Source organism: Streptomyces antimicrobicus (assembly GCF_020532625.1).
Lineage (GTDB): Bacteria > Actinomycetota > Actinomycetes > Streptomycetales > Streptomycetaceae > Streptomyces > Streptomyces antimicrobicus.
The window spans coordinates 1-57,671 of sequence record NZ_JAJAUY010000021.1 but is presented as its reverse complement, the minus strand read 5'-3'; the positions used below and the strand labels follow the sequence as shown (position 1 = coordinate 57,671).

Sequence of the window (57,671 nt, the reverse complement as noted above, 5' to 3'; positions counted from 1 at the left end):
GGGGCGGGCATCGCCGTCGGCCCGCTGCTGGGCGGCTGGGTCACCACGTACTTGACCTGGCGGGTCGTCTTCGCCGGGGAAGTCGTGATCGTGCTGGCCCTGCTCTGCGTGGTGCGCTGGATCAGCGAGCCCCCGCGACCGGCCCGCCCGCCCCTCCTCGACGCCGGCGGCGCCGTCCTGTCCGCCCTCGGCCTGGGCTGCGTGGTGCTCGGCGTCCTGCAGAGCTCGACCTGGGGGTGGGTGCGGCCCAAGGACGCCCCGTTCACCGTCTTCGGCTTCGCCCCGACCCTGTTCGTCGCGGCCGCGGGCGGCGTGCTGCTGTGGCTGTTCCGGGTGTGGGAGCGGCGCCGCGAATCCCGGGGAGGCGACCCGCTGGTGAGCTTCTCCTTGTTCGCCATCCCCTCGCTGCGCGCCGGGCTGACCCTGCTGCTCGGTCAGAACCTCGTCCTGCTCGGCCTGTTCTTCGTCATCCCCCTCTACCTCCAGATCGTGCAGGGGCTCGACGCCTTCGAGACGGGACTGCGGCTGCTGCCGGTCTCGGTGACGATGTTCCTCTCGGCCCTCAGCGGGCCCCTCCTCGGGCGGGTGGCAAGCCCGCGGACGGTGGTACGGGCGGGCCTGCTGGTCCTGTGCGCCGCCATCGTCTGGCTGCTGGCGACGGTCCGGCCGGAGCTCGACGACGCCTCCTTCGCCTGCGCGATGGCCGTGCTCGGCATCGGCATGGGCCTGCTGGCGTCGCAACTGGGCAACGTGGTGCAGTCCAGCGTCGAGGAAGGGCGGCGCAGCGAAGCCGGCGGCCTCCAGTACACGGCGCAGAACCTGGGCTCGTCGCTGGGAACCGCCCTCATCGGATCGGTGCTGATCGTCGCCCTCGCGGGCGTCTTCGTGCGGCAGATCGAGGAGAACCCCATGATCTCCGACGCCGTCCGGCAGCAGACCGGCGTCGCCGTCCAGGAAGGGATCAGCTTCCTGTCCACCGACCAGGTCCGGGCGGCCACGCAGCAGGCCGGCGTCCCTGCGGCCGAAGCCGAGGCGTACGTGGACGACTACGCGCAGGCGCAGATCGCCGGTCTCAAGGCGGCCGTCCTGGCGGTCGGCGCCATCACCTTGTGCTGCCTCCCCTTCACCCGCCGGCTGCCCGCCGAGCACGCCGGGAAGCCGGCCGGCCCCACCCCCGTCGCCTGACCTGGAGGACATCATGTCGGACCTGAAGTTCGAGCAGAAGCGTTCGCTGTCCCGTGCCGAAGCCGCCGATCTGCTCAAAAGCCTCGCCCAGGCCCTCGGGGAGGGCGGGAAGGCCGAGGTCGACCTGGGCGCGGGGGTGTTGAACCTGCGGGTTCCCGACGAACTCCGCAGCGAGGTGGAGATCGAGGTGTCCGGCGACGAGATCGAGCTGGAGATCGAGCTGAAGTGGAGCATCGGCCGTCCCGGGAAGGCCGCCGCCCCCGCCCGGGACACCGCCGACGGGCCGGAGCAGGCCCCGACGCGGACGGCGCGCCCCACGCGGACCCGGAAGGCCACGGCGACGACCGGAGCCGGACGGTCCACCGCGAAACGCGGATGATCCGCCGCGCCGGCGTCAGGCCGGCGCCCCGGGGGCGCCCCGTGTGCCGCTGCCCCCGCCGGGCACATGCCCCCGCCGGGCACACCGGCGGGGGCAGCGATCAGTCCGGTGCGCGGCGGCGCCGCCGGAGGTGCCACACGGCGCCCGCCACGACCGAGGCCGCGGCCAGCGTGAGGAGCACGACCGGCCACACGCTGCCGGCCAGCCGGAGGTCGACGACGTACAGGAGCACCACCAGCAGCGCCGGCAGCACCAGGAACCCCACGGCTCGCACGGCCGCGGCCAGCATCCCGGGGTCCAGCCGGGACCGGCCGGCGCGCTGCGGCGGCAGCGGCGTGTCGGTCAGGTAGTACCCCGCGGCCCGGGCGAGCACCTCGCGGGTCGACCTGCGGTACGACACCGCCATGTACGGCAGCCAGACCAGCGGGGCCACGGTGCCCACGAGGAACGTGGCGCCCAGGAGCGCCCAACGGCCCGTGGTGGCCAGCCGCTCCCGCGCCGGCGGCGCGGTGTCCGCCCCGCGCGGGGTCATCAGGCCGAGCAGTTTGGCCATGCGGAGCGTCAGGGCCGTCAGGGCGGAGATCCTCCCCCGGGCCGGCTGCTCGGGGCTGCGTCGGTCCTCCTGCGCGTACGCCTCCAGCGCGCGCTCCGCGGTGTCGGCGTCCGGGTGGACGCCTTGGAGCACCAGGAGTTCGGCCGCGCGCCGCGGAGCGGTGGGGTCGCGTCCGGCCACCGCCGCCAGCTCCAGCATCGTCCGCGCCTGGCTCAGCAGCGCCGCGCAGAACGCGACCGGGATGAAGACCACGAAGGGGCCGCCGACGAAGGCGCCCTCGGTGATCGTCCTGCGGACGCCGCGTGCGACCACGTCCGCGCCGAGCGAGGGGACGTCCGCGTCGGGCCGCTCGGCGCGCAGCCGCGCCACGCTGCGCGCGGCTCGCGGTCCGGTGTGCCGTACCGCGAAGCCCGCGAGCAGTTCGGGCAGCCGGCCCGGCTCGCGCAGGGCCGCTCGCAGGAGGACCTCGGGCGCTCCGTCGGGCTCGGCCGCCGTGCCCTGGCGTCCCCCGGGCCGCCGCCGTTCCCGTCGGACGCGGCGGCCGGTCCGGGCGTCCTGCCCTGTCATCAGTGGGATGCCAGGACCTTCGTCTTGGCCTGCTCGTACTCGGCCGGGCTCAGGTCGCCGTGGTCGCGCAGCGCCGCCAGCCGGGAGAGCTCGTCGACCGTCGCCCTCGGCGTGTCGGTCTCGACGGCCGACTGGACGTACGCGCGGAAGGCCTGCTCCTGCCGGCGCATCTGGCTGACGTCGCGTTCACCCATACCGCGCCCTCGGGCGAGGAGGTACACGAAGCAGCCGAGGAAGGGCAGGAGGCAGACGAAGACCGTCCATCCCGCCTTGGCCCAGCCCCCCAGGCTGTCGTCCCGGAAGACATCCGTGATGATCTTGAAGAGGAGCATGAACCACATGATCCACAGGAAGAACCAGAGCATCGTGAGGAACGCGTTGAGCAGCGGATAGTCGTCCATCTTCGCCTCCGTCGGACGGCCCGCCCCGGTCCGGGGAGGCCTGTGCTTGGCGTACTCCACACTCCACCGTCCGCCTCCCGCCCGCATCACCCGGTCCGGGTGGGACGCCGCCCCGCCCGGGCCGTGTCGCCCGGCGCCGCCGCGAGCACGCCCAGGACGACCAGCACGAGGACGACGACCCCGAGGACGAGGGCGACGACTCCCGGCGTCGGGTAGTTCCACAGCAGCAGGGCGAGCGCACCCGCCCCGATCACCACACCGGTCGTCCACGCCCGGTGCCCGTCCAGCCACCGGCCCGTGGAACCGGTCCGCATCCCGAGGCGTTCGAGGGAACGTCCGGCGGCTCCGGTGGCCCGGGTGGCGGTCCTGCGGACGCCGCGGGCACCGCGTCCCGGCCCGTAGAGGTAGGCCGCCAGGGCCGTGACCACGGACAGGACGAGCAGCGTGCGGGCGCTCTGCCGCAGGAAGCGCACCAGCGTGTCGTACACGGCCGCGGCGGCGTCCGGGGGCAGGGCGGCCGGCGGCACGGAATCGAGGTAGATCCGCCGGGCCACGGCCAGCGCGACGAGCAGCAGGAGCATCATCACGAACAACCCGACGGCGGTGGCCAGCAGCCACACCCGGTGGGCGGGAGCGGCCCAGACGGCCAGGGCCGCCAGCACGAGCACCGCGACGGGCAGCCACGCGCCCAGGACGTTCAGCAGCCGCATCGCGTCCTGCGCCTGGTTGAGCTTCTCGACCTGGAGCAGCGGTATCTGCTTGTCCACCTCCGGGATGACGGAGGCCTTCTCGAAGCCGGCGTCCACCAGCCGGGCCTTGAGCTCGTCGGTCAGGGTACCGAGGTCCAGCACGATCATGTCCCCGCTGGCCTGGACCGCGCCGGCGCCCTCACCGGTCAGCACCTTCACGACCGCGGCCTGGGCGCGCCGGTTGGCCTCGGTCCAGACCGTCTCGAACTGGTCGCTCGTCACCACCTTCGACACGACGGAGCGCACCGCCGAGGTCAGGGCGCCCTTCAGGGGCCCCTCCAGCGCCTCGGCCCGGTCCACGACCACCGGCGGGGCATCGGCCTGCTGCAGCGCGCGCTGGAGTGCGTCGGTGATCGCGCCGACGTCCACGTTCGAGACCACCCGGTTGGTCAGCCGGTCGGTGACCGCGCCCTGCACCGCGGCGTCGTCGGCGAGGGGGGCGACCGTCTGCACGTAACGGTCCTGGTCGGAGATGGTGTTGGCGAGCCATGCCGACACCACGGCGACCGGTGACAGCAGGAGCGCCAGCAGGAGCAGGAGTGACGCGCCCGTGTACCGCAGGCGCCGGTGGCGTACCGCGGCCGACTTGCGCAGTCGGTCGTACTCCGCGCGCTCCTCGGGGGTCAGCGGACGGTCTTCGGCGGGGCCCCCATGGCTGTCCGGGGCCGGTGCTGTCGGCGTCATGCTTCCTCCTCGCGGCTGCGCGGCGTGGGCCGGTGCGCCCATCGGCTGGGCATTCCATCCTCGGCACGCGGTTCCGGCGCCCGCCTCACCCACGGCAGGTGAGGCGGGCGCCGGGCACGGGGCGACAGGGTCGCCCGGGCCGGGGGATGCGGGCGCGTGCGGCCAGGAGCTCAATGGACTTCCGGAAGGACGACCTGCGGCCGAGCGGAGGAGCACGGCGTGAGCATGCACACCAAGGCGCGTCTGGCGCTGCTGTCGGGTGCGGCAGCACTGGTCCTCATGCTGGTCTTCGCCGGCCTGCGCGGCCTCGTCCTCCTGGTCGTGGGGCTCGCCGGGGTGTGCCTGACGCTTGCCGCCGCATGGCTGTTCCTGGCACACCGCGGTCCGGTCAGATGGCTGGCGGTGTTCCTGCTCGCGGCGGCGCCGGCGGTCGTGGTCGTCTGGTACGTGCGCGCCGAACTGCTGTGGGTGGTCCTCTGCGCGGCGCTGCTGTGGGCGCTGGCGGTGGCCGCCGGACGGTCCGCGCTCGCCGACGAGGGCCGCTCCCGGATGCCGCAGCTGCCGGCCGCGCCGCCGAAACGGCCGTTCATCATCATGAACCCGCGTTCGGGAGGCGGGAAGGTCGGCGCGTTCCGCCTGCGGGAGAAGGCGGAGGCGTTGGGGGCGGAGGTGGCGCTCCTCGACCCCGAGCACCCTCAGGACGTCGCCGCCCTCGCCCGCCGGGCGGTGGACCGGGGCGCCGACCTCGTCGGGGTCGCGGGCGGCGACGGCACGCAGGCCCTGGTGGCGGGCGTGGCGGCGGAGCGGGGCGTCCCGTTCCTGGTCGTCAGCGCGGGCACCCGCAACCACTTCGCGATGGACCTCGGCCTGGACCGCGACGACCCGGCGACCTGCCTGGACGCCCTGACCGACGGGGTGGAGCTGCGGGTGGACCTCGGCAGGATCGGGGACCGGGTCTTCGTCAACAACGCCTCCTTCGGGACGTACGCGGAGGTGGTCCAGAGCCCCGCGTACCGCGACGACAAGGTCCGCACGATCCTGGCGCTGCTGCCGGACCTGCTCGCGCGCCACAGCGGCCCGCGGCTGCGCGTGTGCGCCGACGGCACGACCGTCGAGGAGCCGCAGGCGGTGCTGGTGAGCAACAATCCGTACGGCAGGGGTGACGCCGTGGGACTGGGACGCCGCACCCGGTTGGACACCGGGCGGCTCGGCGTCCTGAGTGTGAAGGTGAACAACGCCGCGCAAGCCGTCGGGGTCGTGCGGCACGGCCGCTCCGGGGGGCTGACCACGCTCAGCGCGCGGGAGGTCGTGGTCGACTCCGACGCCCCGCTCGTGCGGGTCGGCGTGGACGGCGAGTCGCTGACCATGCCGGCCCCGGTGCACTGCGTCTCGGAGCCCGGCGCCCTGCGGGTGCTGGTCCCCCGCCACCGGCCCGGCCTGCGGGCGGGCGCGCCGCTGAACTGGGCCGACGTGCGCAGGCTGGCCATGACGGTGGGCAGGAAGGCCGTCGGCGGCGCGTCCGTCCAGGGCCCGGGGCGCGACCGCCGCGCGGGAGGCCGGCACTGGGGTCACCGCTCGGCCGGCGGCCCCCGGTTCGACTACTCCGGCGCCGTGTACGGGTCGCTGCTGGCCGCCTCCGTGATCGTCGGCGCCGGTGGACTCGGGCACTTCCCCAAGGTGGAGCTGATCGTGCTGCTGCTCGGCACGGCCGCCGTGTTCTGGGCCGCGCACGTCTTCGCGAGGCTCTTCGGCGCGTCACTGGCCGACGAGCGGTTGTCCTGGCGGGAGTTGCGCAAGGTGAGCGCCGAGGAAAGACCCCTCCTCGAAGCGGCCCTGCCGCCCGCCGCGGCCGTCGCGCTCAGCGAGCCTCTCGGTCTCGACGTCGCCGGGGCCATGTGGTTCGCGCTCGCCGTGGCCCTCACCGGCCAGGTGGGCTGGGCGGTGGCCGGCGCGGTGCGGGCGGGGGCGCCGCGCCGCCTCGTCGCCGCGGCGGCGGCGGCCAGCCTCGTGCTCGGCCTGGTGATCATCTTCCTCAAGACGGCCCTGACCCACTGAAGCCCGGCGCCCCGCGCACCCGAACGGCGTGCGGCGCCGCAACGGCCCCCCCCCCTGCCGCAGACGTGGGCCGTTGCGGCGCCGCCCGTCCGGACCGGCCTGTCACCAGGACGACTTGGTCACCCCCGGGAGGAACCCGGCGTGCGCCTGCTGGCGCACCCGCACCCGGGACAGGCCGAACGTGCGCAGGTGCCCCCGGGGCCGGCCGTCGACGGCGTCGCGGTTGCGCACCCGCGTCGCGCTCGCGTCGCGCGGCTGCCTGCGCAGCTCGGCCGCGGCCGCTTCCCGTTCGGCTGCGGTGGAGGAGGGCCTGCGGACGATCTCCTTCAGCTCCGCCCGCCGGGCGGCGTACCGCTGGACGGTCGCCTTGCGCTGCTCGTTCCGCGCGATCTTGCTCTTCTTGGCCATCAGACCTTCTCCCCGCGTGCCCGGATCCGTGCCACCGCCGCCTCGATCCCGATGCTGTCGACGGTCTTGACGGCCCTCGCGCTGAGGGTGAGCCGGACGTGCCGCCCCTCGCTGGGCAGCCAGTACCGCTTGCGCTGGATGTTGGGGTCGAAGCGGCGCGCGGTGCGCCGGTGCGAGTGGGAGACGGTGTTGCCGAATCCCGGGCGGGCGCCGGTCAGTTGGCAGTGTGCGGACATGGGCGTGCCTGCCTCTCCACCGCCGGAGCGGTATCGATAATGGAAATCATTGCCATATAGTAGCGGCATGGCACGCACCGAAGTACGTCCGGTCGTCAAGCTCCGCTCCACGGCCGGCACCGGATACACCTACGTCACCCGCAAGAACCGCCGGAACGACCCGGAGCGGATGGTGCTGCGGAAGTTCGACCCGGTCGTCCGCCGGCACGTCGACTTCCGCGAAGAGCGCTGACCGCCCCACCGGCCACTCCCCGAAGGACCGACCATGAAGCCCGGAATCCACCCCGCCTACGGCCCCGTCGTCTTCCGCGACAAGGCCGCCGACTTCGCCTTCCTCACCCGCTCCACCGCCACCAGCGACAAGACGATCACGTGGGAGGACGGACGCACCTACCCCGTCATCGACGTGGAGATCTCCTCGCGGAGCCACCCCTTCTACACCGGCACCGCCCGCGTCCTGGACACCGCCGGCCGCGTGGAGCGCTTCCAGCGCCGCTACGGGAGCACGTCGTGAGCCTGCCCGTCGCCCTCGTCGCAGGGATCCACTCCGACGCCCGCAAGGAGGTGGTGCAGCGGCTGCTGCACGCCGTACCCGGCAGCGTCGCGCTCCACCACGACCTGGCCACCGCGCCCACCGGCACGGTGCTGCGCCTGGTGCGCGACGCCTCGGGTGAACTGTCCCGCGGCCGGACCCCGCTCGTCGACGACTGCGCCTGCTGCGCGCTGCGCGAGGACCTGCTCCCCGAGCTGGAGCGGCTGGCCGACAGCGGTACCGCGCGCCTGGCCGTCGTCGAGCTGTGGGACTCCGTCGAGCCCCGGGCCATGGCCGAGGTCGTCGCCGCGCACGGCCGCGGAAGGCTCGAACTCACCGGCGTGATCACGGCGGTGGACCCCGCGCTCGTGCTGCCGTGCCTGGCCAACGGTGACGACCTCGCCGACGCGGGTCTCGCGGCGGCGGCCTCCGACCGGCGCACGGTCGCGGACACCTGGGCCCGGCAGCTCGAGTACGCCCCCGTCCTCGCCCTCGTCGACAGCGAGGACGCCGACGACGAGGACCGCGCCCTGCTCGCGCAGCTGCACCCCACCGCCCGCCAGGTGCCCGCCGACTCCCCGGACCTGGTCGGGCTGGCCTTCGCCGGCTTCGACGTCGAGACGGCAGCGGCGGCGCAGCACCCCGCGTGCGCCCTGCTGCCGCAGGAAGCGGAGGAGGCGGGGGTCACCACCTTCGTCTGGCACCGTCGCCGGCCGTTCCACCCCGAGCGCCTCTTCGACGCCCTGGAAGACCTCTCCTGTGCCGCCGCCCGCAGCAGGGGCCGGTTCTGGCTCGCCGACCGCCCCGACACCCTGCTGGCCTGGGACGCCGCGGGCGGCGCACTCTGCGTGGAGAACGCCGGGCCGTGGCTCGCCTCCCTGCCGGACGCCGCCTGGGAGTTGGTCCCGCCGATGCGCAGGGCGGCGGCCGCCCTGGACTGGCATCCCGAACACGGCGACTGCTGCCAGCACCTCGTCTTCACCTCACCCGGCCTCGACCGCGAGGGGCTGGAACGGCTCCTCGACTCGTGCCTGCTCACCGACCGGGAGTACGCCGCCGGACCCGAGGCGTGGCGCGGGCTGCCCGCGGCCTTCGGCCCGCTCCTCGACCCCGTCTCCTGACCCGGCCGAGCACCTCGATCCCCACCCCCACCCCCACCCCCTGCGAAGGAGCCCCGATGGCCCGCCGCCAGAGCCCGCACAAGCCCGTGAAGTCCCGCCCCAACCCGCTCGACGCGGCCGGGATCACGTACATCGACTACAAGGACACCGACCTGCTGCGGAAGTTCGTCTCCGACCGCGGCAAGATCCGCAGCCGCCGCGTCACCCGGGTCACGGCGCAGCAGCAGCGGCAGCTGGCCGCGGCGATCAAGAACGCCCGCGAGATGGCGCTGCTCCCCTACGGCAGCAGCCGGTAGGACCGCCCGGCTCCGCCCGGGTGTGGCGGGCGAGGCCCTGACTCACCGGTCGGCCAGTTCGCTCAGGCGTTCCCGGGCCTCGGTGAGGCTGTTGGGGTCGGCTGTCGCGCCCAGACCGCGGCACCGGGAGAAGGCGTCCCGGGCCTCGGCAGCGCGGCCGGCGGCCAGCAGGCTGTTGCCGAGGTGGATCAGGGCCCGGCTCTCCATGGCCGTGTTGCCGCTGGCGCGGCACAGATCCACGGCGATGCGCAGGTGCTCGACGGCCGCGGCCCAGTTCCCGAGGTGGGCGTGTGCGCCGCCGAGGACCACCTGCAGGTTCGTGCGGGTGAAATCGGCGACGTGCGGCTCGATGCGGTCAGCGACCTGGTCGAGGAAGGACAGGGTGCTCGGGACGGCCGTGACGGCTTCCCCGTGGCGTCCGGCGTCCACGAGGAGCTGGTCGTGCTCGACCTTGGACTGGAGGGCGCCGTGGAGGTCGCCGGCGGTCTCGAAGAGCGCGGCCGCCTCGCTGTTGTGGCGCGCCGCCTCGGCGTGGTCGCCGAGCAGCCGCCAGGCCCAGGCGGCGTACTTGTGGGACCACCCCTGCTGGGAGAGGTCCCCGGCCCGCCGGGCCGCGGCCAGGGCCTGGGCGGAGCGGTCGAGGCTGTCGCGGTGGCGGCTCTCGCACACCAGCAGCGCCCAGGCGTGGTAGTTGACCTGGGTGGCTTCCAGGAGGGGATCGCCGAGCGCCTGGGCGGAGCGGGCGGCGGTGGCGAAGACCTCGGGCCAGTGGCCCCAGAAGATCCACTGGTCGGAGAACCAGTGCAGGGCTTCGGCCACCTCCACCACGGTGGCGTGGTCACCCGCAGCGGCGGCCGCGCGCAGGGCGGCCAGCCAGTTGGCGCCCTCGGCCTGGAGCCACTGACGGGCGCGGTCAGCGGTGGAGAGGTCGACGTCGCTCCGCCAGGTGGCCGGCGGGGCGCCGTGGTCGGGTTCGTACCAACGGCCGGCCATGACGGTGGTCTCCAGCAGCCAGCGGTGCAGCGCCGACCGGGCCGCCTCGACCGCTCCGGCCGGCTCCTCGGCCCGGAGCCGGCCGCGGGCGTACAGGCGCAGCAGGTCGTGGAAGCGGTAGCGGTCCCGGTCGGCGCCCAGGAGGCCGGTCTCGACCAGTTCCTCAAGGGTGTCCTCGGCGTCGAACAGGGACTGCCCCGTCAGCTGGGCGGCGCCGGCGGCGCCGGCATCGGGTCCGTCGACGAGGGACAGCAGCCGGAACATGCGGGCTGCGGCCGGGGTGAGCTGGCGGTAGGACAGGTGGAAGGCCGCCGGCAGATGGAGGTCGCCCGCGGTCAGGGTGTCCAGGCGGCGCTCCTCCAGCGCGAGGCGGTCGGCCAGCCGGCGCACCGACCAACCGGTGCGGGTGGCCAGCCAGTTGCCCGCCACCCGCAGGGCCAGGGGCAGGTTCCCGCAGTGGTCGGCCACCTCGGCCAGCGCGGTCGGGTCGGCTCCGGCTCGTTCCGTGCCCACCAGGGCGGTCAGGAAGGCAGCGGCCTCCTCCGGGGTCAGTTCACCCAGCGGCAGGCGGTGCACGCTCTCCAGGCCGGTGAGCATCCTCCGGCTGGTCACCACCACCATTGCGGCACCGGCGCCGGGCAGCAGCGGGCGGACCTGGGCCTCGTCACGGGCGTTGTCCAGCACCAGCAGGCACCGCCGGTCGGCCAGCATCTGCCGGTACAGCCCGGGGCGACCCTGCGGACCGGCCTTCGCCAGGTCCCGGTCCGCCACGCCGAGGGCCTTGAGCACCCGCAGCATCAACTCGGACGGCTCGGGCGGCGCCTCGTCCATGCCCCGCAGGTCCACCATCAACTGCCCGTCCGGGAACCGGTCGGCCAGTTCCCGGGCGGCATGCAGCGCCAGCGTGGTCTTGCCCGCCCCCGGCGGCCCGCTCACCGTCGCCACCACCGGACGCTCCGCCGCCGTGACGGGATGCTCCGCCCGGTCGCACGCCCGAGGTCGGCCGGCGGCCCGGACGGCGAGCTCCGCCAGCCGGCCGAGCTCCTGCTCGCGGCCCACGAAGTCGTCGATGCCGCGGGGGAAGGCGCGTACGCCGGGGGGACTGTAGCCCCGGTCGCGACCGGCCCGGGCGGCGGCCAGCAGCCGTTCCCGCTCCGCCTCACCCAGTCCCAGCCCCGCGGCGAGCGCGGCGACCGTCCCCCGCTGCGGCGCCGCACGCCGGCCCCGCTCCAGATCGCCGATGCCCCGCACGCTCACACCCGAAGCCGCTGCCAGGGCCTCGATCGTCAGCGACGCCTCCAGCCGCAACTCCCGCAGCAGCGCTCCGAACGCCGCGCTCTCCCCCGCCACCAGGCCCTCCAGGCTCCCCGCTCAAGCCGGGCTGCCCGAGCATGTCGAAACATTTTATCGGGCAACTATCTGGGGCGGGCGGCCGGCGGCTCCGGCGCGGTGGCGTTCACCGGATCACGGTCACAGGGTCCGCCGGACACCTGCCTGCCGCTCCAGGTTGCGCAGTTGCACCGCCAGGTTGCCTTCCACGGCTTCGTGGGCGGGGCCGCGCCGTCCTACGGGCAGGACCTCCTCGCCCCTCATGTCCTCCAGCATCAGGGCGAACGCCGCGTACAGCGCGGCAACCGCCAGGAGCATGCCGAGTGCTCCGGAGAGGTGACCGATCCAGGTGGCGCCGGTGAAGTTGAACAGCGCCGCCACGGTGAACCTCGGTACCGCGACGCAGAGCACCAGCCACATGGAGCGCTTGCGGTGGGCGACGGAAGCCATCATGAGGGCGAACAGCGCGAACACGAGGCTGAGTACGCCGAGCACCCGGGCGCCCGCGGGCGGATCGAACGCCAGGACCAGGGAACTCGCGAGCCATGTCCCGGAGAAGCAGGCCATCAGGGTCGCGGCGAGCACGTCCCTCGCCCCGAACGCCAGCACGCTGACGATCAGTTGCAGGACGAAGGCCGGGAGGATGGTCAGTGCGACGGCCAGGTGGGCATCGTCGCCGAGCAGGCCCAGTTGCAGGCTTGCGACGATGACCGAGGCGATCGCCACGGCGAAGAAGCCGACCGGCATCGGGGAGGCGATGGGGCGCAGGGTGATGCGGGTCATCCGACGCAGGTCCGGCTCGAAGTGCCGGGCGGCCTGCGGGGTCCGCCCCGGTGGCGGATCGGAGGCGTGGTTCATGGGGTTCTCCTGTGGGTCGTGTCGCGGCGGGGCGCGGAGGCTCGGGCCGGCTCGGGCCGGCTCGGGCCGGCTCGGTCAGGCGCGCACCAGGGGCGTGTCCACCAGGTGCTCGGCCAGGAACCACGCCTGCTGTTCACCGGTGCGGACCACCTGCGAGACGAGCAGGTCGTTGGTGCCGTCGTCGCCCAGTTCGGCCACCCGCCCGGCCGCGTCACGGGCGTCGACGAGGATCGCCTCGTGGGCCTTCAGCAGCCGCGCCAGCATGACCGGCACTTCTTCGACGCCGTCGGGGGGCCTGGGGATCGAGGTGATCTCGGCGACGTGCCGCGGGTCCGCGACCGCCACGCCGCCCAGGGTCTGGACGCGTTCGGCGAGGGTGTCGACCAGGTCGAGCTGCTCCCCGGCCTGCTTGTCGAGCAGCAGGTGCAGGGGGTGGAAGGTCGCGCCGCGCATCAGCCAGTGGTGCTTCTTGTAGAGGCCGTAGAGGATGTGCGTGTCGGCCAGGACCCGGTTGAGTCTCTGGCAGGAGTACATGCGGGCCTCGTAGGAGAGACCGAGCGGCATCTGCCGGACGGTGCCGAACTCCTGGATGACGGAGCCCTTCTGATGCAGCCGTGGCCAGCTGCTCGCACGCTGCGCTTCGATGGTCATGGTCCGCCTCCTGCGGTTCGGGGGGTGTGTGCGCAGGCGACGCTACGGGCCGGGCAAGGGCGGGTTTTGCCCGTCAGCGCACGTGACGGTGTCCAGCAGCGCACGGCTCGCCCGGGATGCGCGGGCGGCGCCCTCACGCGTCGCCGGGGCGCGTACGGAGCTGCGCGGACGGACCCGGGTTCGTCCGCGCAGCGGTGCCTCGGCCCCGGACGCCGTGCAGGGCGACGTGCAGGGTGTCGGCGGCCAGCGCGACGGCGGCGGCGGCCGCACGGGTCCCGCGCAGGGCGTCCAGCATGACGAAGTCGTGGATGACGCCCTGGAAGCGGACGGCGACGACGGGAACGCCTGCCGCTCGGAGCTTGCCCGCGTACGCTTCGCCCTCGTCGCGCAGCACGTCGGCTTCCGCAGTGATCACCAAGGCGGGAGGAAGGCCGGTGAGTTGCTCGGTGGTCGCCCGCAGGGGGGAGGCGGTGATCTCTGCGCGTTCCGCCTCGTCCGTCGTGTACTGGTCCCAGAACCACTGCATGCCGTCGCGGCGCAGGAAGTACCCCGTGGCGAACCGGTGGTACGAGCCGGTGTCGAAGGCGGCGTCGGTGACGGGGTAGAACAGCACCTGCTGCACCAGCGGGACACCACCGCGCTCCTTGGCCATCAAGGTCAGCGCGGCCGCCATGTTCCCGCCCGCCGAGTCACCCGCGACCGCGACGCGGCCACCGTCCAGCCCGTTCGTCGTGCCCTGTTCGACGACCCAGCGGGCCACGGCGAAGTTCTGCTCGACGGCGACCGGATAACGGGCCTCCGGCGCGAGGTCGTACTCCGGGAAGACCACCGCGGCACCGGCACCCACGGCGAGCTCGCGGACCAGGCGGTCGTGCGTGTGCGCGTTGCCGAACACCCAGCCCGCGCCGTGGATGTAGAGGACGACCGGGAGCGGGCCCTCGCTGCCGGCCGGTGTGACGATCCGCACCCGGACAGTGCCCGTCGGGCCGCCCGGGACGACGACCCACTCCTCGTCCGTCGGCGGCTTGTCGATCTCGCCGGACTGGAGCTGGTCCATGACCTTCCGGCCCTGCGCCGGGGGCAGGTCGAACAGGTAGGGCGGGTCGGCGGTGGCCTCGGCGAAGGCGGCTGCCGCGGGTTCCAGCACAGGCCGAACCGGCTCGGCGGCGGCATCGGGCACAGCGACCTCCAGGACGTACGGGAGCGTGCCGGCGCTTGCGGCACGGCGGGCCGGGCGGCACTGCCGGCGGCGCCGACGTGACGTCCCGCGAGGCTAACGGCGCCGTCCGGGGCGGTTTCTCCGACAGTGCACTCGTCCTTTCCCTGCTGCGCACTCGCCACCACCTGCCCCTGCCGTCGTCCGGGGCGGGTCCGGACAGCACGGTGCGCGGTCAGGCAAAGTCCTGTGCGCTCGCGGGTAATTGCGCTGGCGGGAGGGTGCCTACTTTGGCGGTGCGGCGCATTCACCGGGTTCCACGGTGACCGACGTCCGCGTCTTCAGGTCCGCGTCCTCAGGTCCGCGTCCTCAGGTCCGGGGTCTTCGCGTCCGCGTCTCAGGCCCGTGTTTCCCGGGCCCGTGCTTCCCGGTCCGCGATGCGGGACCACGTCACTTTTCCAGCGGGAGAGGGAGTCCCCCACCATGTCAACGATGCCCGTCGGCGGGCTGGTTGCCCAGCCGGTCGGCGATGCCGCCGACCTGGTCGTCCGCAACGCCAAGATCCACACCGGAGACCCGTCGCGGCCGCAGGCCGAGGCACTGGCCGTCCGCGAAGGCGTCATCACGGTCGTCGGCGACGACAGGGACGTGGCCGGTCACATCGGGCCGGACACCCAGGTGGTCGACGCGCTGGGACGACGGGTGATCCCCGGCCTCAACGACTCCCATCTCCACGTGATCCGCGGAGGCCTCAACTACGTACTCGAATTGCGCTGGGACGGCGTACGCAGTCTGCGCCAGGCACTGGCGATGCTCCGTGAGCAGGCGGCCCGTACTCCCAAGGGCCAGTGGGTCCGTGTCGTCGGCGGATGGTCGGCGGAGCAGTTCGCCGAACGACGGCTGCCGACCGTCGCCGAGTTGAACGCGGCCGCCCCCGACACTCCCGTGTTCGTCCTGCACCTGTACCAGTCCGCCGTCCTGAACCGGGCGGCGCTCAAGGCCGCCGGCTTCACCAAGGACACCCCCGATCCGCAGGGCGGCCAGGTCGTGCGGGGCCGCGACGGCGAACCGACCGGCATGCTGCTGGCGTCGCCGAGCGCCCTGATCCTCTACTCCACCCTCGCCAAGGCTCCGGTGCTGGAGGGCGAGGACAGGAAGACCTCCACCCGCCATTTCCTGCGCGAGCTGAACAGGTTCGGGCTGACGTCGGCGATCGACGCCGCGGGGGGTTTCCAGAACTTCCCCGACAACTACGCGACCGTCGTCGAGCTGGCCGAGGAAGGCCGGTTGTCGCTGCGCATCTCCTACCATCTCTTTCCGCAGACCCCGGGCCAGGAGATCGACGATCTCGCTCGCTGGATCGGGACGGTCCGTCCCGAGGACGGCGACGCGTGGCTGCGCCTGAACGGTGCCGGTGAGAACCTCACCTGGGCAGCCGCGGACTTCGAGAACTTCACCCAGCCGCGACCGGAACTCTCCGCCGGCTACGAGGTGGAATTCGAGAAGGCGGTCCGCCTCCTCATGGAGAACGGATGGGGATTCCGGCTGCACGCCACCTATGACGAGACCATCCGCCGCGATCTCGGCGTGTTCGAGAAGCTCGCCGCGGAAGGGCTCTTCCCGGCCGGGAACCGGTGGCTGTTCGACCACGCCGAGACCGTCTCCGCGCACAGCCTCGACCGCATCGCCGACCTCGGCGGCGCGATGTCCGTGCAGAACCGCCTGTCCTTCCAGGGCGAGGCGTTCCTGCGGCGCTACGGGCCGGGGGCCGCCGCCGACGCCCCACCGATCCGGGCGATGCTGGACCGCGGCCTGACCGTCGGCGCCGGTACCGACGCCACCCGGGTCTCCACCTACAACCCGTGGGTCGCCCTGCACTGGCTCGTCAGTGGCCGTTCCGTCGGCGATCTGACGCTGCGACCGGCCGCCAACCGCGTCGACCGGCAGACGGCGTTGGCGATGTTCACCCTCGCCGGCGCGAAGCTGACCGGCGAGGACGAGGTCAAGGGCGTCCTCAGGCCCGGCTGCTACGCAGACCTCGCGGTGCTGTCCGACGACTACTTCACCGTGGCCGAGTCGGAGATCGCCGGCATCGAATCGCTGCTGACCGTGACGGGCGGCCGCGTCGTCTACGCCGCCGCCGAGTACGAGGGGCTCGACGAGGAACTCCCGCCGGTCCCGTCCTGGAGCCCGGTCGCGCGCTTCGGCGGCTACCAGGCCTCCCGCCGTACGGCCCTCACCGGTGCCCGTCAGGCGGAACTGCTCGGCGAAGCCGTCGCCGAGTCGGAGCAGCACCGCCGGTGGCGCACGGCCCGCGGTCTGATCCCGGCTGCGGTGAACACCCCCTTCGACCCCTGCTTCGACCTCTGAGCCTCCAAGAACCTCGGCCTTCGGCCACTCCTTCACGATCCCCGAGTCTCCGTCCGAGTGGACGGTCCAGCACGGCCGGACAGCGGTCCGCGTCGTCGCCCTTTCGAGAAAGGCACCTCCTCATGGTCAACATCGCCCAGGTCACCGCAGCCCCCGGCCCCGACCTGCTCACGCCGGACAACTGCGCGGTGCTCTTCGTCGACCACCAGCCGCAGATGTTCTTCGGCACCGGCAGCGGTGACCGCACCGCCATCATCAACTCCACCGTGGGCCTGGCGAAGGCCGCGAAGGCGTTCGACGTGCCGGTCGTGCTGAGCACCGTGGCCGCCGAGTCGTTCTCCGGTCCGCTCATGCCGCAGCTGGCCGAGGTCTTCCCCGACCAGAAGATCGTCGACCGCAGCACCATGAACGCCTGGGAGGACGCGGACTTCGTCGAGGCGGTCAAGGCCACCGGCCGGGAGAAGCTCGTCATCGCCGGTCTGTGGACCGAGGTCTGCGTGGTCCTGCCCGCCCTCTCCGCCCTCGCCCAGGGCTACGAGGTCTACGTCGTCACCGACGCCTGCGGCGGCGTCAGCCCGCAGGCGCACGAGCACGCCGTGCAGCGCATGATCCAGGCCGGCGCGGTCCCGGTCACCTGGGTGCAGGTGCTTCTGGAGCTCCAGCGCGACTGGGCCCGTACCGAGACGTACGCCGCGGTCGGCGACGTGGTCAAGGCGCACGGCGGCGCCTACGGCCTCGGCATGGTCTACGCGCAGGCCGTCATCGGCGCCCACGCCGCGGGCTGACCCTCACCACGGACACGTCGGGAACAGGCAGGGACATGATGGACGCCGGACTTTTGATCCTGCGGCTCGTGGTCGGACTCCTCATCGCCGGGCACGGTGTGCAGAAGGTGAGCTTCCACCTCGGAGGAAAGGGGCTGGCAGGGGGGACCGAGGAATTCCGAGGGGACGGATTCCGCGGTGGCCGGCTGACGGCGCTCACCGCCGGAGTCAGCCAGATCGGTTCCGGCCTGTTCCTGGCGGCCGGACTGCTCACGCCTGTGGCGGCGATGGCCGCCATGGGGGTCATGACGGTCGCCGGCACGGTGAAGTGGCCCAAGGGGCTCTGGGTCCAGAACGACGGCTACGAGTACCCCCTGGTCCTCGTCACCGCCTCCGCCGCTCTGGCCCTCACCGGGCCGGGCCGGTGGTCAGCGGACCACGCGCTGGCCGTCGTCCCCTGGCCGGTGTGGCTGTCCGTGACCGCGCTCGTCCTGGGACCGGCGAGCGGCCTGCTGACCCGGCTGGTGCTGCACCGGACGACCTCGGCGGGAGGAGCAACGTCCCAGCCGCGATCCGCCGGCTGACGAGTCCGCTGCGGAAGGGGCGGCGCCGCAGGTCGGCGCCGCCCCTTCGGCGCGCGAGCGGGGCGATCCCCTACGGGGAGGCCAGCGCTTGCCACTGGCTGGGAGACATGCCGTAGGCGTCCTTGAAGGTCCGGCTGAAGTGCGCCGGGCTGCTGAAACCCCAGCGGTGTGCCACCGCCGCCACCGTCGTCCTCCGGTTCGGGGTCCGGGTCAGCTCCTGCTTGCAGCGGTCGAGCCTGCGCCGTTTCACCCACTGGCCCGGTGTGGTGCCCTCCTGTTGGAACAGCTTGTGCAGGTAGCGCACGGAGATGCGGTGGGCCCGCGCCACGGACTGCGGTGACAGCTCCGGGTCCGTCAGGTGCCGGTCGATGTAGGCCTTGATCCGGTCGAGCAACTCGCTGCCCGGGGACTGCGCGGTCGGGACGTCCTGCTCCGCCTCGTCCTGGAGCATCTCCATGACGAGCACGACGAGCAGGTCCGCAGCGCTGCGCGTCAACTGCCCGATCATTCTGGTGCCGTGGGCCTCCGCCTCGGTGGCCAGGACGATCAACAGGTCCGACACCAGCGCTCCCACGCCCTCGCCGCCCCGTACCGTCATACCCGTGACGCGGTCCAGGTCCTCCTGCGACAGCGCCAGATGGCGGCGGGGCAGGCGGAGGACCGTCATCGTGCACTCCTCGGCGAACCGCAGGGAGCGCGGCCGATCCGGATCGCAGAAGACGAGGTCACCCGGCCCGAGTCGGACCTCCTCCCCGTCCGGGGTGGTCGCGGTCGAGTCGCCGAGCACCCTCCCCAGGTGGAGGAACCCGTCGTCCCCCGCGACCGGCAGCTCGGAGACGACCCGGATCTGTCCCGAAGGCACGCTCATCGAAGCTTCTCCCTGTGAGGAAAGAGGGCGGTGGAGGCGGGAAGCACGGTGTGCGGCCGTGGGCGGCCCCGCCGCTGCACTCTCGCAGGAGCGTGTTCGAACAGGCATCAGTCATCTGACGGTGGGTCGCTGCCGGGCCGGCCGGCCGGCGGGCACGGCCGTGTCAGCCGGCCAGGGCGTCCCCGAGGAATCGACCGCCCTGCCGGACAGCGGCCCGGGTGGGCGGGCTGTCGCGCAGGGAGTCCAAAGAGACGAAGTCGTGGACCGTGCCCAGATGGCGCACAGCGACCACCGGCACTCCCGCCAGCCGCAGCGCGGCGGCGTACTGCTCGCCCTCGTCCCGCACGACGTCCGCCTCCGCCGACACCACCATGGCCGGGGGCAGACCGGCGAGCTCGGCGGTGGTGGCGCGCAGCGGCGCGGCCGTGGCCTCGGCGAGGTCGGCCTCGTCGGCGTACTGCCGCCAGTACCACTCGACCACCGCGCGCGGGGTGAGGTAGCCGAACTCGAACTGCTCCCCTGACGGGGTGTCGCAGTCCGGGTCGGTCATCGGGTAGTAGAGCAGCTGCGCGTGCAGACGCGGGCCGCCACGCCGCTTGACCATCATGGCGAGGGCCGTGGCCATGGTCGCTCCGGCGGAGTCGCCGGCCACCGCCAGCCGCCGGTCGTCCACGGCCAGGTCGGCCGCGTGCTCGGTCACCCAGGTCAGGACCGCGTACGACTCTTCCAGCGCGACCGGGTAGCGGGCCTCCGGAGTACGGGTGTACTCCGGTACGACGAAGACCGCGCCGCTGACGGCCGCCAGCTCACCGATCAGCCGGGCATGGGTCCGGCCGTCACCGAGCATCCAGCGGCCACCGTGCAGGTAGAGGACCGCGGGGAGCGGGCCGGCGGGACCCTTCGGCCGGAAGAGCCAGAAGCCGACGGTCCCGGAGGGGCCCACGGGCGCCACGTGGAACTCGGCCGGCACGTCGAAGTCGTCCCACCGGTGCCCCTGCATCTCCAGCAGGGCCTGCCGGCCGTCCTCGGGACCGAGCTGGTGCAGGTACGGCGGGCCGGCCGAGGCGTCGACGAGCCGCTGCACGACAGGGTCGAGGACGACGGCGGGCCGGTCGCGTCCGGCGGAGTCCAGGGCGGGATCGAAGGTCACGCGTCCCCCTCACTATCCCTCACCACGGCGGCCTCACAGGTCCTGGAAGAGACCACTGAGCTGGTTGCGGTTGCTGACGCCCAGTTTCGGATACACCTGGTACAGGTGGGAACTGACGGTGCGGGGAGAGATCATCAGCTGCTCGGCGATCTCCTTGTTGCGCAGCCCCTGGGCGGCCAGTCGCACGATCTGGCGCTGCTGGGCGGTCAGCTCCGCCAGCGGTCCGGCCTGCGCGGGCCCGGTGGGCGCACCGCTGGCCCGCAGCTCCACGCGTGCCTCCTGCGCGAGCCGCGCGGCGCCGAGCCGGGTGAACGTTTCCAGCGCCATGGCCAGCAGGGGACGGGCGTCCAGGGGGCGCCGCTTCCTGCGCAGCCACTGGGCGTAGTGGAGCCTGGCCTGCGCCCGGGCCAGGGGCCACTGCTCGCCCGCCGGATCGACGGTGGCGAGCCGGAAGTGGTGCTCGGCCTCCAGGGGGTCGCCGACCAGCGCGTCCGCGTGGTGCAGCAGCAGCCTCATGCGCGCCGTCGGCCGCGGTCCCACCGCGGTGCGCACCGCCTCGACGATCCGCGCCGCCTCCTGCTGGCGCCCCGTCCGCTGGGCGGCCGCGGCCAGGTCGGCGACGGACCGCGGGGAGAGGAAGTGGTGCAGGGGTGTGCCGTCCTCGGTGAACAGGGACCGCATGTGCCGGAACGACGCCTCGAAGTCGCCCTGCGCGGCGGCGGCGGCGCCGGCGGCCCGCAGCAGGCGGGCGTGAGTGGCCCGGTTCTCCGCCAGGGGGACGGCGGTCCAGGCGGGGTCGGCCGGGACCTCGGCAGGAAGGCCGCGCAGCGCGTCCAGAGTCACCCGGAGCGCCGCGATGTCGATCTCCAGGTGCCGCAGCTTGTGGACGGCCGCCAAGGTGGCGGCCTCCTCCAGCTGCTCCTCGGCCTGCGTCCACCGCCCGGTGTCCATCAGCGCCGAGGCCAGCGCCGCGCGTGAGACCCTGGTGGGTCCCACGGAGCCGTACGCGGTGAGCACCGCGTACGCGCGCTGGTAGGACTCCACGCACAGGTCCGACTCGTCCGCGTACCAGGCCAGTCCGCCGAGGGCGAGCACCAGGATCATGTCCCCGACCTGGGCGGTGGGGCCGGAGGCGGTCGGCCACCGGTCGAGCTGCTGCCGCAGCAGCTCGGGAGCGCGGGTCGGATCGGCCCCGGCGAGGGTTCCGGCCCGGACCCGGTCGGCCGTGCTGGTCATCGCCAGTTCGGTGTAGGTGGTGTCACCGCCGTCGGGTCCGATCGCCTCGACGAGGGCGGCGAGGGGGCGCCTGACCTCGGGCAGGCCCGACTGGAAGGCGACTGCGTGGAGCATGGCGGTCAGCGCCAGGACCGTCATGGGGTCCTTCGGCGGCTCCGGTTCCAGGGCACTCATCAGCACCTGGAAGCCCTGCCGTTGGTGGCCGAGCAGGGACAGGGCCATACCGGCGCCCTGGGCCACCATGCCGAGCACGTCGCGGTCGTCCGTCAGGCCGCTGACCTTGTCGTACAGCTCGCGGACCCACCCGGGGTCGCCTGCGTTGTTCGCGGCGCGCAGCGCCTTGGCGTACCGCCGCGCCCGGTCCTGGGCCCGCGGGCTGCACTCGGCCGAGCGCTGGAGGGCCTGCCCCGCCGCGAAGAAGCCGCCGCGCCGCTCGGCGAGTTCTGCGGTGTCCTCCAGCGCCGCGGCGACGGCCTCGTCCTCGCCCAGGCAGGCGGCGGCCAGGTGCCAGGCCCGGCGGGCGGGATCGGTGGTGAGGGCGCAGGCCAGGTCGCGGTGGGCGCGCTGGCGCAGATGGGCGGGGGCTCCGTGGTAGGCCGCCGCGCGGACCAGCGGGTGCCGGAAGGCCACCCGGCCGTCCACGAGCGTGAGGAGACCGGCCTCTTCGGCGGGGGCCCAGGCGGCGAGATCCGTTCCCGTTCCGGCGGCGGCCATGACCGTGGCGATGTCCTCGTGCTCCGACGCGGCGGCGTGGAGAACCAGGCGCCGGGTGGTCTCCGGCAGGCTCCGCAGCCGGGCGGCGTACAGCTCTTGCAGCCGTTCCGTCCGCGGCCGGCCCCCGCCGTGCAGCACCCCCGCACCGTCGGCTCGGGCCGCGCGGCACAGCTCGATGACGGCCAGGGGATTGCCTTCGGCCTGCCGCAGCACCTCCATGCGGGTCCGGCCGGTCGGCGGATGCGGTTGCGCGTCGAGGAGTTCGGCCGCGGCCTGCGGCGGCAGCGGATCGAGCGGCAGGGCGGGCGCGTCTGCCGGGACCCCGTCCGGGGGCGTCAGCCCGCGCGCCGCCAGCAGGACCGGGACGCCCCTGGCCGTGATGCGGCGCACCACGAAGTCCAGGACGTCGAGGGAGTCCCGGTCGACGTGCTGGACGTCGTCCACGGCGATCAGGAGGCGCTGCCCGCGGGCGATGTCCGTCAGCAGCGTCAGGACCGCCATGCGCAGCGGCATCGGATCGACGGGGCCCTGTGCGGGGGCCATCCCGAACGCGGCCTCCAGGGCGTTGCGCAGGTGGTCCGGCAGCCCGCCGAGGTCGGACAGGACCGGGAGGAGGAGCAGGTGCAAGGACGCGAAGGAATGCCGGGACTCGGCCTCGGCGCCCTGGGCCGCCAGGACGAGCGCCCCGCGGTCCCGCGCGTGGTCGGCGGCGATCGACAGCAGCCTCGACTTGCCCGCGCCCGCCTCACCGAGGAGCAGCAGCGTCCGCGGCCGGTTCCATCCCTCGTCGACGGTGTCGAGTACGCGGGTGAGCTCTGCCTGCCGCCCGATCAGCCCCGTAGCGGCGAGGGAGCGGTCCACGGTGCTCCGGTCAGCTCCCATGCCGGCCCCCGGTCCGCTCGACCACGACCACTCCCCTTGGATATTCCTACAGACTCACGCACTGCATGATCAACTGATCAGCCTATGCGACCGGAGTGGGCCGTCCGCACCTCCGGGTCCGCCCGCCGCCCGCCGCGGCATGCCGGCCGGCCGGCAGGAATTTCTGCCTCTGTTGTGCCTGGGACCGCCGCCCACGGGATGTTTGGCTGTTCTCAGAGAGCGAGAACCCGCAGGTCAGAGCCGGTGCACAGGCCTTGCACCGGCCTGTCCCGAGGCGACGGCCGCCTGCCTGAGCGGCAGCACGGTACGGCCGGCTCCGGTCCTTCCGTCCGCAGAGGCACTCCCCTTTTCGCCGCCTCGCCCTCCGCCCTCAGCCCTGAACAGACCCGTCCCTGAGTGGAGGCCGCCTTGAACGTGATGCTGACGACCGACTCCGTCCCCGAGCAGCAGAAGGTGACGTACTGGAACGAGGTGGTGAGCAGAACGCTGGTGCCGATGGCGGTGTCACCGCGGGGGACCGGCCCCTTCGACGGCAGGATCACCACCCGTCGCCTCGGGTACCTCCAGGTCTCGACCGTGGAGGCCGACGCGAAGTCCGTCAGCCGTACCCCGGCGCTCATCACCCCGTCCTGCGAAGCGCTGGTGGCGGTGGCAGTCCAGATGTCCGGCACGGCCACCTTCGCGCAGGGCGGCCGGACCACGGAGGTGGGCGAGGGGGACCTGGTGGTGTACGAGACGGGCAGACCGTACTCCATCGACTACCCCCGGCGTTTCACCACGCACGTCTTCCAGCTCCCCCGCCACACCTTGCCCGTGTCCGACAGCGACCTGCGTCGGATCGCCGGCGACGCCATCCGCACGAGCGGTGGCGTCGGGGGGATGCTCTGTCTCTTCCTGTCCGCGTTGGCCTCCCTGTCCGGCGCCCGGCCTCCCGTCATCGCGCACAGACTGGCCGGTGATTTCGTCGATCTGCTCAGCACGCTGATCGCCGAGCGGACGCGTCCGGACGGCGCCCGTCCGGACACCGCTTCCGGTGCCCTGCTGCTGCGCGTGCGTGAGCACATCGACCGCAACCTGGGCGACCCGGACCTGTCGCCGGAGAGCATCGCTCGGGCACACGGCATGTCGGTGCGCTACCTCCACAAGCTGTTCGAAGGTGAGGGGACCACCGTCTGCCGGCTCGTCCAGCGACGGCGTCTGGAGGAATGCAGCCGGGAGCTGGCCCACCGCGGCAGGGCGACCGCCAGTGTGTCGGCGGTCGCCCATCGGTGGGGATTCAGCAGCCCCGCCCATTTCAGCCGGATCTTCCGCGCCGCCTACGGTGTCCCCCCTCGTGAGTGGCGCGCCCTGCACACCGCCCGCGACCCGCTGTCCCCGGTGCCCGCCGGGCCGTCCACGACCGCGTCGACCACCACGGCCGACGGTCTGCGGGACGTCAGTCGAACCGAAGGTCGGAGAGCCGGCGTTCGAGGGCGGTGACCTCGTCCTCGGGCGCCTCCCCGGCCGGGCGGGCGGCCATCAGCGCGGCGAGCTCGGCGGCCGCCCTCCGTACCCGACCGGGCAGGCCCTCGGTGTACGCGTCGCCGCCCGATCCCCAGTCCTCGGAGGCCGCGTACACCGCGGTGGGTACCGCGGCCGCCCGCAGGTAGGCGAAGAGCGGGCGCAGGGCGTGGTCCAGGACCAGGGAATGGCGGGCCGTCCCGCCGGTCGCCGCGAGGAGGACCGGCTTGCCCGTCAGGGCGTCGGGGTCGATCAGGTCGAAGAAGGACTTGAACAGCCCGCTGTAGGAGGCGGTGAAGACGGGGGTCACGGCGATCAGGCCGTCCGCCCGGGTGACCGCGTCGACGGCTGCGGCGAGGGGCGGACCGGGAAAGCCGGTCACGAAGTGGTGGGCGACGGCGAGGGCGAGTTCCCGGAGTTCGACGACCTGTACGTCGACCGCGCGGCCCCGGTTCCCGAGCTCCTCGCGGGCGGCCTCGGCGAGGCGGTCGGCGAGCAGGCGCGTGGAGGAGGGGGTGCTCAGCCCCGCGGAGACGGCGACCAGTTTCATGCGCCGGTTCCTCCCTTCGCGGCCCGCAGGGACGCATGCGTGGGGGCGTCCGGCACGTCGGCCGGGCGGCCGACGGCGAACTCCTTGCGCAGCACGGGCACCACTTCCTCGCCGAGGATGTCGAGCTGTTCCAGGACGGTCTTCAGCGGCAGGCCGGCGTGGTCCATCAGGAACAGCTGCCGCTGGTAGTCGCCGACCGTCTCCCGGAAGGACAGCGTCCGCTCGATCACCTGCTGGGGCGAACCGACCGTCAGCGGGGTCTGCTCGGTGAACTCCTCCAGCGACGGACCGTGCCCGTACACCGGGGCGTTGTCGAAGTACGGGCGGAACTCGCGGACGGCGTCCTGGGAGTTCTTCCTCATGAACACCTGGCCTCCGAGTCCGACGATGGCGTCCTCCGGCCGGCCGTGGCCGTGGACCGCGTACCGCCGCCGGTACAGCTGGACCATCCGCCGGGTGTGGTCGGCCGGCCAGAAGATGTTGTTGTGGAAGAACCCGTCACCGTAGAAGGCGGCCTGCTCGGCGATCTCCGGGGAGCGGATGGAACCGTGCCACACGAACGGCGGGACGCCGTCCAGCGGGCGCGGCGTGGACGTGAATCCCTGCAGCGGGGTGCGGAACCTGCCCTCCCAGTCCACCACGTCCTCACGCCACAGCCGGCGCAGCAGCGCGTAGTTCTCCTTGGCGAGGTCGATGCCCTGCCGGATGTCCTGGCCGAACCACGGGTAGACGGGACCGGTGTTACCGCGCCCCATCATCAGGTCCACACGGCCGTCGGCCACGTGCTGGAGCATCGCGTAGTCCTCGGCGATCTTCACCGGGTCGTTGGTGGTGATGAGCGTCGTGGCGGTGGACAGGATCAGCTTCTCGGTCCGTGCGGCGATGTGGCCGAGCATCGTGGTGGGCGAGGACGGCACGAACGGCGGATTGTGGTGCTCCCCGGTCGCGAACACGTCCAGACCCACCTCCTCCGCCTTCACGGCGATCGCGATCATCGCCTTGATGCGCTCCCCCTCGGAAGGGGTGCGCCCGGTCGTCGGGTCGGGGGTCACGTCCCCCACGGAGAAGACTCCGAACTGCATATATGCCTCTTTACTAGTACATCGGTGCCGTTCCCCGAACGGTAGGCGTTCCTCGGGCGGTCCTCATGCTTCTGAGCGCAGGAGGTGTTGCCTCTCAGCGCCCGGCGCCGCCGGGGCCGGAACCGGGCGACAGAAACGGGCACTGCCCGCCCGGACGACCGGACGGGCAGTGGGAGTGGGCGGGCCCGTGCCTCTCGTTCGAGGGGCGAGGGGCCGCTGCGGGTCACTTCCGCAGGAAGGCCAGGAGAGCCTCGTTGACCTCTTCCGCGTGGGTCCACAGCAGGCCGTGCGGGGCGCCCTCGATCTCGACGTAGTCGGCGGAGGGCAGCGCCTTGTGGAAGGGGCGCGCGGTGCCCTCGGCCGGCAGGATGCGGTCGGCGGTGCCGTGGAGGATCAGGGCGGGCACGTCGACGGCGGGAATGTCGGCCCGGAAGTCGGTGTACCAGGTCGACGGCGCGGCGGACGCGGCGAAGAAGCCGCCGCGGGCCGCGGTGTTCCAGCTGTTGCGGACCGCCTCCTCGCTGATCCGGGTGCCCAGGTTCTCGTCGAGGTTGTAGAAGTCGTGGAAGAAGGCGCTGTAGTAGGCGTACCGGTCGGCCTTGACGGCGGCGACGACGCCGTCGAAGAACTCCTTGGGGGCCACGCCGTCCGGGTTGTCGTCGCTCTTGAGCAGGCAGGGCTCCAGCGAGGCCAGGAAGGCGACCTTGGCGACGCGGGCCGAGCCGTAGGCGGACACGTAGCGGGCGACCTCGCCGGTGCCCATGGAGAAACCGACCAGGACGGCGTCGTTCAGGTCGAGCGTCTCCATCACGGTGTTCAGGTCCGCGGCGAAGGTGTCGTAGTCGTAGCCGGCCGTCGGCTGCGAGGACCGGCCGAACCCGCGGCGGTCGTACGTGATCACGCGGTACCCGGCGTCCAGCAGCGCGGCGGTCTGGCGCTCCCAGGAGTGGCCGTCGAGCGGGAAGCCGTGGATGAGCACGACCGGCTGACCGGTGCCGTGGTCCTCGTAGTAGAGATCGACGGCGGTGGTGTTCTCCTGGCCCACGGTGATGAACGGCATGTGCTGGTACCTCGTTTCGGAATGTCTCTCAACGGACTCCGCCACGCTAGGCCGCCCCCGGCACCCCCGTTTGCCGCGCAGCGCACCCCTTCTTGCCCACGGGCGCAACGACCGCGGCCACCGGCGCGCCGCCGGTGCGGCGAGGACCGCGCCGCGGTCCCGGCTCCCGGTCGCGTGAGGCACGGTGTCGAAAGTCGTGCGGTGCAGCCGGGTCAGTTGCACCTGCCGCTGCCGCTGTAGCAGGGCACGTACTCGGGGCCCGGACGCGGCGGCGGATCCGGGTGGAGGCGGTCCGCGTCGTGCTGCGCGAGCGCGAGCAGCGCCGCGACGGCCAGGGCGGCGAGCAGTTGGAACACCACCGTCCAGCGTGCGCGGAACAGGGCCGCGACCGCGGCGAGGGCCAGGACGACGACCAGGTGGTACGACAGCCAGGTGAGCTCCGCGAGCTCTGCCGCCTCGATCCGCTCGGCCTCCCCCTGGGCGGCCCAGACCTCCATGCCGGTCCCGAAGCCGTGCAGCACGGCCACGGCGACCTCGACGAGCAGGAGGAGGACGCCGAGAGCGACGTCCGCGCCCGTGGACTTCCGCCGGGACCACGGGCGCCAAGGGGGCCGTGGCCGTGCGGGCGGTGCAGCGGATGCGTCGGTCATGGCCCCAGCCTGGTGGGCCGCTCACCGGTGGCGCATGAGTACGGGTACTCAGCCCCGGCCCGGCGACGCGTGAGCCGCCCCGGGATCCGGCCCGCCGAGCGTCACCGGTCGCCGGCGAGGTCCAGGTCTGCGGCCCGGGCGTCGTGCGAAGCACCGTCCGCCGACGCGGGGCGGCGCCACGGGTGGGCGATCGGAGAGGAGATCGGACGCCACCAAGGCTCCACGGGCAGCGTCCCGGCCGGTTCGAAGGGCTCGCCCGGACGCGGGAGGGCGATCTTCTGGCCCGCCGCTCCGGCGGCGTCCGCGGTCCACTCGGCCGGCTCCGCCCAGGGGTGGAAGGCGAGGTTGAAGGTGCCCCAGTGGATCGGCAGCAGCACCCCGTGCGGCGTGGATCCCTGCAGGTCGAGGTTCACCTACCGAGGTGATCCGGCAACGCTCCGGATGCTGCTGGAAGCCGGAGCCGATCCCGAGCACCAGAACGCGAAGGGCATGAGCCCCCGCGATCTTGCCGATCTGATCGGCAACTACGACGTGGCCGATCACGTGCCCGGCGCCGGGCAGAGCCGGTAGCCGCTCGTCAGGCCTCCTGCCTCTCATGCGACTGCTGGACGTAGTTCGTAGAAGGTGCCGTCGCGGAGCATCGCGAGGAGGACGTCGGCTCGCCGTCTGGCGAGGCAGAGGAGGGCTCGGGTGTGGTACTTACCCTGACTCAACCTCGACGCCGGTGCCGCCGCCATCCGCCGCACACTCCAGCGCAGCAGCGCAGGCGGGCACACCACATTGCGTACCAAGACCCGGGCCTCCGAGCGCTGCATCGCTCTCCCTGACCGCTGCGTCCAGTCGCTGAAGCGCCACCACGAACAGCAGCAGCGTGAGCGCGAGGCAGAAGGCACCGCTTGACAGCCCACGAGCACGTCTTCACCACTGCGCAGGGCGGATCGCTCGACCCAACCAACCTCACCCGCGCCTTCACCACGCTCCTCCGCAAGGCCGATCCCCGCCGCATCCGCTTCCACGACCTCCGCCACTCGACTGCCGCCCTCGTCCGCTGACGTTGCCTCTGAGGTTGAAAGGGTGGGGTGACAGCGGACGTTGACGGTGCTACATCCTCGTCATGAGGTACGCGGATGGCGGCGGTCTGACCGCTGCGGGTGTCACGGAAGTCGGCCTACGCCTGGCACGCCGTCTGGCGTGAGGGCGGCAGTACGGCCCTGGCTTCCAAGGGGGCCGGCGGCTTTCCGTGCCGGCTCGGCTATGTCCAGGCGGAGCAGTTGCAGGCCGAACTGGAGGCGGGACCGGCGGCACACGGCTGGAGCGAGGATCAACGGTGGACCCTGGCGAGGGCCGCGGAGCTGATCCATCGCCTGTTCGGCTACCGCTACACCCCGCGTGGGGTGTCGTATCTGCTGCACCGGCTGGGCTGGTCATCGCAGGTCCCGGTGCACCGGGCGGTCGAGCGGGACGAGCAGGCCGTTGCCCGGTGGCGGACGGAGCAGTGGTCATGGGTAAGAGGTCGGCCCAGTTCCTGGGCGAGCGCTGTGATCGCGAAGGACCTGAGGGTCCGTGTCCGGTCGGTGCAGCGGTGGCGGCAGGCGTGGAACGAGGGCGGTCCGCGGGCTCTGCGGTCTCAAGGGCCAGCGTCGCTGCCCAGGCTCAGCCAGAAGCGCAGTTGGAGGCGGAGCTGGCCAAGGGTCCGGCCGCGCACGGCTGGGAGGACCAGCGCTGGACGCTCGCGCGAATCAAGACGGTGATCGGCCGGCGCTTCCACCTGACCTACACGATCCAGGCGTGCGCAAGCTCCTGGTGCGTAACGGCTGGTCCTGCCAGGTCCCGGCCCGACGCGCCGTGGAACGTGACGACGACGCGGTGGCTGGATGGGTGAAGGTGGTGTGGCCCTGCGCGGAAGGCTCGCGGCGGCCCGTGGAGCCTGGCTGGTCTTCGAGGACGAGGCCGGTTTCTCCATGACGCCGCCGCAGGCGAAGACTTGGTCCCAGCGCGGCCGGACCCCGGTGGTGCGGGTCCGCGGCTGTTCCCGCAGGCGGATATCGATTGCCGCGCTGACCTGCTACAAGCCCGGTCAACGCTCAAGGCTGATCTACCGGCCGCGCCGGGACGATGGCCAGCGTGACGGGCGTAAGAGCTTCTCCTGGCGCGACTACCGGGACCTGCTGACCGCCGCCCATCAGCAGCTCGACGGCCCGATCGTGCTCGTCTGGGACAACCTCAACGTCCACAAAGCCGCTGACCTGCGGGAATGGGCGGCAGCCCAGGACTGGCTGACCATCCACTACCTGCCGCCCTACGCACCCGACCTCAACCCCGTCGAAGGGATCTGGTCCCTCCTGCGACGCGGCTGGCTCTCCAACGTCGCCTTCAGCACCCCCGAACACCTCATCCAACGCATACGACGCGGCCTACGGCACATCCAGTACCGCAGCCACCTCATAGACGGCTGCCTAGACCGGCCTGGCCATCAGACCCGCCTGAGCAACCGCACGACATCACGAGTTCAACCTCAGTAGCCGGGCAACGAGGCGAAGAACATCGACTCCACCGCCCGGTTCAAGCCCTCCACCGTGCCCTTCAGATGCGGGGTATAAGCAGGCAGGTCGTCCACATCTCTGCGCCTGCCGGCGAGCCGCCGCCCGGGGCGCTGGTGGTTGAGGTGGAGGACCTGGGCAGGTTCACCAGCGAGACAGCGGTGAAGTCATGCAAATCCTCGCCAGAAAAACGCCAATCCCCTTCCAGAGAATATTTCTGGAAGGGGATTGCGGCGCCCCCGGACCCCTCACAGGGGAACTGGGGGATCCTCAGAGGGCTCCAATACTGCTAGATGCGACCTCGATCTCCAGGTTCACCATCATCGATCCACTGACCGATAGCGATCAACCTGCTTCCGTCGAAAAGCTCAATCCGGTCGCAAGAATTTAGCAAACCCTGATATTCATCCTGGAAAACAAGCTCCAGCTCAACCTCGCAGTCCTGACCCAAATGGAATACCTCTTCCTCGGTGGTGGACTGCACGACGCAACTGGTAAAGCGCTCTCCGACCTTCAACTGGGGGCGGATCCCACTCAGCGCCGAAGTCCTCCGCCCCCCCTTCGGCCGTCAGGAGGAATCTCACTCGCGCTCGCACAAAGCTCACCCTCACATTCCGCTAAAGAACATGTTCGATCCCTTGAGGGCGTCATGGAATATGTCGCTCTGAGCACCTGGTTGCACGGTGATCACTCCGTTCCGGAAGATTGACACATCGATGTCCCGGGAGAAGTCAAAGCGGCCCAAAGAACTCCGGTCGACGGTGACCTTCAGAATCGCAACCTTACTCTTGTCCCAATTGGCGTAGCCAAGCGCCTGATTCTGCGTCAATGCAAATTGTCGACCTTCGAGGCTGGGGCCTCCGGGGTGAAATCCGCCCGTCTTCATGACGCCCTCGAATTCCCTCACCCCCACGGCACGGTAGAGATCGACCGTGTCGCCTGGGCCCTGCACGGACTCGGCGGCCTTAGCCGCGCCGTTGCAGTTGTGGACGAGGACCGGGGTGGCGCCTGCCAGCACATAGTACGTGTGCTGGCTGAGGTGCCGTCATCTGCGTTTTTGCAGGTCAGCGCAATTCGGCCAGTCCGTGGATGTGCGTGGAAGTCTCCTCGTGTGCGCCTGTGTTGCCGTCGGCGTTGCCGTCAGACGGCTGCGCGCGTGAGGTCGGTGGAGTGGGCTTTGGCCGGTGTCCTGCCCGGGTTGGGGTCGGGCATGGTCAGGGGGCCGTACGCTGGCCCGGCAACTCGGGCAGGTCGTGATCCTGTGGAGCCGACCGGCCCCACCTCCGGGCCTTCGCCCCGGCCAACTACCCGTCGTCACCTCGCCGTCGGCCTGGCGCTCGCCGCGCGGGCACGTCCGGCTTCCTCCGCGCTTCCTGTCGTCCGCTGCGCTGTTTCTGCGCGGCCTGGTCGCTGGCCGGCCCGCGGTGGCGGAGCCGAGAGCGGGCCGGGTGGGCGGCCGTGCCGCGCGCGACCCGCGTCAGCGGGTCGCCTTGAAGACGTAGAGAAAGTTTGGGCGCATTGGACGGCCTCTCGACCCTGCCAACCTCACCCGCCGCTTCCGCAGCTTCCTCAACCGGGCCGGACTCCGACGCATCCGCTTCCATGACCTCCGCCACTCGACCGCGACCCTGATTCTGGAACAAGGCGTCGAGCTCGTCGTGATCAAGGAACTCCTCGGCCACGCACACATCGGCGTCACCGCCGGCGTCTACGCCCACGTACGACTCCGACTCCAACGCCAAGCCATCGACACCCTCAGCAACGCACTCGGCGAAGCCATCGACGGCAACGACGCCCCACCAGACGCAGCCGTCGTCCGCTGACGTTGCCGTCAGCATTGCCGTCATCGGGACTGGAGCCTGTCAGGCACGTTCCGCACCCTTTGGCCATTCAAAGGACTGAGGTGGCGCCACCAAAGCCGCGAGAACACCCTCCACACCTTCGTCGGTAAGAGCGATCAAGCTCCACCCGCCCCCCTGGACGGTGAATAGGCCAACCGGAGGGCCATCCTCGTCGAGAACTGCAAAGAAGTCCCGCCATCCAAATCTATTCTTCCGGAACTCATCCAGTGTGGAATACCGGTCTCGATACGTGCCTCGAAGTGTGGACCTCGGCCCAATTCCAACGCGGATCAAACCGGATACCTCCTCAAGGATTTCCGACACAACGGGAGGCGGCAGCAAAACCAACGACTGACATTTGGCCCTTCGAAGTAGCTCCACAATCTTCGAAGTGGGCACTTCTTGCAAACTCGCCAAGATGACTCCATTGAGAACGCTGGTGGGCGGTACCCGCAGGTACCGCCCACCAGAGCTTAATTATCAGAACCCGAGATCCTCTAGTCGCGCACCGGGCCATGCCGCCCTGGCTCGACCTTGCATGACCCCTTGGATGATCACTTCAGCCTCACCACGAAGGTCATCCTCCACCCATGGCTGATCGTTTACATGGACGTGGAAACGTCCGCTGGGGATGGTGGCTCTAATGACAACTCCACTACCTCCACCTCGGGTAGCCGCTCGAATAGCGGCAGCGGGACTAGTGGTCCAGCTGGTGTAGTCACTATCGGTCATACCGAGATGGTGCATCTCAGGCGTCGAGTCCCCGCCCCGCGGCCTTGCAATTCCTTCCACCGCATCATCAAAGGCGGGGTTGGGGCCCCCGGTCTCGCCGCTCACTTCCGCAACTCCCCGATAGACCGTGGTGCCGCCACCGCAATTGTGCACAAGCACCGGAGTGGCACCCGCGAGCACATAGTACGTGTGCTCGCCGGGTAGGCGTCACCTGCATTTTCGCTGGTCAGCGAATTCCGGCCTGTCCGTGGGTGTGCGCGGAAGTGCCGTGCTGTGCGCCTGTGTTGCCGTCGGCGTTGCCGTCAGACGGCTGCGCGCGTGAGGTCGGTGGAGTGGGCTTTGGCCGGTGTCCTGCCCGGGTTGGGGTCGGGCATGGTCAGGGGGCCGTACGCTGGCCCGGCAACTCGGGCAGGCTTTGGACCTGCCCGGAATTTGAACGAGTGGCCCCCCCGGCCTTGCCCGACGCGGGCACCGGCCCGGGGAGGTGGGTAAAGCCCACGGAGCCGACCGGCCCCACTTCCGGGCCTCCGTCCCGGCCAACTCCCTGCCGTCGCCTCCCCGTCGGCCTGGCGTTCGCTGGGCTGGCGTGTCCGGCCTGCTCCGCGCTTCCGGTGGTCCGCTACGCGTTTCTGCGCGGCCTGGTCGCTGGCCGGCCCGCGGTGGCGGAGCCGAGAGCGGGCCGGGTGGGCGGCCGTGCCGCGCGCGACCCGCGTCAGCGGGTCGCCTTGAAGACGTAGAGAGAGTTTGGACGCATCCCGCTTCGGCGGTACGCCGTGGTCGGTGGCCGAGCGTCCGGCTGGGCTGCCGGCCTGGTGCGACTGTCTGCGGGTTGTGGGTGCTGTTCCGGCTGGCGGTGGTGGTTCTACTCGGCTCGGGTGACCTTGGCGTGGTCGGTGAAGACGCGCCTGAAGAGGTCGTGACCGGTGCGTCCGGTGTGGCGGAGTGCCCAGTCCTGTGCGGCTTCCTGCTCGGAGTGGGGTCCGGATTCGGCTCCGCAGGTTGCAGCGGCGCAGAACGCCTCGTAGGTGATGCCGCCTTCGGGTGCATGGCGGATGCTGTGAGCGACGTGCCGGTAGACGGCGCGGGGGCTCACTGGTGGCCCTCCGGATGGCGTCGCATGTAGACGTTGCAGTCGCTGACGGTGGTCATATCGCCGACGACACGGGCCCGGTCACGTACGTTGGCCAGCTCGGCACAGCCCGCGCAGCCTTCGACCGGCGTCGGCTCCGGGTCCAGGCGCAAGGCGCCGCCCTCTCGACCCGGCCAACCTCACCCGACGCTTCCGCAGCTTCTTCGACCGGGCCGGACTCCGACGCATCCGCTTCCACGACCTACGCCACTCGACCGCCACCCTGCTCATGGAACAAGGCGTCGACCTCGTCGTCATCAAGGAACTCCTCGGCCACGCCCACATCGGCGTCACCGCCGGCGTCTACGCCCACGTCCGACTCCGCCTCCAACGCCAAGCCATCGACACCCTTGGCCACGCCCTCGGCCCGACCGACGACGACCTGACGCCCCACCTGCTGCAACGGTCATCCGCTGACGTTGCCGTCAGCGTTGCCGTCAAAGCCCCGCCAGCGTGCATGCTGGCGGGGCTCTGACGGTTCGCTATGCCGCTAGAGTTCCCAGTTGCTAAGCGCGGCAACCTCTTCGATGGAAGGCGCCAGTCTCGCACTGAAGCCGGTCGATGATGCCTGGATTCGGTTCACAACCGAGGCGCGAGGTGCTTCCTGGTCAGAAGCTGTCGCCTCACGAGCAAGAACGTCAATTACTTCACGCTCTGCGTCGATCTCCATTTGAACAAGAGGTCCCACTGGAGGGGAGGGGTCGCCATATCTGACGACCACAGGCTTCTCTCCACCCACCTTGAAGTCGAGCATGGAGAGCAGTGACCTGACGGTGTTGATAGCCATCTCGGCCTTTACGGCGGATGGCCTCATTGAAACCGCGAGAGCGTTGCCGACCAGCGCCATGGATTGAGCCACGTAGAACTCAGGCTGAGAGGAATCATCCTCGCCGTCCTGAGATTCCAGCTCTAGCTCATCCAGCGCCTCGGCGCACTCATCCTGCACGGAATCTCCAACAGCTGCCGCCCAGACGAGACCGAGCGATGCGTCGACCCACTCGGACTGCTCCGACCGGCCTAGGGATCGACAGAAGCCAGCACCCCGCTCCGCTGCTGCGGCGCAAATCAGCACCAGTTCAGATTCCGATGCATTCGAGATTGCCTGCAGTTCCGGCGAAATCTCCATATCCGTCTAGCCTCCAGTGGCCCAGAAGATCGTGAATGGCGAGTTCTGTGCGGCATGACCACGTATCCCCGCACCTCCCACTGTTATCCCCCGAGTATTCAGCATGGGCAAACAGATGGAAACGCAGAAGTTTCTTGATGCCGCACCAAACACGGCATGCTCGTTGGGTCCCAAACTGTTGAGAATCCCTTCCTCTGCATGCCCGGCAGCCTGCACGAACTCCTCCCCCGGCCGCAACGTCCAGCCGGACGGCATAGCACCACCTCCATTGATTCCAATGCGGGTGGTGAACGCCTTCGTTTTGGAATTAAAGACACCGATTACTGCTGTAGTGCCCTTCACGTCCGCCATGAAGTAGTCATTACGCGAGGCCTGCAATTCTTCCGCACGGCCAAGTGCGAGCATTGCATCGTCTTCAGTCGCAACCCCTGGGCCACAGTTGTGAACCAGGACCGGCGTAGCCCCCGCCAGCACATAGTACGTGTGGATGCCGGTGACCGTCAGGTTGTAGACGGTCGCCTGTTGCGTCCAGCGCTTGACGGCGGTCACCTGGACACGCGTGCCGGCGCCGGTCTGGAGCCAGTCGCCCGTGGCGAGGTCGGTTGCCTTGACCCACTTGTGGAGTTCGGGGACCCAGAACGGGTGGCCGTCGGTGGCCGTGATCTTGGCCGTGGCTTCGCCGTCGGGGCCGTCAAGGTCGATGGTGACCTCGACGAGGTTCTTTTCGCCCTGGCCGACGATGGTTGCCGCGACTTCCTTCACCGCGGTTTCGCCGGATTCGGGGTCGGTGGCCAGGACCTTGTCACCGGTCTTGACGTCTTGGACGGCCTTCGTCGAGCCGTCGGCCATCAGCACCGGTGTGTCGGAGGTGAAGCTGTTGCGAGTCTTGCAGGACGTCGCAGGGGCGTCCAGGTCGCCACCGCTGCCGCCTGAGTCGGTGCTCCTTGAGGCGGGTGCTTCTACCTCGTCGGCCTTTCTGGCTGCTGAGGCGTCGGCGTCGGCTTGGCGTTGCCAGGCGGCGAGGTCGTCGTTGTACTTCGCCATCGCCTTGGCCTCGTCGTCCGCTCTGCCGAGCGTCTTGGTGGCCCAGACGACGTCGTCCGCCCACCGCTTGAACATCTTGCCGGCGCGGTACAGGGCCTCTGCGAAGCGCTTGCCCTTGCCGAGGATGCCGAGGGCTTGTTCCGCGAGGAGCCAGCCGCAGGTCTTGAGGTTGCCTCCGATGCAGTCGGCGATGTCGTCGTAGCCGGTGATGCCCTTGAAGACCTCCTTGGCGATGGACAGGGCGATGTCGGCCTTGCTCTGCGCCTTGAGCTTCTTCGCCCGCTCCACGTCCTGCGCCGAAACGGTGGTCTTGGGCTTGGACGGCGCCGGGGCGCCTCCTCCGCCGAAGAGGTGGGAAGCGTTGCGTTCGACGTTCCTGGCCTGCTCGTACCGGGGGTCGTCCGGGCCGGTGATGATGATCATTCCGGCCAGGCCGGAGTAGTCCTGGAACGTGACCGGGTTGTTCAGGGCGTACGCGTACGGGTTCATGGTCTGCGACTCGGCCGGGTTCATCAGCGGGTCGACCGAGATGAACCGGCCGATGGCCGGGTCGTACTCGCGCGCTCCGAGATGGATCAGGCCGGTGGAGTCGTCGACCGTGCCGCCGGCGAAGCCCTTCTCGCCGGGCCACAGGGACGGCTTCTGGCCGCGGACCTCGCCGAACGGGGTGAACTTGCGTCGGGTGACCTGCTGGGTGGCGGCGTCGACCGAGGTCGTCGCGGTGCCGTTGGTGTCGCTGATCTGGTAGGAGGTCGTGACCTTCCCGCCCTCGGCGATGCGCGTCATCGCGGCGCCGTTCGGGCCGGCGTAGTAGCGCGTGCCCTTCACCGCCCCGGTGGCCTTGGCCACGTGGATCTCGGTGCCCGGCAGGTAGAGCGTGGTGCCGGTGGGGTCGCGGCGGATGAGCCGGTTGCCCTGGGCGTCGTAGAGGAACTCGGTGTCCTTCGCCTCCGGTGTACCCGCCTTGCCGGTCACCTTCTTCAGGCGGCCCTCGACGTCCCAGTCGAGCGTCTGGGTGTCGCCGAAGACGGTGCGCTGAACGGTGTTGCCGGACGCGTCGTAGGCGTAGCTCTCGGTGCGGGTGCCCTCGGGCCCCTTCGTGTCGACCTTGAGCAGCTGCTTCTTCGCCGGTCCGCCGGTGGCGTAGGCGTGAGTGCGGGTGACGTTCTTGGTCAGGTCACCGGCGGGGTCGTGCTTGGTCTCCGAGGTGCGGTTGCCCACCGCGTCGAAGGTGTAGGAGTGCCAGTAGGCGTCCGGGCCCCCGACCTTGGGTGCGGAGCCCGGTCCGGCGGCGCCCGGCTTGAGGGCGCAGTCGTCGGTCGCCGACCATGCGTCGGTCATCCGGCGCAGGTAGTCGTAGGCGTAGCACTGGGTGTCGGTCGCTCCGACCGATCCGTTCTGCTTGTCGGTGACCTTCAGCAGGTTGCCGGCTGGATCGTACTGGAAGCTGGCGTCGCTGATCTGGCTGTAGCCGGTGGTGCCGGTCTGCTGGGTGACGTAGGAGCGGGTGGGTCGGCGGGTCTGCTCGTCGAATTCGAAGCTGGAGACGATCTGCTTGCCCGCGTCGCCGACGTAGGTCCGCAGGAGGTCGCCGAGCGGTGTGAACTCGGAGTTGGTGAGGAAGGCCCGGCCGTTGACCGCGGACTGCTGTGCCTGGTCGAGGCCGTTGTAGCCGATGCTGACGCGGTCGGCGGGGAGTCCGGCGGCGGCCGGGTGCAGGACGGACGTCTGCAGGCCGACCGTCTTGCTGTAGGTGCTGCTGTAGGCGTAGGTGCCGGCGAGCTTCCCTTCGTTCGCGGGGATGGTCACCTTGCTGCCGAGCGGACGGTATTCCGCGTCGTAACCGGTGACTGCCTGGGTGTAGGCGTTGCCCTGCTCGTCGTACCGGGTGGAGGCGACGGGCAGGCCGAGGGCCCCGGGCAGGGTGTCGTAGGTCTGCTCGGTGAGCTTGCGCCCTTGCAGGGAGCCTTCGTGGGTCGCCGTGCTGCGGCCGAGGGCGTCGTAGGCGAAGGCGACGGTCTTGCCCCGCGCGTCGGTGACCGTCTGGATGCGGTCGCCGATGTCGTAGGTCGTACGGGTGGTGCCCTTGTCGGGGTCGTTGACCTCGGTGGGGCGCCCACGCATGTCGTACTTGTAGGACCAGACGCTCCCGCTCTGGTCGGTGACGGAGTCCAGCTGGCCCTTGGGCGTGTACGCGTACTTGGTGCTGTGCGCGACCGGGCCGGTCGGGCCTTCGCCGGCGAACTGCAGGAGTTCGGTCTTACGACCCTGGGCGTCCAGGAGCGCCTTGGTGGGGGTGTCGCCCTTGGGCGGGTCGACGGCGACCCAGTCACCGCCGTAGGAGGTGGTGGTGCGCCAGGTCTCCTGGCCGTTCTTGCGGGCGATGGTGGCCGCGGGGCGGCCCATTCCGTCGTACTCGGTGACCGTGGACGAGGGGATCTTGCTTTCGACCGGCAGCCACATCTGGTTGGACGGGGCCTGGTCGTTGAAGTAGGCGCCGTTCTGCATCCAGACCTGGCCGCGGCTGTCGTAGAACGTGTCGGTGATGACACGGCCCTTGTCGAGTGCCTGCTGCTGCGTCTGGCGCAGGCGCAGGGAGCCGTCGTACAGGTCGTAGCGGGTGCGGTAGTTGCCGCTCTCCAGGAGGTACTTGTTGGTGATGACGACGGGTGCGTCCGGCGAGCCGGGGCGGATGTCGTAGGTGAACTCCGCGTCCGGGGTCGTCGTCGCGGGGTCGCGGTCCGGGGACCAGGCCTTGATCAGCCGCCCGAGTGCGTCGTACCGCATGACGGTGCGCCGCTTGTTGGCGTCCTCCTGGGCCAGGGGAAGGCCGCGGCCCGGGTCTATCTCGTCGGTACGGGTGTGTCCCAGGGGGTTGGTGGTGGTGATCTTGGTGACGACGGCACCGGATGCCGGGGTGTACTCGGCCCGGGTGGTCTTGCCGTAGACGTCGGTGGTCGAGGTGGTCCGGCCGTACACGTCGTGCGTGCTGGTGCCGGTCAGGACGTACTTGGGCGTGGTGCCCTCGTAGGATGCGAGGCTTTCGCCCTTGACCACGTTGCCGACCTCGTCGTATTCGACCTTGATGTCGGAGGCGACGTGGGTGGGGCGCAGGGCTCCGCCGTCACAGGGGACGGTGAGCTTCTCGATCCGGCTCTGGAGGGCGAACATCCACTTCGCCGGGTCGTCCTTGTACTCGTAGCGGGTACAGGAGTCGTCCGCGAGGGTCGCGAGGTCACCGCGGTCGGTGGTCTGCGAGATCCGTCCACGGTCGTCGAAGGTGTGCTCGACGGCGGTGCGGCGCTGGCCGCGGCCGTCGGAGAGGACGGTCCGGGAGGAGACCTTGGCGACCGCGACGGTCCAGGCCTCCAAAGGTGCCGCGCCGTCGGCGCGCTTGCGGGTGGCGGTAGGTCCTCTGGCCTGCGGGGTGCTGACGGAGGCCGACTCGAGGGCCTGGCCTTCGCCGAGGTAGTACAGGGTCTCGCGGATCTGGCCGGCGAACTGCTCGCGGTCCTCGATCTCGCCGCCCTCGGAGTCCTTCACCTTCACCGAACGCTTGCCGGTGGGCTGGGAGGGATCCTTGTCGCCGTCCATTCCCCGGAAGTAAAGGGTGTCGACCTGCGAGCGCTTGTCCGGCGCGGAGCCGACCAGCGTGCGGACGCGGTCGTAGCCGCGCCACTGGGACCAGGTGCGCGCCTTCTCCGCGAGCTGCTCGGTTTCGTTGTCGTAGGCCCAGGCCGGCGTGCCGAGGTACTGGTAGTTGGTCTCCTTGGTCGGGGAGATCCCGTTCGGGTTCTCCTCACGGACCTGGTCGACCCGGTGCTTGTGGAACCAGTCGGTGAAGTAGAGCTTCTTCTCACCGTTCGGGTCCGTCGGGTCGGGGACCTCCTTGATCACCGGGTAGCAGCGCAGTGTGTTGCTCTCCGGGGACGAGGGGAGGTTCTTCGGCTCGGTCGTGCTGCACTCGGTCGGGGCGTACTTGACCGCGATGGCGGCTCCGGTTTCGGTGCGGATCCGCTCGACGCGCCAGCGCAGGAACGGCGGGCTGCCGTCCTCGTTGTTGTCGACCCGGTTGGGCAGCTGGACGCCGTCGAAGACGACCGGGGGCATGCTGACGGGCGTGCCGCCGTTCTTGCCGGTGCGCTGGATCTGGGCCAGCCACATCGGGTACTCCAGCGCCACACCACCGTCGCCGGTGGAGCGGAAGTCCTGGGTGAGGGTCCAGGTGTCGACCGGCTCGTGGGCGCTGCCCTTGAGGACGCTGGTGGTGATGTCCTTGAGCATCTTGCGGCTGAAGAAGGCCGGGGTGAACCGGTCCTTGCAGTCCTTGCCGGCGTCGCAGATCAGGTCGGCGGGGACGTCCGGCCAGTGCTGGGCGACCTCCCACTGTGCTCCGTCGGCGAGCTTGCCCGGGGCGCAGTCGAAGTTGGCGTCGGGGATGCAGCGCTCGGTGACGGTGAAGTCGACCTTCGCAGGAGCCGCGGTGAAGAGGTTGTCGGAGCGAAGGCCGTAGTCGATGCGCTGGAGCCAGCCGGAGCGGTCGTAGCCGCGGGGGGTGGACTTGCCGTCGTCCTGGACGTTGGAGCCGTAGAAGTTGCGCTCCTTGGCGTACCAGTACGTCATCGCGTTGCCGCGGGGGTCCACCACGTAGTCGAGGTTCCAGCGCCAGGCCTGGTCGCACACGGACGAGGCGTAGGAGCTCTGGTAGCACTCCTCGCCCGGGTGGTTGCCGTAGACGGGCACGGTCCAGGTGGAGTTGGTCTCCGGCTTGCCCGACGCCCAGCCGGGCAGCCGGTTGAGGCCGAAGTAGTACTGGATGCCCTGGACGGTGGTGACCCGCCAGTGCTGGCCGCCGGTGTCACCGTTGGTGGCACCGTCGAGGAGCTCGATGCGGGAGCCGTCGTCCTGCGCGGGCCGCCAGGTCTTCTTGTTCGGGTCCGCGTCGTCCAGCACCAGCTGGGAGGACGCGCCGTTGAGCGACCACGTGACCATGGGGGCGCCTTGGCAGAGGTCCCCGGTGGCCTGCTTCGGGTTGTTGAACCCGGAGCCGACCTTCTTGTCGTTGGCACAGGGAACGAAGGTGCGTTCGATGAAGTTCGAACCGCCCGACAGGTCCCAGCCCTCGCCGGCCCAGGACGACTGACCGGAGGAGGCCGAAGTCCGGCCGTCAACGCTGGCCGAGGAGTAGCCGAGCGCCAGGGACGGCGCCGGGCCGCCGAGGGCACTGGGGATCTCGATCGGGTAGGACCAGGAGAAGTCACCGGAGGAGCCGCCGCCCTGCCACGAACCTGTGGCGCTCAGCGGTGTCGCGGTGAAGCTGCCGTTGCTTCCCGCCGCGCCCGCCGTCGCGGCGAGCACCATCGGAGCTGCCGCGGTGGCGGTCCGGGCGGTCGCCCCGGACGGGGCCGCGAGAGTGGCGGTGACGGTGCCGGCCGCGGCGTCGTTCTTCGATGCCAGCGGAGTGCGGGTGCGGCACTGGGCCTTGTCCGGAGTGGACAGGGCACAGGCGGGGAGGGCGACCAGGTTCAGCCGCGAGCCCCAGTCGCCGCCGAAGGCGTTGCGGAACTTCGTGTAGTCGAGCTGGACCGACAGCGGGGCCGTGGCAGCCGCCTTGCTGTCGGGCTGCACCGCCAGGACGACGCCGTCGATGCCGAGTGCGGCGGCGGTTTCCTTGCCCTTGACCTCGACCTTGGCGGAGACCGACGGCTGCGGGGCGTCGGCCGTGCCCGGCTTGCGCGCGCTCACGGCCTCGGAAGACAGTCGCACGGGCAAGGAGCCCGCCGCCACAGGAGGCGCCTGGACGGCGAACATGCCGGTGGGGCTGGCGTTCCTGGCGAGTGGAGCGTTGCTTTCCGCGGGTATGGAGACCTTGGCGGTGGCCGCCTTCGGCCACTCGACGGGCGGGGCACCCTTCCAGGAACGCTTCACGGAAGGCTGCTTGGGCTTCGCGTCCTTGTCGGACAGCCTTTTTCCGGGAACGCTCGCCAGGCGCTGGGTTCCTGGGAGTTCTGCGGCCTCAGCGGTTCCCGCTACTACGGGAAGCCCGGACAGGAGGAGTGCGCTAATCGCGGCCGTGGCGGTCAGCCCAGGCCGAAACAGCGGTGTACCCCCCGATGGTCTCCGCTTGCGCCGCCTTCCCCATAGGGAGAGCGAACTTTGCAGACCCACCTTACCTCCTTTTTACAGCTGAAATGACGTCGGGTATTAGTACCAGAGCGCACCGATGCGCGATCATCCAGGGCGTATGAGCCATCGACGCGGGCAACTGACGTCCCCGTCGGCACCCATATGCCGCGAGACGGACACACGGCAGGTTGGGGGAACCTCGCCATCCGACGGCAGGAACCTGCCACGCCGCTGACGCCGTCCCAGGCACGACCAGAGGAAAGCAGTGAAGAGAACAGGGATGCCTTGCCGGAGCGGCGGGCGCCATCGCCTCAGAGCCGTCTCGGCGGTCATATCGGCAGCCATGGCGGTCGGCGCCATCGGCGTCTTGCCTGCTGCCGCGGCGCCAGTCGCCGGATCGACCGAGGTGGGAGCCGACGGCAGGCCCCTCGGCGAGAGGCAGGCCAGGGAGACCGCCGACGCCAAGGAGCGCGCACGTAAATCCGGCAAACGGGTCGAAGTGACCAGTCGGCGCAGTGAAACGGATGAGTTCTACGCCAATCCGGACGGGTCCATGACGCTGGAGCGGGCGCTGGCACCGGTCAGGGTCAACAAGGGCGGGAAGCTTCTTCCCGTCGACACCGGACTCGCCGCTGACGGCAAGGGTCGCTTGTCACCGAAGGTGTCGCGCCTCGACGTCTCCTTCTCCAACGGCGGAACCACGCCTCTGGCGATCCTGAAGGAGAACGGTCGCCAGATCGAGCTGAGTTGGCCCGGGGTCTTGTCGGCACCCCGGGTTTCGGGAAACACCGCCACCTATGCCGATGTCCTTCCCGGTGTCGATCTCGCCGTAAAAGCGACTGCGGATTCTTTCAGCCACTCTCTCGTCGTCAAAAGCCCTGAAGCTGCAAAGAATCCGGCACTGTCCGAGGTGAAATTCGGCCTCAAGGGATCCGGCGTGAGCCTCAAGGTGGAGACCGACGGCCGACTGCGTGCCGTCGATCCGTCCGGCAGGTCCGTCTTCTCCACCCCCGAGCCGCGCATGTGGGACTCCGGCACCTCCCAGACACCTGCTTCCGCGCCGTCGGCCGACGGCACCAGCCCGAAGACCGCGGCCCGCTCGGCTCCAGCCGCCCAGGCAGCGGCGGCCGGCACCGCCGCCGAGCCGCGGCCGCTGCCCGACGTGCTCACCGGAGCCACCGAAGGAGCCAAGCAGGCAGACCTCGGTGTCGAGTTGCGGGGTCAGACGCTGGCGCTGAAGACCGACGCAGCGCTGCTGTCGGCACCGGACACCGTGTTCCCTGTCGTCATCGACCCGACCTGGGCCCCGGACGCGGCCAAGAACGCATGGTCCCTGGCCTACAAGCACACCGCAATCGCCGGAAGCGCGGACACGGTGTACTGGAACGGCGGCACGAACAACGAGTTCGCCCGTGTCGGCGTCGCCAAGGACTCCAAGCTCGGCGGCACGGTCTGGGCCAACACCTACTTCCGTATCGGCACCGGCAACCTGCAGGGGAAGCAGATCCTGAAGTCGGAGATGCGGATCAAGCAGGTCCACGCCGGCTCGTGGTCCTGCAACTCCGGTGATGTCGAGCTGTTCGACATCGGACGGGACCTTCCCGGCAACATCACGTGGAACAGGCAGCCCGCCAACCTGGGCTCCGTCGACCGCTCCGGTCAGTCCTTCGGCGGGCGCAACTGCCCCAACAGCACCGATGGACTGGTCGAGTTCGACGTCCTGCCCGCCGTGAGCAAGGCCGCGGCGAACGGCTGGGGCAGCTGGTCGTTCGGCCTGCGCTCGATCTCCAACACCGTGGACGTCTCCTGGCGCAAGTTCGACCCGAACTCCGCCCGCGTCTCCACCCAGTACAACACCACGCCCGGCAAGCCCTCCGAGCTCGGTACCAATCCGTCCGTGCCCTGCACGGGCGGCGTGTTCGGCCTCACCAGCCAGGTTGCGCTGCGTGCGCGCGTCGACGACGCGGAGGACAACAACCTCACCGTCCACTTCCGGTACGGCAAGGTGGGCACCAGCGAGGTGAACTGGGCCACCGAGAACGCGTCCCGAGGAAGCATCGCCACCACCCGTATCGATGCGAGCAAGCTCGACGGTGAGTACTGGTGGAAGGTCCACACCAACGACGGCATGGCCGACAGCCAAGAGTCCGACACGTGCCGCTTCACCATCGACAAGTCCCGGCCTTCGGAGCTGCCGTCCGTCACCTCCGCCGAGTTCCCGGAGGCCGGCAGCGGCAAGCCCAGTCAGCCGGCCCGTACCACCGGTACCTTCGTCTTCGGCTCGAACGGCGTTGCTGACGTCACCGGCTACATCTGGTGGACCGATCAGGACGCCGCCCCGCGCAACGTGCGTGCCACCTCCACCGGGGGTCCGTCGGAGCCCGTGACGTTCAAGCCGTTGAGCGCCGGTCCGCAGTACCTGTACGTCCGCAGTGTCGACGCCGCCGGCAACCAGTCCGACCAGTACGCCTACCTCTTCCAGCCCGACCGGACCCCCGGCCCGGACAAGCCCGGCGACCTCAACGGCGACGGCACCGTGGACCTGTGGGCCGTCGAACCCGGCACAGGAGTACTGCGCACCTACCCCTGGCAGAAGGACACCAGCGGGGTGGGCGCCCTCGGCGCGGGCATCCCCGCCGCCCAGACTTCCTTCGCCACCGCCGTCCTCACGCACCGCGGCAGCTGGAACGTCGAAGACGGCTACGAAGACCTCCTCGCGCTGAGCCCCAGCGCCGACGACCCGCAGAAGAGGGAACTCTGGGTCCACAAGAACGACGGCTCCGGCCGCCTGCTCGGCGATTCCGGCCGCTACGAGCTCAACGTCTGGATGGAGGAGAACCGCCACTGGTCCAACGCCGACCAGATCCTGTCCGTCGCCAGCACCAATGACGACAACATGGACGGGGTGCTGAACGACGCCGACGACCCTGATCTCCTCGTCCGCAGCGGCAGCGAACTCTGGCTGTACTACGGCACCCGCGCCGACCGCTACCTGGACAACCTGGGCGCTCCCGTCCTGCTCGGCAACGCCGACTGGCAGAACATGAGCCTCTCCGTCCCCGGGGACCTCAACGGCGACGGCCTGTCGGAACTGTGGGCCCGCGACAGGGCCACCGGGAAGGTCCACCAGTACACCAGCCGCAAGGCCACCGACCAGTGGGGCGCTGTCAGCGCCGACCTCGCCGTCTATGCCGATGCCGCTCCCCGCACGACCTCGATCGGAAGCATCCCTGCCGGGACCTACCCGCTGCCCCAGAGCAACGGCGACTTCGAGGGTGACGGCTACGCCGACCTCTACGCCGCCAGCACGGAGGGGCTGCTGTACGAGTTCCCCGGCCAGGCCCTGCAGGGCGGCTCCGTCTTCGGTGCGCCGCGTCTGCTCACCAAGATCGGCACCCCCTGGAAGGAGTGCGAGACGTTCGAGGCCCAGCACACCGGCGGCAAGCGTTCCCTGTGCGGCCCCGTCCTGGCCAAGTTCAAGGCCCTCGGCGGCCTGAACTTCGGTCAGCCCACCTCGGACGTCCTCACTGCCCCGGACGGCACCGGCCGGTACATCCACCTCAAGAACGCCGGCGGCTCCGAGGACCGCTCGATCTACTGGACCCCGGACACCGGCGCCTGGTCCATCCAGGGCGGTATCCGGGACAAGTGGTCGTCGATGATGCGTGAGTCCGGAGTTCTGGGCTACCCCACCTCCGACGAGCAGCGCACGCCTGACGGCGGCGGCTTCTTCAGCACCTTCAGCAAGAACGGCTCCGCCGGGGCGATCTACTGGAACGGCGAGGTCGGTGCCCACCCGGTGCGCGGCTGGATCTACGGCTCGTACCTCAAGCACGGCGGCCTGACCCGCTTCGGGTACCCCTCCGGCAGTGAGAATCCGACCAGCCCGAAGACCGGCGAGTGGCAGGGCTTCCGCTTCCGCGGGTCCACTGCCGACAACACGACGATCTTCTCCAGCGGTGCCACCGGTGCATGGCCGGTGTCCAACGCGAACCGTGACAAGTACGCCGCCGAGGGGTGGGAGAACAGCTGGCTCGGCTTCCCGAAGTCTGCCGAGTACAACGCCGGCGCCGCCTACATCCGGTCCGACTTCGAGAACGGCTACATCAAGTGGAACCGGTACAGCTACACCACCACCTCGCACAAGCCCGACGACGGCACCACGCACCTGCGCACCGACCTGGGCGGTGACGTCAACGGTGACGGCCGCAGCGACCTGATCACCGCCTACAACTACGGCAACAGCACCACCGGCCTGCACGTCTTCGACGCCAAGCCTGACGGTGGCCTGTCCGAACCCCGCGACGCCTGGCACAGCCCCGCTTGGGCCTTCGACTACTCCCGGGCCAAGTGGGCGGCCGGTGACTTCAACGGAGACAAGCGGACCGACGTCGCGGCCCTCTACAACCAGCCTGACGGCAGGATCACCATCCACACCTTCGAAGCCACCCCGGACGGCGCCTTCAAGCAGCCCGTCCAGGCAGCCGGCGTCCCGGCCGGAACGTGGGCGTGGGACAGGTCCACCCTGCTCGCCGGCGACTTCAACGGGGACAAGCGTGCCGACCTCGCCGTCGTCCACGACCACGGGAACGGAGTCACCGCCACCACCACCTACACCAGCAAGTCCGACGGCTCACTGAACGCCGGGCTGGACAGCTGGCGCTCCGCCAGCGGCTGGTACTCCGCATCCGCGCAGTACAACGTGACCGACGTCAACGGCGACGGCCGCGCCGACATCGCCGCTGTCTACTTCAACGGCACGACGGAGACGGCCATGCACACCCTGCTGGCCAAGCCGGACGGCGGCTTCAACCCGCCGGCCAAGTCGTGGTCGGCCGCCGCCACCGCCTGGCAGTCCGCCCGTATCGAGTCCACCGCGGGCGACTACAACGGTGACGGCTACGGCGACATCGTCATCGTCTACGACTACAGCGGCGCCACCGGCACCCACACCTTCACCGGCAAGGCGGACGGCGGCTTCAACGCCCCCCTGCGCAGCTGGAAGTCCGGCGACGGCAACTGGTGGGCCACCAGCAGCGGCGCCCCGATCTCCGGGGACACCGACGCCGACGGCCGCGCCGACATCCTCATGATGTACAACTACGCCGCCGGCTCCACCCGCGCCTTCACCCTCACAGCCCGCCCTGACGGCGGCTTCGACGGCGTCCGCGCATCCTGGTACGCGGCGCCCGGCATCTGGTAAGGCCGCACGTCCGCTCAAAACACGGGGCCCCGTCCGCCACCTCATCGGTGGCGGACGGGGCCTTACTGCAGCAGCGAGCGCTGTCCGCGACCACTTCGTCGGCCGCCGGCAGTGCCCGCTCCGCAGTCACAGCATCCAGGACGTCGAAGCGCCCTGGGTGGTCTGCTCCCGGATCCAGGACGTCTCCTGATCAGTGACTGGTGGGGGCGGAACCGGCAGGCCGCCGCGACCGTCGTGATGGCGTCGACGAAGCGTAGCTCCAGCTGGGTGGGTAGCTCCGCGGGATCGCAATGAGGAAAGACGCTGCCTAGGACACATCCCTAGACAGCGTCTGCCGGGGTCCGGCTGTCAACCACCTCACGGCAGGCGGACCGCGGAGGGCCTCGTCAGGACTTGGCCGACCCCACAAGGGCCGCGCGGTCGCTCCTCGCCCTCGTCTCCGGCTCGGCTTCCTCCTCCGTCGCCGACGATGCAGCGGCGGGGGTGCACAGCACGGTGGCGGCCGCCAGGACGAAGGACAGGCCTGTGGCGAAGATCCCGAAGATCAGGTGCTTGGTGTTCTCGATCGCCTCACCGTACATGGCGGTGACGAACTGGGTCAGTGTGGCCCCGCCGAGGCAGATCATCATGGCCACGAAGGCACGACGGTGCGGGTTGTCCTGGCCGCGGCGCAGCCACCAGGCCCCGGCAACCGCGAGGGCGAGCTGGAGGCCGAGCACCCAGCCGCCACCGAGGGTCCGCAGGAATCCGGTGTAAAGGGCCAGCCGGTGCTCCTGGGTGCCGGCCGGCTTGCCGGCACTGACCGGGTAGGAGCCCAGGTTGTCCGGCCGGGAGGCGGCGAAGTCGTCCAGCCCGCCGTCGGCGATGCGCAGCGCAACGCCGGGGTGCTTGGCCAAGTAGATGCCGATGTTGGTGTAAGTGATGCGATCCCGGACCTCGGGCCAGCGGGGATCCTTCTGAGGGGCCTTCTCCCCCCACCAGTTCAGACCGGCGTACTGGCCGAAGTCCGCAGGCAGCCCGAGCTCGACAGCGTCCTTGGCCGGATCGGGGCTTTTGCCCATGATCCCGACGAAGATCACTTCGGTCCGGTTGATCTCCTTGAACGCCTCCATCTGGAACACCAGCGTGTGCGTGCCCGCCGCCCCGATCACCAGTGCGGCAGCGAGAGGGAGCACCCGGGCGGAGAACCGGCCGACGAGCCGACCGACCGGCACCTTGGCCCAGAGCAGGAGCGCCAGGAGAGGGACGGCCATGGTCAGGGCCTGCATCTTCGACCCGACAAGGGTGACTGACCCGACAGTGAACAGCAGCAGCCCGCCGAGCCTGGCCCGCGGTGAACCGCCGAGGTGGACCGCACCCGCGGTGGCGAGCAGCAGCCCGGTCAGCCCGGCCAGCTCGCTGAAGGGCGAGGCGGCGTACCCCGCGATCACCGAGTCTCCGACCACCAGGAACAGCGCGGCGCAGACCAGCAGGCGAAGCAGGAGGCGGCCGCGCAGGGCGACGGCGAAGACGGCGAAGGCCACTCCCACCAGGGCGCACCAGAGCAGAGCCTGGGCCCGGAGGTCGATCGCACCCGGGTAACCGAGCAGCTGGCTCAGGGGGCGGGCCAGCATGGGCATCCACTTGCCGCTACCGGGATAGGTATTGTCCGACCTGCATGCGTCCGGCTTGGCCTGGTCATACCGGAAGTTGGCGTAGTCGAACCACCACGAGGAGCCCTTGTCGAGGTGGACGGACGTATCGAGGGCACACATCCGGGACGGACCGTCGCCGTTGTCCGCCATCCCGATCGGGCCGTTGTGGAAGATCCGGACGGCCATCGCCACCGCGGCAGCCAGGCCGACCAACGGGCCGAAAACCCACCACCGCCCGAAGAACCCCGCCAGGCGCGCGAAGGCCGTCGCCGAGCGATGCTCCGGCGCCCCCGCTGTCGATATATACGTCCTCTGCTCACTCACCTGGGCATATTAGGTCATATACCCAATGGGCGATCTCGAGTCGAATGATCTTCGAGGGCAATCGCATTCGGCCGCGCATGCACCAAGGGCCGCCGACGTGGGCAGCGCACGCATCACACCGAAGCCGCCAGGCCCGCCCACCCTCACCCGCGCGAGGCCCGGCCGACGCAGGACAGTGGGACGGTTACAGGGTACCTGCATCGGCGATCCCTGCGGCACAGGGCCAAGAACGACCCCGGACCAGCAGGGAACAGGCAGCCGTGTGGCGGCTTGACTCCTGGGGCCCGACCCGCCGCGATGGTCGTCGTTCGTACTCAACTGAGCGACGCGCTGTGCGCCGTGCTTGAGGAGGAACTGGCCAAGTGCCCGGTCGCGCACGGCTGACCGGACTGGCGATGGACATGGCCCGGATGAAGACCCCCCTGATCGGCCACAGATTCCAGAAGTCGATGACGCTGTCAGGGATCTCACAGTTGCTGCTGTGGTGGCGGCTCAACGCATCCACTCCCGGCTCGTGGCCCTACTCCTCGACGAGCACGCCGCCACCGACGCGGCCCGACGGCCGTACACCCTGACCCGTACGGTCATTCCCGGGCGGGAAGGGAGCGGCACGAAGACTGCACATCTCTTCCGCGGCTCCACTCGATCGGGCCCATCGATGTCACGGACAGCCCGATCCGGCTCCTCAGGGGTCAGATGGCTCCAATAAGTGGAGGCTTGCGTCAGGTCCGCATCCGGCGTCACCGGTCGCCGGCGAGGTCCAGGTCTGCGGCCCGGGCGTCGTGCGAAGCACCGTCCGCCGACGCGGGGCGGCGCCACGGGTGGGCGATCGGAGAGGAGATCGGACGCCACCAAGGCTCCACGGGCAGCGTCCCGGCCGGTTCGAAGGGCTCGCCCGGACGCGGGAGGGCGATCTTCTGGCCCGCCGCTCCGGCGGCGTCCGCGGTCCACTCGGCCGGCTCCGCCCAGGGGTGGAAGGCGAGGTTGAAGGTGCCCCAGTGGATCGGCAGCAGCACCCCGTGCGGCGTGGATCCCTGCAGGTCGAGGTGGGCGCGCAGGCCCTCCTCGGGGGTCATGTGGATGTCCGGCCAGTACTCCGAGTACGCCCCGATCTGGATCATCGTGGCGTCGAAGGGGCCGTGCTGCGCGCCGATGTCCGCGAAGCCGTCGAAGTACCCCGTGTCGCCGCTGTGGAACACGCGGTGACCGCCGCCCTCGACGACCCAGGAGGCCCACAGGGTGTGCTGCTGGTTGCGCAGGCCGCGGCCGCAGAAGTGGCGGGCCGGGGTGGCGGTGAGGGAGAGGCCGGCGACGGTCGTCGACTCGTGCCAGTCGAGCTCGCGCAGCCGGTCCGCGGGGACGCCCCAGCGCTCCAGGTGGGCGCCCACCCCCAGGGGCACCGCGAAGAGGGTGTCCGTACCGGCCAGGGCCTTGATCGTGGGCAGGTCGAGGTGGTCGTAGTGGTCGTGGGAGATCACCACCACGTCGACCGGGCCGAGCGCGGCGAGCGGCACCGGGACGGGGTGCAGGCGCTTGGGTCCGGCGAAGGGGAAGGGGGAGCAGCGCTCGCCCCAGACCGGGTCGAACAGGACGCGCCGGCCGTCGATCTCCACCAGGACGCTGGAGTGCCCCATCCAGGTCAGCCGCAGTCCGGTGGCCGGGGGCCCGGCGATGTCGGCCAGCGTCGTCGGGTGGACCGGGATCGCCGCGGCGGGGGCGCGCCGCCGCCGCTCCTCCTTGCGGAAGTAGAGCGCGGCGAACTCGCGCAGGGAGCCGGACGGCCGTGTCCGTGCCCCGACCGGGTTCTGGAAGACACCGTCGGCGAAGTTCGGCGAGCGGCGGATCCGCTCCAGGCGAGCGCCGGACGGATCCGCTCCGAAGGCTTCGGGCCGCAGCTCACGCAGCCGGGGACGCGAGGGACGGGGGCCGGTCAAGGCGCCTCCTGGGAGGTGGGTGCGGGACGGTTCCTGCGGGTGGGTCGGTACGACGTTCCAACGCGCACCGGGTCCAAAGGATTCCGGGCCGCCCCCGTCGGCGCCGCGCCCGGGCCGCCGGGCCCGCGGCGTCGCCTCGGCGCCGCGCCCGGGCGGCCGGGCCCGCGCCCGGCCGCCCCGCGCTACAGCGGCAGCAGGTCCGGGCGCTTGGCCTCGACGTGGTCGCCGGAGGACTCCCCGCGCAGCCGGCGGCCGATCCACGGCACGAGGTGCTCGCGCGCCCACTGGATGTTGTCCCGGGTGACCTCGGCGGAGCCGCGGGGCTGCTGCGGCGGCCAGGGCTGGTCGGGGTCGGTGGGGACCTCCAGGCCGAGCACCTGGGCGGCCCGCAGCGCGACCCGGGTGTGGCCCTCGGGCGACAGGTGCAGCCGGTCGTCGTCCCAGGCCCGCCGGTCCTGCACGGACTTCAGCGACCACAGGTCGAGCACGGGGCAGTCGTAGCGGTCGGCGATGGCCCGCACGTGCGCCGAGTAGGTGGCGACCTTGCCGCGCAGGTGCTTGAGGACCGGGACGCCCCGGGTGTCGAAGCCCGTGGTGATCATGACCTTGCCGACGGATCCCACGAGGTCGGCGACGGCGGCCTCGTACCGCTCGGCCACGGCGTCGGGGTCACTGCCGGGGCGGATGATGTCGTTGCCGCCGGCGCAGAAGGTCACCAGGTCAGGGGCGAGTTCCTTGGCGCGCGGCACCTGCTCGGCCACGATCTGGTCCAGCAGCCGGCCGCGCACGGCGAGGTTGGCGTAGCGGAAGTCGTGCTCGTCGCGCCGGTCGGCCAGCAGTACGGCGAGCCGGTCGGCCCAGCCGATGAAGACGCCGCCGGGGCCCGGGTCGCCCACGCCCTCGGTGAAGCTGTCGCCGATCGCCGCGTACGAGCCGATCGCGAGCGGGTCGGAGGGGACGGCGGGGGGAAGGGACGTGCTGATCGTCGTTGTCGTCGTCGTCGTAGTTGTCGTCGCTGCCACGGGATCACATCCTTCACCTCGTGACGTGACCTACGCCACCGTAGGAAGGGGTTGACGGACCGTGATCTATACCACCCGGTCAGCCCGGAATAACAGCGCGTGAGGCCAGGACCCCCCTCGGGCCCTGGCCTCACGCGCCCACCCGCCCGGCGTCAGATGCTCACGCCCTTCGAGCGGAGGTAGGCGAGCGGGTCGATGTCGGAGCCGTAGCCGGCACCGGTGCGGATCTCGAAGTGCAGGTGCGGGCCGGTGGAGTTGCCGGTGGAGCCGGAGAGGCCGAGCTGCTGGCCGGCGCTCACGGTCTGGCCCACGGAGACGGAGAGCCGGGAGAGGTGGCCGTACTGGGAGTAGCGGCCGTCGGCGTGCCGGACGACCACCTCGTTGCCGTAGGCGCCGCCCCAGCCGGCGGTGACGACGGTGCCGGCGCCGACGGCCTTGACGGAGGTGCCGGAGGCGGCGATGAAGTCGACGCCGGTGTGGTGGCCGCTGGACCACATGGCCCCGGAGGCCCGGTACGCGGTGGAGATGCCCCCGGAGACCGGGGCCACGAAGCCGGCGCCGGACACGGCGCCGGACTGCGTCGAGCCGCCGGACCGCACGGAGCCGCCGGCCTCGGCGGCCCGCGGCGCCTTGGGCGCGGGCGCCGCGGCCTTGGGCGCGGCCGGGCGGACCGCGCGGTCGGCGGCGCCGGCGGCGGAGGCGGAGCCCGTGCCGTCCGAGGAACGCCCGGACCGGCCCGCCTCCTCGGCTCCGCTCTCCGCCGTGCGGCTCTGCCGCGCGGAGGCCCCGGCCTCCGGCGCGGTGGACGCTCCGGCCGCGGCACCGCCGAGGTGCAGCCGCAGGCCGGGGTGGATCAGGTCGGGGTCGGCGCCGACGGCCTCGCGGTTGTCCGCGTACAGCTGCTCCCAGCCGCCGGCGAGGCCCCGGTCGTGGGCGATCGTGGAGAGGCAGTCGCCGGGGACGACGGTGTAGACGGACGGCGCGGCGGCCGGGGCCGGGGCCGCGAGGGCGGCCGGCACCTGGGCCGGCGCCTGGGCCGCGGCCTGCGGGACGGCGGCGGGCAGGGCGGCCGGGGCGGCGGCCGCGGCCGGGGCCGCCTGGGCGGTCGCGGCGCCCAGGAGCGGCAGGGCCAGCGCCGCGCCCGAGGTGCCGGCGTAGGCGAAGCCGCGGAAGAGCGGGCTGGACTTGGGTCGGCGGTGCTTACCCTTTGCGGCCATGGCGAATTCCTCTCCGGCGCCTGCGAGGTGAGCTGTCGGGTTCGGACTGGAGATGTCCGGCCGCACGTGGACGCGGCTTCACCCCGAGCCGTCCGGAACCGAAGATCCGGATCGGCGGCGTACCTGGTTCCCCCGCTCCTGCCGCACGCATGACTGGTCGAGTGCGTTTCCCGGACGGTCGGCAGGATTGGGCGGTCCGTCCGGATCGATGGCGAACGTAATCCAGCCGAGCCGCGCGGAACAAGCCGTGAATTACCCGCGAGTTTCCCGGAGGTGAGGGATCAACGGAATTACGGTCACCCTCCGTCTATTCGGGCCCGCCAACAGCCGTTCCGGTAAGGCAATTCGAGTTCCGCGATCAGGCACGCACGGTCACCGTATGATCTGAATCACGGGACGGGGGCCGATCTCCCCTCCCCTGGCGGCAAGTTGTGGCCAAGCGTCCTAATTCGGACATCACCGGCGATACGGAGGAGATCCCGTGACCCAGCAGATACCTCAAACCCCGTCGGTGGAGCCGGAGCTGACCGGCGTGCGCAATTTCCGCGACGTCGGCGGACTGCCGACCCTGGACGGCCGCCGGGTCAGTTCGGGACGACTGTTCCGAAGCGGACATCTGGCGCATGCCACCGAAACCGATGCAGAGTTCCTCGCATCGCTCGGGCTGCACACCGTCTTCGACTTCCGCAACGCGGCCGACCACGCCCTGGAGGGTCCCGACGTGGAACTCCCCGGCGTGCGGAACGTGAACATCCCGCTCTCCGACCCGGCGGACGGCAAGGAATTCTGGCGCATGGTGCGCGACGGGAACCTCGACCAGCTGCGCGAGCTGCTCGGCGAGGGCCGGGCCGCGGCCCGGATGGCGCACTCGTACCGGCAGATCATCACCACCCGCACCGCCGAGCACAGCCGGGTCGTGCACGCCCTCGCCGAGGACAGCGTGCCGGCGCTCATGCACTGCGCGGCCGGGAAGGACCGGGCGGGTCTGTCGATCGCGGTCACCCTGCTGGCGCTGCGCGTCGAGCGGGAGGCGATCGTGGCGGACTACCTGGAGTCGAACGCCCCGCACCGCCGCTACCGGGTGCACCGCAGCAGCGACTCCGCCGAGGCCCGCTCCCCCGAGGTCATGGAGTTGCTCGCGCCGCTCTTCGACGCCCGCGCCGAGTACCTGACCGCGGCCTTCGAGGCGCTGGAGGAGACCTGGGGCAGCGTGGAGGCCTACCTGGCCGAGGGCCTCGGGCTCACGCCCGCGACCCTCGACCGGCTCAGGGACCGGCTCCTCGACTGAGCGCCCGCCGGCGCGCGGCCGGCGGGTGGCGTCAGCGGTTGCCGACGGCCTGCTTCACCAGCGTCCGGCCGAACTCCCACATCAGCCCGCCGCCGCCGTGCGCGTCGTCCATGACCGCACGGAAGGCGGTGACGAACCGGTCGACGTCCGCCTCGTCGACGACCAGCGGCGGGATGAGCTTGATCACCTCCAGGTGGTCACCGGAGACCTGGGTGAGGACGCGGTGCTTCTGCAACAGCGGAACCACCACCATCTGGGCGAACAGCCCCTTTCGGGCCGCCTGCAGCATGCTCCACCGGCTGCGCAGCCCCAGCGAGGACGGCCGGCCGAACTCGATGCCGATCATCAGCCCGCGCCCGCGCACCGCGTGCAGCAGCTCGTACTCCCCCACCAGCGCGGCCAGCCGGCCGCGCAGCAGGTCGCCCGTGGCCCGGGCTCGGGCCACGAGCTCCTCGTCCTCCATCACCGACAGCACGGCGAGCCCGGCCGCCATCGCCTGCGCGTTGGAGCCGAAGCTCGCCGAGTGCACCAGCACCCGGTCCATGGACGAGTAGACCTTCTTGAAGATCCAGTCCTTGCCGAGCGTGGCCCCGACCGGCACGTAGCCGCCGGAGAGCGCCTTGGCCACGCACACCAGGTCCGGCTCGACGCCCTCCTCGTGCTGGTACGCGTAGAACGTTCCGGTCCGCCCCAGTCCGGTCTGCACCTCGTCCACGACGAGCAGCGCCTTGTGCCGGTGCAGCAGGTCCTGGGCGGCGCGCAGGAACCCGGGCGGCGCCTCGTGGACGCCCTTGCCCTGGATCGGCTCGACGACGAACGCGGCGACGTCACCGCGCGCCAGCTCCCGCTCCAGCGCCGCGAGGTCGCCGAGCGGGATCCGGGTGTCCGGCAGCAGCGGGCCGAAGCCGTCGCGGAAGCCGCCCTCGCCGTTGACGGACAGGGAGCCGGCGGTCAGCCCGTGGAAGGCGTGGTCGCAGTAGAGGATCCGGGACCGGCCGGTGGCGCACCGGGCGAACTTCAGCGCGGTCTCCACCGCCTCGGTGCCGCTGTTGCCGAAGAAGACCCGGTCCAGGTGCGGGCTGTACGCCAGCAGCCGCTCGGCCAGCAGCCCGGGCAGCGGCGGGCAGTCGAAGCGGGTGAGGTCGGCGAGCTGGGCGTCGAGGACGTCGTGCAGGGCCCGGCGGACGACGGGGTGGTGGCGGCCGAGGCCCATCACGCCGAATCCCGCGAGCATGTCGAGGTAGTTGTTGCCCTCTTCGTCCCAGAAGTGGGCGCCTTCGGCCCGTACGTAGACCTTGTCGAAGCCGAGGGTGTGCAGCATCCGGGGCAGCTGGTGGTTGAGGTGCCGGGTGTGCAGCTCGTAGCGCTCCGCGCCCCGCTCGGCCAGCAGGGCGCGCAGGTCGAAGCCGGTCACGACCTGTCCCGGTTCCCGGAGACGGTCTCGCGGGCCGCTCGCAGCGACTCCTTCAGCGAGCCCATGGTGGCGAGCACGGCGGTGGGTTCGTAGCCGCAGTGCGCCATGCAGTTGGCGCAGCGCGGGTCCTTGCCGCGGCCGTACTTGCTCCAGTCGGTCTCCTCCACGAGTTCGCGGTAGGTGGGCACATAGCCGTCACTCATCAGGTAGCAGGGCCGCTGCCAGCCGAACAGGGAGTAATTCGGAATGGCCCAGGCGGTGCAGGGGAAATCCGCCTTCCCTTCGAGGAAATCGAGGAAGAGCGGCGAATGGTTGAGGCGCCAGCGGCGCCGGTTTCCGCCGGCGAATGCCTTGCGGAACAGTTCGCGGGTCTGTTCGACGCCGAGGAAGTGCTCCTGGTCGGGGGCCTTTTCGTAGGCGTAGGCCGGCGAGATCATCATTTCGTCGACGCGCAGGTCGTCGTTGAGGTAGTTGAGCACCTCGATGACGGTCTGCGGGGTGTCGGTGTTGAAGAAGGTGGAGTTGGTGGTCACCCGGAAGCCGCGCCGCTTGGCCTCCTTGATGGCCGCCACCGCCTCGTCGAACACGCCCTCCTTCGCCACCGACTCGTCGTGGCGCTCGCGCAGGCCGTCGATGTGGACGGCGAACGCGAAGTACGGCGAGGGGGTGAAGTCGGCGATCTTCTTGCGCAGCAGCAGGGCGTTGGTGCACAGGAAGACGTACTTGCGCCGGGCCACCAACTGCCGCACGATCTCGTGGATCTGCGGGTGCATCAGCGGCTCGCCGCCGGCGATGGAGACCATCGGCGCACCCGACTCCAGGACCGCTCCCACCGCCTGCGCGACGGGCATGCGCTGCTTGAGCACCCCGGCGGGGTGCTGGATCTTCCCGCATCCTTCGCACTTCAGGTTGCAGGCGTAGAGCGGCTCCAGCTCGACGATGAGCGGGAACTTGTCGCGCTTGCGGAGCTTCTGTTCGAAGAGATAGGTCCCGACCCTGATGGACTGTCGCAGCGGCATGGCCATCTGGCTCACCTCCTGGGGAGCGGCAAAGAACGGTGCCAGTCATGAAAAGCGGGCAGTACGGCACGCAGTACACGGAAGGCCGATATTCCACCGCGGACCGTACCGATCCGGACGAGCTCGTGCTCCGGGGCGTCCACGATCACCCGGACGGCGGCAACCGGGCGGCGGCCGGCCGTGGCCATCGGGATCCGGGCGGCGGTCCACAAGGTGGCCGCCGACTCCATGTCGACGGCGATCGCCCCGGTGGCGCGCAGGGCGGTGCGCTCGGCTCCGCGCACCACGTGGTCGGCGCCGGTCAGCAGGCCGGTGTGGACGGCCCGGCCGGGCAGGGCGCGGGCGAGCGCCCGCGCGAGCGGCCCCGCGCCGGAACAGGTCACGGTGCCGCGGGGGTCGCGGGTCTCCTCGGCCACCACCAGGTCACCGGGGTGCATGCCGGGCACCAGCCCGGCGCAGAAGCCGGTCGCCACGACGGCGGCCCCGGCCAGGCGCGGGTCGGTCAGGGCCGACGC

At 71.0% G+C, this 57,671-nt stretch carries 41 protein-coding genes, 7 pseudogenes and 1 riboswitch (1 of these 49 running past the window's edge); of the genes and pseudogenes, 19 read left to right on the top strand and 29 right to left on the bottom strand.

Annotated elements, in window-relative coordinates; translation table 11 throughout:
• Both LG632_RS08470 and LG632_RS08465 read left to right on the top strand, forming a co-directional pair.
• Positions 1-1,185: the 3' portion of an MFS transporter gene (locus LG632_RS08470; protein ID WP_226726233.1), read on the top strand. It extends 417 nt beyond the left edge of the window; only the last 1,185 of its 1,602 coding nucleotides appear in the window; its start codon lies beyond the left edge, outside the window; it ends in the stop codon at positions 1,183-1,185.
• 13 nt (positions 1,186-1,198) lie between these two features.
• Entirely contained in the window at positions 1,199-1,564 is a 366-nt protein-coding gene (locus LG632_RS08465; RefSeq protein WP_226726232.1) for an amphi-Trp domain-containing protein, read from the top strand.
• Between the two features lie 100 nt (positions 1,565-1,664).
• On the opposite strand, the gene LG632_RS08460 is transcribed toward LG632_RS08465, so the two are convergent.
• The 3 genes from LG632_RS08460 to LG632_RS08450 form a co-directional block, all read right to left on the bottom strand.
• Positions 1,665-2,684 carry a hypothetical protein gene (locus LG632_RS08460; RefSeq protein ID WP_226726231.1) on the bottom strand — a complete coding sequence of 340 codons (1,020 nt, stop codon included), beginning with the start codon at positions 2,682-2,684 and terminating at the stop codon, positions 1,665-1,667.
• Complete coding sequence (locus LG632_RS08455; protein ID WP_226726230.1) at positions 2,684-3,085, bottom strand: SHOCT domain-containing protein; 402 nt, start codon at positions 3,083-3,085, stop codon at positions 2,684-2,686. Before LG632_RS08455 ends, LG632_RS08460 begins: the two co-directional genes overlap by 1 nt.
• 86 nt (positions 3,086-3,171) lie before the next feature.
• On the bottom strand, positions 3,172-4,518 hold the full coding sequence (locus LG632_RS08450; RefSeq protein WP_226726229.1) for a hypothetical protein: 1,347 nt from the start codon (positions 4,516-4,518) through the stop codon (positions 3,172-3,174).
• A gap of 225 nt (positions 4,519-4,743) precedes the next feature.
• On the opposite strand from LG632_RS08450, the pseudogene LG632_RS08445 reads away from it, so the two are divergent.
• Positions 4,744-6,030: pseudogene (locus tag LG632_RS08445) on the top strand (diacylglycerol/lipid kinase family protein); the annotation flags it as partial.
• Positions 6,031-6,675: 645 nt separating this feature from the next.
• Here the strand turns inward: LG632_RS08445 and rpsN are convergent.
• Complete coding sequence (rpsN, locus tag LG632_RS08440) at positions 6,676-6,981, bottom strand: 30S ribosomal protein S14 (protein WP_226726228.1); 306 nt, start codon at positions 6,979-6,981, stop codon at positions 6,676-6,678.
• Entirely contained in the window at positions 6,981-7,217 is a 237-nt protein-coding gene (rpmB, locus tag LG632_RS08435; RefSeq protein WP_226726227.1) for a 50S ribosomal protein L28, read from the bottom strand. Before rpmB ends, rpsN begins: the two co-directional genes overlap by 1 nt.
• A gap of 67 nt (positions 7,218-7,284) precedes the next feature.
• On the opposite strand from rpmB, the gene rpmG reads away from it, so the two are divergent.
• From rpmG to rpsR, 4 genes are read left to right on the top strand one after another with little or no spacing between them, the layout of a single operon-like run.
• Positions 7,285-7,449, top strand: coding sequence for a 50S ribosomal protein L33 (gene rpmG / locus LG632_RS08430; protein ID WP_226726226.1), 165 nt, complete (start codon positions 7,285-7,287; stop codon positions 7,447-7,449).
• Between the two features lie 33 nt (positions 7,450-7,482).
• The gene (locus LG632_RS08425) at positions 7,483-7,731 is read left to right on the top strand and encodes a type B 50S ribosomal protein L31 (protein WP_226726225.1); all 249 of its coding nucleotides are present in this window, start codon (positions 7,483-7,485) and stop codon (positions 7,729-7,731) included.
• The gene (locus LG632_RS08420) at positions 7,728-8,870 is read left to right on the top strand and encodes a CobW family GTP-binding protein (protein WP_226726224.1); all 1,143 of its coding nucleotides are present in this window, start codon (positions 7,728-7,730) and stop codon (positions 8,868-8,870) included. Before LG632_RS08425 ends, LG632_RS08420 begins: the two co-directional genes overlap by 4 nt.
• 56 nt (positions 8,871-8,926) lie before the next feature.
• Positions 8,927-9,166, top strand: a complete 240-nt coding sequence (gene rpsR, locus LG632_RS08415) for a 30S ribosomal protein S18 (RefSeq protein WP_226726223.1) — start codon at positions 8,927-8,929, stop codon at positions 9,164-9,166.
• Positions 9,167-9,208: 42 nt separating this feature from the next.
• Here the strand turns inward: rpsR and LG632_RS08410 are convergent, their stop codons facing one another.
• The 4 genes from LG632_RS08410 to LG632_RS08395 all read right to left on the bottom strand — a co-directional run bounded on the left by LG632_RS08410 (position 9,209) and on the right by LG632_RS08395 (position 14,144).
• Positions 9,209-11,509, bottom strand: a complete 2,301-nt coding sequence (locus LG632_RS08410; RefSeq protein WP_226726222.1) for an ATP-binding protein — start codon at positions 11,507-11,509, stop codon at positions 9,209-9,211.
• Between the two features lie 120 nt (positions 11,510-11,629).
• A complete protein-coding gene (locus LG632_RS08405; RefSeq protein ID WP_226726221.1) occupies positions 11,630-12,346 on the bottom strand; it encodes a GPR1/FUN34/YaaH family transporter in 717 nt (238 codons plus the stop codon).
• A 75-nt stretch (positions 12,347-12,421) separates the two neighbouring features.
• Entirely contained in the window at positions 12,422-12,997 is a 576-nt protein-coding gene (locus tag LG632_RS08400) for a Dps family protein (RefSeq protein ID WP_226726220.1), read from the bottom strand.
• A 133-nt stretch (positions 12,998-13,130) separates the two neighbouring features.
• A complete protein-coding gene (locus LG632_RS08395; protein ID WP_374203430.1) occupies positions 13,131-14,144 on the bottom strand; it encodes an alpha/beta hydrolase in 1,014 nt (337 codons plus the stop codon).
• A 492-nt stretch (positions 14,145-14,636) separates the two neighbouring features.
• On the opposite strand from LG632_RS08395, the gene LG632_RS08390 reads away from it, so the two are divergent.
• The 3 genes from LG632_RS08390 (at position 14,637) to LG632_RS08380 (ending at position 17,871) form a co-directional block, all read left to right on the top strand.
• Positions 14,637-16,523, top strand: coding sequence for an amidohydrolase (locus LG632_RS08390; RefSeq protein WP_226726218.1), 1,887 nt, complete (start codon positions 14,637-14,639; stop codon positions 16,521-16,523).
• Positions 16,524-16,645: 122 nt separating this feature from the next.
• A complete protein-coding gene (locus LG632_RS08385; RefSeq protein WP_226726217.1) occupies positions 16,646-17,308 on the top strand; it encodes a hydrolase in 663 nt (220 codons plus the stop codon).
• A gap of 38 nt (positions 17,309-17,346) precedes the next feature.
• Positions 17,347-17,871 carry a DoxX family protein gene (locus LG632_RS08380; RefSeq protein ID WP_226726240.1) on the top strand — a complete coding sequence of 175 codons (525 nt, stop codon included), beginning with the start codon at positions 17,347-17,349 and terminating at the stop codon, positions 17,869-17,871.
• 70 nt (positions 17,872-17,941) lie between these two features.
• On the opposite strand, the gene LG632_RS08375 is transcribed toward LG632_RS08380, so the two are convergent.
• The 3 genes from LG632_RS08375 to LG632_RS08365 all read right to left on the bottom strand — a co-directional run bounded on the left by LG632_RS08375 (position 17,942) and on the right by LG632_RS08365 (position 22,721).
• Positions 17,942-18,739: a helix-turn-helix domain-containing protein gene (locus LG632_RS08375; RefSeq protein WP_226726216.1), complete on the bottom strand. Its 798-nt coding sequence runs from the start codon at positions 18,737-18,739 to the stop codon at positions 17,942-17,944.
• 163 nt (positions 18,740-18,902) lie between these two features.
• Entirely contained in the window at positions 18,903-19,889 is a 987-nt protein-coding gene (locus LG632_RS08370) for an alpha/beta hydrolase (protein WP_226726215.1), read from the bottom strand.
• Between the two features lie 33 nt (positions 19,890-19,922).
• The gene (locus LG632_RS08365; RefSeq protein WP_226726214.1) at positions 19,923-22,721 is read right to left on the bottom strand and encodes a helix-turn-helix transcriptional regulator; all 2,799 of its coding nucleotides are present in this window, start codon (positions 22,719-22,721) and stop codon (positions 19,923-19,925) included.
• A gap of 408 nt (positions 22,722-23,129) precedes the next feature.
• Here LG632_RS08365 and LG632_RS08360 point away from each other — a divergent pair, with 408 nt between their 5' ends.
• The gene (locus LG632_RS08360) at positions 23,130-24,200 is read left to right on the top strand and encodes an AraC-like ligand-binding domain-containing protein (RefSeq protein WP_445271385.1); all 1,071 of its coding nucleotides are present in this window, start codon (positions 23,130-23,132) and stop codon (positions 24,198-24,200) included.
• On the opposite strand, the gene LG632_RS08355 is transcribed toward LG632_RS08360, so the two are convergent.
• From LG632_RS08355 to LG632_RS08335, 5 genes and pseudogenes are all read right to left on the bottom strand, one after another.
• On the bottom strand, positions 24,157-24,771 hold the full coding sequence (locus LG632_RS08355) for an FMN reductase (RefSeq protein ID WP_226726213.1): 615 nt from the start codon (positions 24,769-24,771) through the stop codon (positions 24,157-24,159). The two genes, LG632_RS08360 and LG632_RS08355, sit on opposite strands and share 44 nt — an antisense overlap.
• Entirely contained in the window at positions 24,768-25,853 is a 1,086-nt protein-coding gene (locus LG632_RS08350) for an LLM class flavin-dependent oxidoreductase (protein ID WP_226726212.1), read from the bottom strand. The genes LG632_RS08355 and LG632_RS08350 overlap by 4 nt, the downstream gene beginning before the upstream one ends.
• A gap of 223 nt (positions 25,854-26,076) precedes the next feature.
• Positions 26,077-26,913, bottom strand: coding sequence for an alpha/beta fold hydrolase (locus tag LG632_RS08345; RefSeq protein ID WP_226726211.1), 837 nt, complete (start codon positions 26,911-26,913; stop codon positions 26,077-26,079).
• A 212-nt stretch (positions 26,914-27,125) separates the two neighbouring features.
• The gene (locus LG632_RS08340; protein WP_226726210.1) at positions 27,126-27,563 is read right to left on the bottom strand and encodes a DUF6234 family protein; all 438 of its coding nucleotides are present in this window, start codon (positions 27,561-27,563) and stop codon (positions 27,126-27,128) included.
• 101 nt (positions 27,564-27,664) lie between these two features.
• Positions 27,665-27,973, bottom strand: a pseudogene (locus LG632_RS08335) (MBL fold metallo-hydrolase); the annotation flags it as partial.
• 31 nt (positions 27,974-28,004) lie between these two features.
• Between LG632_RS08335 and LG632_RS30175 the strand changes: the two are divergent.
• The 4 genes and pseudogenes from LG632_RS30175 to LG632_RS30795 all read left to right on the top strand — a co-directional run.
• Positions 28,005-28,133, top strand: a complete 129-nt coding sequence (locus tag LG632_RS30175; RefSeq protein WP_264201555.1) for a hypothetical protein — start codon at positions 28,005-28,007, stop codon at positions 28,131-28,133.
• 138 nt (positions 28,134-28,271) lie between these two features.
• A pseudogene (locus tag LG632_RS08330) lies at positions 28,272-28,609 on the top strand (tyrosine-type recombinase/integrase); the annotation flags it as partial.
• 105 nt (positions 28,610-28,714) lie between these two features.
• A pseudogene (locus tag LG632_RS30700) lies at positions 28,715-29,044 on the top strand (winged helix-turn-helix domain-containing protein); the annotation flags it as partial.
• A 48-nt stretch (positions 29,045-29,092) separates the two neighbouring features.
• A pseudogene (locus LG632_RS30795) lies at positions 29,093-30,085 on the top strand (IS630 family transposase); the annotation flags it as partial.
• Between the two features lie 307 nt (positions 30,086-30,392).
• Here LG632_RS30795 and LG632_RS08310 read toward each other — a convergent pair.
• On the bottom strand, positions 30,393-30,587 hold the full coding sequence (locus LG632_RS08310) for a hypothetical protein (protein WP_226726208.1): 195 nt from the start codon (positions 30,585-30,587) through the stop codon (positions 30,393-30,395).
• Between the two features lie 123 nt (positions 30,588-30,710).
• Positions 30,711-31,121, bottom strand: coding sequence for a hypothetical protein (locus tag LG632_RS08305; protein WP_226726207.1), 411 nt, complete (start codon positions 31,119-31,121; stop codon positions 30,711-30,713).
• Positions 31,122-31,623: 502 nt separating this feature from the next.
• Between LG632_RS08305 and LG632_RS08300 the strand changes: the two are divergent.
• A pseudogene (locus LG632_RS08300) lies at positions 31,624-31,926 on the top strand (tyrosine-type recombinase/integrase); the annotation flags it as partial.
• A gap of 1,612 nt (positions 31,927-33,538) precedes the next feature.
• Here LG632_RS08300 and LG632_RS30790 read toward each other — a convergent pair.
• Positions 33,539-33,769, bottom strand: coding sequence for a DUF7848 domain-containing protein (locus tag LG632_RS30790; RefSeq protein ID WP_445271384.1), 231 nt, complete (start codon positions 33,767-33,769; stop codon positions 33,539-33,541).
• Positions 33,770-33,923: 154 nt separating this feature from the next.
• On the opposite strand from LG632_RS30790, the pseudogene LG632_RS08295 reads away from it, so the two are divergent.
• A pseudogene (locus LG632_RS08295) lies at positions 33,924-34,222 on the top strand (tyrosine-type recombinase/integrase); the annotation flags it as partial.
• Positions 34,223-34,295: 73 nt separating this feature from the next.
• On the opposite strand, the gene LG632_RS08290 reads toward LG632_RS08295, so the two are convergent.
• Both LG632_RS08290 and LG632_RS08285 read right to left on the bottom strand, forming a co-directional pair.
• Positions 34,296-34,931, bottom strand: a complete 636-nt coding sequence (locus tag LG632_RS08290; RefSeq protein WP_226726206.1) for a hypothetical protein — start codon at positions 34,929-34,931, stop codon at positions 34,296-34,298.
• A 6-nt stretch (positions 34,932-34,937) separates the two neighbouring features.
• Positions 34,938-41,903, bottom strand: a complete 6,966-nt coding sequence (locus LG632_RS08285) for a polymorphic toxin-type HINT domain-containing protein (protein ID WP_226726205.1) — start codon at positions 41,901-41,903, stop codon at positions 34,938-34,940.
• 1,135 nt (positions 41,904-43,038) lie between these two features.
• Between LG632_RS08285 and LG632_RS30500 the strand changes: the two genes are divergently transcribed.
• Positions 43,039-47,304 carry an FG-GAP-like repeat-containing protein gene (locus LG632_RS30500; protein ID WP_226726204.1) on the top strand — a complete coding sequence of 1,422 codons (4,266 nt, stop codon included), beginning with the start codon at positions 43,039-43,041 and terminating at the stop codon, positions 47,302-47,304.
• Positions 47,305-47,690: 386 nt separating this feature from the next.
• On the opposite strand, the gene wsfD is transcribed toward LG632_RS30500, so the two are convergent.
• From wsfD to LG632_RS08260, 4 genes are all read right to left on the bottom strand, one after another.
• Entirely contained in the window at positions 47,691-49,262 is a 1,572-nt protein-coding gene (gene wsfD / locus LG632_RS08275; RefSeq protein WP_226726203.1) for a glycan biosynthesis hexose transferase WsfD, read from the bottom strand.
• 740 nt (positions 49,263-50,002) lie between these two features.
• Entirely contained in the window at positions 50,003-51,196 is a 1,194-nt protein-coding gene (locus LG632_RS08270; protein WP_226726202.1) for an MBL fold metallo-hydrolase, read from the bottom strand.
• Positions 51,197-51,378: 182 nt separating this feature from the next.
• The gene (locus LG632_RS08265; RefSeq protein WP_226726238.1) at positions 51,379-52,179 is read right to left on the bottom strand and encodes an SGNH/GDSL hydrolase family protein; all 801 of its coding nucleotides are present in this window, start codon (positions 52,177-52,179) and stop codon (positions 51,379-51,381) included.
• A 191-nt stretch (positions 52,180-52,370) separates the two neighbouring features.
• Positions 52,371-53,435 (bottom strand): M23 family metallopeptidase, encoded by a 1,065-nt coding sequence (locus tag LG632_RS08260; protein WP_226726201.1) that lies wholly within the window; start codon positions 53,433-53,435, stop codon positions 52,371-52,373.
• Between the two features lie 4 nt (positions 53,436-53,439).
• Positions 53,440-53,605, bottom strand: a riboswitch (cyclic di-AMP (ydaO/yuaA leader).
• A 311-nt stretch (positions 53,606-53,916) separates the two neighbouring features.
• On the opposite strand from LG632_RS08260, the gene LG632_RS08255 reads away from it, so the two are divergent.
• Positions 53,917-54,723: a tyrosine-protein phosphatase gene (locus LG632_RS08255; protein WP_226726200.1), complete on the top strand. Its 807-nt coding sequence runs from the start codon at positions 53,917-53,919 to the stop codon at positions 54,721-54,723.
• A gap of 31 nt (positions 54,724-54,754) precedes the next feature.
• On the opposite strand, the gene LG632_RS08250 is transcribed toward LG632_RS08255, so the two are convergent.
• The 3 genes from LG632_RS08250 to LG632_RS08240 all read right to left on the bottom strand — a co-directional run.
• A complete protein-coding gene (locus tag LG632_RS08250) occupies positions 54,755-56,137 on the bottom strand; it encodes an aspartate aminotransferase family protein (protein ID WP_226726199.1) in 1,383 nt (460 codons plus the stop codon).
• Complete coding sequence (gene hpnH, locus LG632_RS08245; protein ID WP_226726198.1) at positions 56,134-57,162, bottom strand: adenosyl-hopene transferase HpnH; 1,029 nt, start codon at positions 57,160-57,162, stop codon at positions 56,134-56,136. The genes LG632_RS08250 and hpnH overlap by 4 nt, the downstream gene beginning before the upstream one ends.
• Before the next feature lie 5 nt (positions 57,163-57,167).
• The coding region (locus LG632_RS08240; RefSeq protein ID WP_226726197.1) for a phosphorylase family protein at positions 57,168-57,671 on the bottom strand (504 nt) is incomplete at its 5' end.

Coding starts and splice junctions, on each gene's coding strand:
- hpnH (WP_226726198.1), bottom strand. CDS start 57,162: ATGGCCATGCCGCTGCGACAGTCCATCAGGGTCGGGACCTATCTCTTC.
- LG632_RS08345 (WP_226726211.1), bottom strand. CDS start 26,913: ATGCCGTTCATCACCGTGGGCCAGGAGAACACCACCGCCGTCGATCTC.
- LG632_RS08390 (WP_226726218.1), top strand. CDS start 14,637: ATGTCAACGATGCCCGTCGGCGGGCTGGTTGCCCAGCCGGTCGGCGAT.
- LG632_RS08355 (WP_226726213.1), bottom strand. CDS start 24,771: ATGAAACTGGTCGCCGTCTCCGCGGGGCTGAGCACCCCCTCCTCCACG.
- LG632_RS08350 (WP_226726212.1), bottom strand. CDS start 25,853: ATGCAGTTCGGAGTCTTCTCCGTGGGGGACGTGACCCCCGACCCGACG.
- LG632_RS08340 (WP_226726210.1), bottom strand. CDS start 27,563: ATGACCGACGCATCCGCTGCACCGCCCGCACGGCCACGGCCCCCTTGG.
- LG632_RS08365 (WP_226726214.1), bottom strand. CDS start 22,721: ATGGGAGCTGACCGGAGCACCGTGGACCGCTCCCTCGCCGCTACGGGG.
- LG632_RS08385 (WP_226726217.1), top strand. CDS start 16,646: ATGGTCAACATCGCCCAGGTCACCGCAGCCCCCGGCCCCGACCTGCTC.
- LG632_RS08290 (WP_226726206.1), bottom strand. CDS start 34,931: ATGGAGATTTCGCCGGAACTGCAGGCAATCTCGAATGCATCGGAATCT.
- rpmG (WP_226726226.1), top strand. CDS start 7,285: ATGGCACGCACCGAAGTACGTCCGGTCGTCAAGCTCCGCTCCACGGCC.
- LG632_RS08380 (WP_226726240.1), top strand. CDS start 17,347: ATGGACGCCGGACTTTTGATCCTGCGGCTCGTGGTCGGACTCCTCATC.
- rpsR (WP_226726223.1), top strand. CDS start 8,927: ATGGCCCGCCGCCAGAGCCCGCACAAGCCCGTGAAGTCCCGCCCCAAC.
- LG632_RS08375 (WP_226726216.1), bottom strand. CDS start 18,739: ATGAGCGTGCCTTCGGGACAGATCCGGGTCGTCTCCGAGCTGCCGGTC.
- LG632_RS30175 (WP_264201555.1), top strand. CDS start 28,005: ATGCTGCTGGAAGCCGGAGCCGATCCCGAGCACCAGAACGCGAAGGGC.
- LG632_RS08405 (WP_226726221.1), bottom strand. CDS start 12,346: ATGAACCACGCCTCCGATCCGCCACCGGGGCGGACCCCGCAGGCCGCC.
- LG632_RS08465 (WP_226726232.1), top strand. CDS start 1,199: ATGTCGGACCTGAAGTTCGAGCAGAAGCGTTCGCTGTCCCGTGCCGAA.
- LG632_RS08450 (WP_226726229.1), bottom strand. CDS start 4,518: ATGACGCCGACAGCACCGGCCCCGGACAGCCATGGGGGCCCCGCCGAA.
- LG632_RS08455 (WP_226726230.1), bottom strand. CDS start 3,085: ATGGACGACTATCCGCTGCTCAACGCGTTCCTCACGATGCTCTGGTTC.
- LG632_RS08400 (WP_226726220.1), bottom strand. CDS start 12,997: ATGACCATCGAAGCGCAGCGTGCGAGCAGCTGGCCACGGCTGCATCAG.
- LG632_RS08460 (WP_226726231.1), bottom strand. CDS start 2,684: ATGACAGGGCAGGACGCCCGGACCGGCCGCCGCGTCCGACGGGAACGG.
- LG632_RS08425 (WP_226726225.1), top strand. CDS start 7,483: ATGAAGCCCGGAATCCACCCCGCCTACGGCCCCGTCGTCTTCCGCGAC.
- rpsN (WP_226726228.1), bottom strand. CDS start 6,981: ATGGCCAAGAAGAGCAAGATCGCGCGGAACGAGCAGCGCAAGGCGACC.
- LG632_RS08260 (WP_226726201.1), bottom strand. CDS start 53,435: ATGGCCGCAAAGGGTAAGCACCGCCGACCCAAGTCCAGCCCGCTCTTC.
- rpmB (WP_226726227.1), bottom strand. CDS start 7,217: ATGTCCGCACACTGCCAACTGACCGGCGCCCGCCCGGGATTCGGCAAC.